This is a genomic window from Rhizobium sp. Root1334 (genome assembly GCF_001426665.1).
Lineage (GTDB): Bacteria > Pseudomonadota > Alphaproteobacteria > Rhizobiales > Rhizobiaceae > Pararhizobium.
Genome location: NZ_LMEY01000028.1, coordinates 170,225 through 227,895, shown reverse-complemented (window position 1 = coordinate 227,895; position 57,671 = coordinate 170,225). Strand labels below are relative to the sequence as shown.

Here is a 57,671-nt window from a genome sequence, read left to right as displayed (position 1 = left end):
CCGGAGGTGGGCAGAATATGCTGTGCTTTCGAAGGAGACCGGCAGCAAATCACGGGCGGGTCTGCGACCCTTGTGCGAAAGACATGAGGAGACACGGATGGGCGCTCACAAGATTGCATTGATCCCCGGTGACGGGATAGGAACCCCGGTTACGCAGGCGGCTTGGCAGGTCGTTTCACGCGCTTGCGCGCTTGGTGGCGCTGAATTGGACGGAACATGGTTCGACTGGTCCTGCGATACCTTTCTGAAGACCGGGCGTATGATGCCGGAAGACGGGATCGAGACACTTCGTGGGTTCGACGCCATCCTGCTCGGCGCCGTTGGTTGGCCGCAGAAAGTTCCGGATTCGGTTTCGCTGCATGGGCTGCTTCTGCCCATCCGCAAGAATTTTACCCAATACGCCAACATCCGTCCGCACCGGCTTCTGCCAGGAGTGGTTGGCCCGCTGCGAGCCGGAGATTTCGACATTCTCTGCATCCGCGAAAATACCGAGGGTGAATATTCCGGTGCCGGTGGCCGCGTGCATCAGGGCACAAGCGACGAAGTGGCGGTCGAAACCTCGATCTTCACCCGCAAGGGTGTGGAACGCATTCTCCGTTTCGGTTTCGAACAGGCTCGCAAGCGCCGCGGCAAGCTGGCTTCGGTGACCAAATCGAATGCCCAGAAATATTCGATGGTGTTCTGGGACGAAGTGACCGATCAGTTGGCCGCCGAATATCCGGATGTCGAGGTCTCGCGGTATCACGTCGATGCGATTGCCGCCCGTTTCGTCATAGCACCCGAAACGCTCGATGTCGTCGTCGCTTCCAATCTGTTTGGTGATATCCTCACCGATCTCGGTGCCGCCATCCAGGGGGGACTCGGCTTTGCGGCTTCGGCGAATATCAATCCTGACCGCAGCGCGCCATCGATGTTCGAGCCGGTTCACGGTTCGGCGCCGGATATCGCCCATCTCAACATAGCCAATCCGATTGCAACGATCTGGTCGGCAGCGATGATGCTCGAGCATCTGGGCGAAACCGCATCGGCCGCCCGTGTGATGGCTGCGATCGAAGCGGCCACTGCAGCTGGAATCGGCACCCAACCGGGCCAGAATTCGACCGGCGAAATCACCAAGGCAATCATCAATCAGATGTCTTGATAGGCGATGAAGGTAACGCGCCTGCTCCGTTATTCTGGAAACAGGGTGCGCAGCGGCAGGTGCCGTTTCACGAAGGGTGATTTCATAACGATGAAGCTGAAATATTTGTCGATACCGATCTCGGCTTCGAGCAGGCGCTCCATCAGTTCCTGATAATCGGAAATACTGGCTGTGACGAATTTCAGCAGATAATCATAGCCGCCGGAAATGAGATGGCATTCGATTGCCTCCTCGACCTTTTCGATCGCCTGTTGAAAACGCGAAAAATCGTTCTGGCGATGATTGCTGAGCGTCACCTCGGTGAAAACCGTCACGGTGGGGCCGAGCTTCGCCAGGTCGATATGGGCGGAATAACCGGTAATGTAACCGACCTGCTGCAGCTTTTTCACCCGCATCAGGCATGGGCTGGGCGACAGGTGAACGAGGTCGGCAAGTTCAACATTGGTCAGGCGGCCGTTCTTCTGCAGCTCGTGCAAAATCCGAATGTCAATGCGATCAAGCTTCACGTGCGTTCCCTTGTTTTATCGAGCCTTTGAGACCATCCCCGGAGTGATATCCGGGCCTTGGCGATCCTGCCGGAACACGAAGAGCGTGTCGCAGGCCTCCCGTTACCTCTCTTATGTCATCCCAGCGCTTGGTTGGCCAATCCATACACCGTCAGTTCCGGCTCTGTGCCGACCGGCTCCAACTGCATCGTGGTGACATGATCAATAAGCGCAAGCCCCGCCTGTTCAAGCGCCGCCTGCAGGGGGCCGTTCGGATGGCGGGTATCCATGCGCAGAAAATTGCCTTCGTGCAAGGCGATCAGCGGCCGGATCAGACTGATGGCATCTTGTTCGCTTGCTGCCACGACCGGGCCGAGCACATGACCGCGGCCAAAGCGGCGACACAGAGCATAGCCGTGGATCTTTCCATGGTCTTCCAGAACCATCGCTTCCGACAGCGGCAGAAGATGATCGATCACATGGCTGCGGTCCGATCCGAAACCACGGCGATCGGTCTCGATGACCGCCTGCCGATCCGCATCTGTCATCGGGCGCACACGGGCGTCTTCGCCCGGTAGTGCGATGGCCACCCCTTGATGTTGCAGTACCAGCGCAAAGGGCTGAAAACCCATGGAAAGGTAGAGATTGTATGCCGCCTTGGTGGCATTCAGGCGGCGTACCTTGCCTTTTGTCCGCTGCAGCATTTCATCCATCAGCCATCTGGCGGCGCCATGATTCTGAAGGCGTGGCGAGGTGATCACCATGCCGATATTGGCAACGCCTTCGCCGAGTGGAAACAGCATGGCAGAACTCACTGGCCTCCCGATCTCATCGAACGCGATGACCCCTTCACCAAGCGCCAGCGCAACGGCCCAATCTTCCGGGCGATGCGGCCAGTTCACGGCAATCGAAAGCTCATGCAGACGCGGAATGTGCTTCTCTTCCATAGGGACGAGCTGAAGCTCGAAATTGTCGATTTTTCTCGTTTCCATCCCGGTATCCGCTTATGGCCGCCTCTAACAGAACGACAGTCTAGAGACGAACGGCAGCATTTTCCGCGCTTTAATCTTGGTTACGCATCATTTTCTTCTGCAGCGATTTCAGCAGGCCGGCGCTCAAGGCGCAAATGCGCAGTATCTACGGCGGGCCAAGGCCGATACGGCATAAATGCCCACGCGCTTTCCGTTAGCCTGTCAGCACCATGGCCGGGCTCCCGCCGTCGGCCGATTGCTCAAGAACGGATGGACCTGCGCATGACACTCTCCTTTGATCCTGCCACGCTTCGTCTCCCGAAAGGTCATTATATCGGCGGCCGTTACGTCGAAGGCGCAGACGCGCTGGAAATCCTGCGACCGAGCGATGGCAAACCGCTGGCTGCCATCCCGGTCGCCGATGCGGCCCTGGTGGACGAGGCCATCCGGATTTCGGCGAAGGTGCAGCGCGAGTCCGATTGGGCGACCTGCATGCCCCGCGATCGCGCCCGCGCCCTGCATCGCTGGGCTGACCTCATAGACGAGGACGCCGATTATCTGGCCCAGTTGGAGGCCGTGTGCTCGACAAGACCGATCACCCAAGCGCGCCAAAGCGATGTGGTCGCCTGTGCCGACCACATCCGCTTCTTTGCCGAGTTTGCCGACAAGGCTGGCGGTCAGGTGGTTCCGACGGCCAACGCGCAGATGGGCATGATCCTGCACGAGCCTTATGGCGTGATCGGCGCGATCGCTCCTTGGAACGTGCCGCTTTCGATGGCCGCCTGGAAGCTCGGACCGGCTCTCGCCGCCGGTAACGGCATCGTCATCAAGCCCTCGGAAATGACGCCTTTTTCGACGCTCTATCTCGCCGAGCTGGCAGTGAGGGCTGGCATCCCCGCCGGTCTCGTCAATGTCGTGCTCGGGGATGGTCCAGTCACAGGCACTGCCATCACCACGCATCCGTTGGTCGGCAAGATCAGTTTCACCGGCTCCACCCGCGCCGGTGCGCAAATCATGCAGGACATTGCCCGCACCGGCATCAAGCCGATGACGCTTGAGCTTGGTGGCAAGAGCCCACAGGTGGTGTTTGCCGATGCCGATATCGATCTCGCCGCCGCCTGTATCGCCCGGTCGATCACCGGCAATGCCGGTCAGGTCTGCGTGGCCGGATCGAGGTTGATCGCCGAAAAGCCGGTGGCGGAAGAGCTCGCTGCCAAGATCGCTGGTCATATGACGGCGATGCGCCCGGGCAAGACATGGGATGAAAGGACGATCTACTCGCCGATCATCTCTGAGGCACAGATCACCCGTATCGAAACGATCGTCGATGCCGCCCGCTCTGCCGGTGCCGAGATCGTTGCCGGTGGCTGCCGGATGGAATCCGATGGCTATTTTTATGCTCCGACCATCCTTGCCGGGGTGGACGAAAACAATCCGGCGGTGACGGAAGAGATTTTTGGGCCTGTTCTCAGCATCCAGACGTTTGAAAGCGAAGAACAAGCCACTGCACTCGCCACGCATCCGACTTACGGTCTGGCATCGGGTCTATTCACCCGCGATCTATCGCGGGCGATACGGATGTCTCGCAAGCTTGAAGCCGGCACCGTCTGGGTCAACCGCTACGGTCGTTCCCGCGACATGATCCTGCCGACCGGCGGCTACAAGAGTTCGGGCCTTGGCAAGGATCTCGGGCGCGAGGCTTACATGGGCGCGATGCGCACCAAATCGGTCCTCATCGACCTCTGATTCCGCAAACGCACAATGGCCCGGTGCGACCCTGGCCATTGTGCGTTTGTATCGACATCTTCAACGTCAGGCGTGAGCGAATTTGCGCACCAGTTCCGGGTCCTGCTTCAGGTTGTCGAGCCATCCCGGATCGAGCGTCGGCAGCGACGAGGCCAGCAGTTTCGTGTAGGGGTGACGTGCCTCGGCGTGCAAATCGGCCGCCGCAAAGGTTTCCAGCTTCTTGCCGCCGAACATCACCATTACCTCGTCGCAAAGCGATTGCACGGTGTGGATATCGTGGCTGACAAACAGATAGGATAGATGCAGTTCGCGCTGTAGCTCCTTCAGCAGTTCCAACACCTTGGCGGCAACGACGGTATCCAGCGCCGAGGTGATCTCGTCGCAGAGCAGCACGTCGGGCTTGGCAGCCAACGCACGGGCAAGATTGATACGCTGGCGTTGACCACCCGACAGTTCGCGCGGAAGCCGGTGGCGGAACTGCGCCGGCATGCGAACCATGTCCAGGAGTTCGATCACCTGTTTGTCGCGCGTCTCGCCCTTCATGCCGTGATAGAAGGTCAGTGGCCGGCCGATGATGTTGCCGACTGTCTGCGCCGGATTGAGTGCGGTATCCGCCAATTGGAAGACGATCTGCATTTTGCGCAACTCTTCCTTGCTGCGGGCACTGACCTGCGGCCGAAGGTCTTTCCCATCGAGAACGCAGGCGCCGGAAGCCGCCGGCAGCAGGCCGGCGGCAACGCGCAGAAGCGTGCTCTTGCCGCAACCGGATTCGCCGATCACACCGAGCGAATGCCCCCGTTGCAGGGCAAAGCTGACACCGTCAACCGCGATGATATGCGGCTTGCCGTCGCTTTTCATATTACCGTAGCCGGCAACGACATCGCGCATTTCCAAGACCGCACCATTGGCGAGGCGCGATCCGGCCGCTTTGGCTTCCACCGGCTCGAAAGCCGAAATCAACGCCTGCGTATAGGGATGCGCCGGGGCTCCGACGATCTGCTCAGTCTTGCCGGCTTCCTGAATCTCGCCGTCCTTCAACACGATGATGCGATCGGAAATCTGCGCCACGACCGCCAGATCGTGAGACACGTAAACGCCGGTCATGCCGCGGTCGAGAATAGCCGACTTGAACGCCTTCAGGACCTCTATCTGGGTGGTGACATCGAGTGCCGTCGTCGGTTCATCGAAAACGACCAGCTCCGGGTCTCCGAGCAGTGCCATCGCTGCCGCCAGGCGCTGTATCTGGCCGCCCGATACCTGATGTGGATAACGGTCACCGATCGTTTCTGGCGAAGGCAGAGAGAGGCTTCTAAACAGGCCGATCGCCTTGTCACGCGCAGATGCCTTGTCGAGAATGCCGTGAATTTCGGCAACTTCGACGACCTGATCCATAATCTTCTTGGACGGATTGAATGAAGCTGCCGCACTTTGCGGAACGTAGGACACTTTGTTGCCGCGCAGTTTTCGACGCGCGCCTTCGTCGAGCGTGATAAGGTCGACGCCGTCAAACAGCACGCGGCCGCCGGAAAAATGGCAGCCCGCACGGGCATAAGCAAGCAGCGACAGAGCGATCGTCGTTTTGCCTGAACCGGATTCGCCGATCAGTGCCAGCACCTCGCCGCGACGGACATTGAAGGAAACACCTTTGAGGATTTCTATAGTGCGGCCGCTGTCGGTGGTGGCTGTAACCCGAAGGTCTTTGATACTGACCAGCGTTTCGCCCGCGGTTTTTGGATATTTGGTCATGGTCTACTCCAACTGGTCGCGGATGCGCTGCGGCAGGTTATCGATCAGAAGATTGATGGCGAGGGCAAGGCTCGCCAGCGCCAGTGAAGGCACGACCACGGCCGGCGATCCGTAGGAAATGCCGATCATGTTCTCGCGCACAAGCGCCCCCCAGTCCGCGTTGGGCGGCTGCACGCCAAGACCAAGGAAGCTCAGGCCCGACAGAAGCAGAATGATGTGTACGAAACGCAGGCCGAGATCGGCCATGATCGGTCCGGCGATATTCGGCAGGATCTCGTGGATCATTATATAAAAATGTCCCTCCCCGCGTGCCCGGGCAGCGGAGATGAAGTCGAGAGCATTGACGTTGACGGCCATCGAGCGGGTGAAACGGTAGCATCCAGGGAAGAAAATGACGGTGATGGCGCCGATCAGGATCGGAATGCTGGAGCCGCCGCCTGCAACGATGACCAGCGCCAGTAGCAGGTTGGGAATGCCGACAAATGTATCGATGGCACGGCTGAGGATTGTGTCGAAGACACCTCCGAACGCTGCCGCCAGCAGGCCGAGTGTGATGCCGATCAGCGCGGCAAGAATTAAGCCAACGAAAGCGATGCCGATCGTATAGCGCGTGCCGACGATCAGGCGGGAATAGATGTCACGGCCGAGATAGTCTGTGCCGAGCCAGTATTCTTTGCTCATCGGGCCGAAATAGTCGTAGCTGACCATATCGCCGGCCGGATAATGAACCAGCAGCGGCGCAAAAAGAGCGACGATAATCCAGAACAGGACAACGAGCAGACAGACAGCGGCGATGGGCCGGATCTGGAAGCGGATCTTGCGTCGTGGCGCGGTGGAAACGGTCATCAACGCAACCTCGGATTGGACAGGATGGCGATGATATCGGCGGCGGTGATCAGCACGAGATAAAAGCCGCAGAAAATCATCGAACAGGTCTGGATAAGCGGCATGTCACGGGTAGAGACGCCATCCACCATCAATTTGGCAAGGCCCGGATAATTGAAGACCGTCTCAACGATGATGACGCCGCCGAGAAGGCCTGACATGCTGAGCGCGACGGAATTGACGATGGGCGCGACGGAGTTCGGTAGCGCATGGCCCAGCACCATGCGGCTGCGCGAGGCGCCCTTAAGCATGGCCATTTCGACGTAAGGAGTAACCATGGCATCGGCGATCGCTGCGCGCGACAGGCGGATCATCTGTGAGCAGCTGCCGAACACCAGAACCGAAACCGGCATGATGTAGGCAAGCACAACAGTATGCAGGTCCGCGGTGGTCGGAATGAAAGACAATGCCGGCAGCCACTGCAAATAAACCGACAGCCACATGACCAGCAACGTGGCGATCATGAATTCCGGGAAGGACACGAGCATGATGGCGACGGACGAGATTGCCCGGTCAAAAATTGAACCCTTCCAGATCGCCGCGAAAATGCCAAGACTGAGCGCCAATGGAATGGTGATCGCCATGGTGACGGCAGCAAGCGTGAGCGAGTTGGGGAGACGTTCCGCCACGAGACTTGCAACCGGCCGGTCGGACACGTGCGAATATCCCAGATCACCAGTCAGCAGGCCAAAGATCCATTCGAAATACCGCAGGATGGCTGGCCGGTCGAGGCCGAGCGTTTCCCGCAACTGCGAGGCAGCCTCCGTCGTCACGGCTTGGCCGAGCAATTCCTGCGCCGTATCCCCAGGCAGCAACTCCGTGATGAAGAAGACCGCCAGCGATACGAGGAACAGCGATAGAATGGCGACCGCCAACCGCCCGCCGATCATCTCAAGGATGCGTTTATTCATATAGGCTGCGCCTCTTGCTCAGTCAGGGAATCCAGTGCCGCAAATCCGGCAAACAGGATGCGCGGTCTCCCGCGCATCCTGTTTGATCAGGCATCAAGCCAGACGGTATCGGCAATATTATAGCCCTGAAGCATGCCGAGCGGATGCGGATTGAGACCGCCGACCTTGGTGCTCATGGCATCGGCGCTGGCGATATAGGCGGGGATGATCGTTGCGGCGTCCTTTGCCACCATCGCCTGCATCTCGCCGTAGATCTGCTTACGCTGGGCTTCGTCCAGAGAACCGCGCGCTTCGAGCAGCATCTGGTCGAATTTCGGGTTGACGTAGCGGCTCTCGTTCCAGGCGGCATCCGACTTGTAGAGCAGCGAGAACAGGATATCGGCGGTTGGGCGTGCATTGATATTGCCGAAGTGGAACGGTGCCTTGATCCACTGGTTCGACCAGTAACCGTCAGCCGGCATGCGCTGCACGTCGATCGTGACGCCAATCTTGGCGGCATCCTGCTGCAGCACCATCGCCATGTCCGGCGAGGCCTTGGCGGCTTCCGAACAAACCAGCGGGATGCCGACACCGAGAAGGCCGGCCTTTTCGAAATGGTGCTTGGCGCGTTCCGGGTCGAAGGCCGGCGGCACGACTTCGGCGTTGAAATACCTGCTGGCACGCTGGATCGGCTGATCGTTATGCGGCTCGCCGAAACCACGCAGAACCGCGCGGTTGATGGCATCGCGGTTGATGAGGGCGCGAACGCCGTCGATGAAGTCCTTCTTCGAACCCGGCTCCATGTCCATGCGGATATTGAGATTGGTATAGCTGCCGCCGGGCGCGACCATCAGGCGCAGATTAGGGTTGGCCTTGACGAGCGGCGCCGAGCGGGCATCCATCGAAGCGCCGATATGGATATCACCCGAAAGCAGCGCATTAAGGCGGGCGTTTTCATCCGGAATACCGAACATCTCGATGCTGTCGACGAAAGCGGCATCCGACTTGAAATAGTTAGGGTTGCGCTTCCCGACGGTGCGGATGCCGGGCTCGAAAACTTCCGTCATGTAAGGACCGGTACCGACTGCCTTGGTGAACTCCGTCGTGCCATCGGGGATGATGACGAAATGGTAGGTTCCGAGAATGGCCGGAAGGTCGGCATTGGGCTGATCGAGTTCGATACGGACCGTATTCTTGTCCACAGCTTCGATCTTGGTCATCGCCTTGGCAAGGGCATTGGCGCGCGAGGTCAGTTTCGGATCGACATGGCGGCTCAATGAATAGACAACGTCGGCGGAATCCATCGTCTTGCCGTTGTGGAAGGTGACGCCTGTCTTGAGCTTGATCGTCCACACCTTGGCGTCCGTCGTATCGAAGCTTTCGGCCAACTCCATCTGCGGCGTGAACGAGTTATCAAGCACCGTCAGCTTGTTGTAGAAGGTCGACATGCGCATGTAATCTCCCTGGGCGGAGGCGCGCACCGGGTCCAGCGTATCGGCCGTCGAGGTGGAATTGAGCGCGACGCGCAGTGCGCCGCCGCGCTTCGGCGTCTGGGCAACAGCATTTCGTGCTGAGCCGGCGAACATGCCGGCGGTGGCGGCAACGACGCCGCCGGCGGCCAGCATGCGAAGGAGATCGCGTCGGGTCGCACCGCGACGAATGGCATTCTCGACTGCGCTGTCGTCGTTCCGGCTAAAGCGGGACTTATCGAACTGATGTGTCATGGCGATGCTGTTCCCTATTGTTATTGATTGGAGGGTTGCCTTTGCATCTTTGCCCTCCCCGAGGGAACTGGCAAAAAGCAGAGAAACTCCGCCCGCTCACTATGGCGCGCCATTCGATGAAAGTTACGCGGTTTTCAGGACTGCGACCGCATAATGTTTTATGAAATGTTGGCGGACAGGCGTTGTGTGCTGTGCGTCACAGTTCACCCCCATTTCACCTGTGGCCTGTTGATTATGGGATGGTCTGCCCCTCCGAGGGCATTGAGTGGTTCCGACCGGCGTGGTGCATTGATTCCAACCCGGAGGAAACCCGTTCTTAGATGACGATGACTATGCTGCCTTTGCCTAGCTCCGGGCGGATTTCAGGGGCTGTGGCATTTCTGCAGGTCGATATTATCCACCAACTCCGCCATGCTTTGTTAGCGCCCGTTGTGGACAGAAGAGGTACGCGCCTGAGTGTTGCCCCGTAAACCAATTCCTGTCTCAACGGGACATGCCGGATTTGATCGCTTCTCCCGCAAATGCCTCGCCGCTTTGCACCTGGGGGAGGTCGTAATTTCTACGCGACTTCGCTTTCATTTTCAGCAGGGACAGCAATTCATAGCCTCCCGTCCATCGGCCGAAGCCGCTCCCGATGTTGATATGACCGGCTGGCCCAAGGTTTCTGACCTGCGTCTTCCAGAGGCCGGCGTAGAGCGACAGGCTTTCCAGAGGCATATAGATATCGTTCAAGCTTCCGACAGTGATTGTTGGAAAGGGCAGAGCGCGTGTGGGCATCCGGCCAAAATGGATTGCACCTGGATGGAGTTTTTCCGTCGTCGATAGATCGCACGGCGCAACCAGCAATGCACCTTTGATCAATCTCGCCGTGGGCCTGTCTGCACATTTTGCCGCCAGCAGGCAGCCAAGACTATGGGCGACGATGTAGGCTGGTCCTTCGTGAATCAGCACCTCTTCAAGGCGGTTCGTCCAGGCTTCAATTCTCGGAGATTTCCAGTCGTCCTGCTCTACCAGCCGGCTTTCGGTGTTATCACTAAGCCAGAACCGCTGCCAATGCCCGTCATCGGACCCGTTCAACCCAGGCAAGATCAGGGTGGGTGTCATATGTTTGTTCCTCACTGTTGAGCGCCGTCAGCTTTGGAAATAGGGAGACCGCTCCAGTGCCGAGATTTCCTGTGAAATCTCGGTTATGCGCTCGCGCAGATCACACCGTGCCCGGTAACCCATCCTGGAAAAACCTGCGTCATCCAGGTCCAGTTTCGCTTCCAGCTGATCCCTCAGGGTCTGAAGGCGGTCAAAATGTCTGATCAGGCTCATTATGTCCTCACGTCTGCAGAGCGCTTCCCATGACCTGCCGATCCGGGTAGAGGGAATATTATTGTCCATAAATTCAGTAGACAAAAGAAACGACCGGCTATCGATGATCGCGATTGCGGAAATTCGCCACTGCTGGTCATGGAGTGCGTAGAAAAACGCGACGGCGAATGTGTTTTTCAGCTTCCGGCATGGCGTGGACATCCATGCCTGCCGGGACCCTCCGCCTGCGGAGGCTTTCCCCATGCCCCATGAGCCTCAGCGGATGGACAGGTTTCACTGTGGGTACAAAAATGCGGATTAGGATCAGACTTTGGACAAAACGTTTAATTTCGAGAAGGCTGCGGGATGTCATTCGTTGTTTGCAGGTGTTGCATCGAGCATACTGACAACGGTTGAAGTTCCAGATGCCCTCTCCTCCCGGGCCATCTTTTCAACTGTTCCCTCTGGAGGTTGATCCTTCAAAACTCAGGGTCTCCGTTTACTGGAGGCCCTTTTTTCTGGCTTGGTCTTGAAGCTCAGGCACATCTCAACCTGACGGGAGCCTTGGCACCCGATGGAACGTCGATTTGAAGTAGCGTAGCCCGATATCAAAGTGACAATGGAGCGATGCGGTTTGAGGGCTCCTAACCGGTTTTTGTCCGCCGGCGCAGGATCTCGATCTCATGGTGCTCAAGCGCGCGGGCTTTGCCTTTCGCCAGGTCACCCAGCTTTATATCGCCGATTGCCACCCGGATCAAACGAAGGCATTCGATATCCAGCCCTTTGAGCATTCTGCGGATTTGCCGGTAGCGGCCCTCCCGCAACTCGACTTCAAGCCACGTGTTTTTATCTCCCGAGCGCAGGATCTTGACGGATGAAGCGCTGAGCATTTCGCCGCCCTCGCTGATGCCGTGGTGCATCTGGGCAATCATGTCATCGGTCGGCATGCCCTTGACCTGCACATGATAAATCTTCCCGATATGGGTGACCGGGTCGAGCAGGCGCTGAGCGAGCACCGTATCGTTGGTGAACAGCAGCAAGCCCTCGCTCGCCTTATCCAGGCGGCCGATGGGGGAAAGAAAAGGGTTGTCCATCTGTGCGAGGCAATCAAAGACCGTTGGCCGCCCTTCCGGATCGACCCTCGTGGTCACCATGCCCCTTGGCTTGTTGAGCATGAGATAAACGCTGGCTTCTGCAACAACGCGAACACCGTCGACCGCGATCAGGTCGGTATGAACGTCTGCCCATGTCAGGATATCAGTGACCACCCGGCCGCGGAGTGTCACGCGCCGTTCGGCCACCAGCTTTTCGGCCTGTGTGCGGGAGCAATAGCCAAGTTTGGACAGTGCACGGCAGATGGTTGCGCGCGCGCCGTTATCAGATGCCTGTTTTGCCAAGACGAAGTATTCCAGGAGCTTTGCTGTCTGAACTGCGTTTAGACAGGCGATATTGTTTGCTACTGCGCCGCCCATCTGCAGGGCGTTGCGCGATCAAACGTGGATGGTATCGAAATCCCGAAAAACTGCAACGGGTGCTCCATGATGGCCGAGTGATGTTGTCAGAAATCTGGCCGTCCCGAACGTCGGGCCAGGGCTTCTCAATCGTTCAGGATAAGTGCCGGTTTTCGAAAGTTTACATTCTTGCCGAAGGTAGATCACGATACGCGGCATCATGCCGTCGCATTGAGCCAAGCCTGGCCCGAAGTCAAGCCGCAAGCGCTGTCCCATGGCGGCAACTCTTCAGGCGGGGCGGTATCTTGGTGAGGATGACAAGGACAAGCACTATCCCTTTGCTGCGGCCACAACCTGATGCTATTTCGATGGAATATGGCAAATGAGGAAACCGGTGATGGCGTTCAGGATGAAGGAACCCAAGACTGCGCAAAAGGCTTGCGCTCCTACGGAGCGCATTGGCGGGAGCCTTGTGACCTCCACGGTCCGTTCCTTGGAAGGCTGCGTTGGCCAGCGACACTTAACCGTTTAAATTATGCTGCCAGCCATCCGATCCCACCACCAAGGCCGAGCCCTTTACGGAGTACATCATGTCGAATGAAATGCAGGGTTTACCGGTTGGACAAGACGCTGGGCGTGGCGCCTACGTATTGGCTGCCACCTGTGATCTCAACGGTTGCTTTCGCGGCAAGCGTGTTGAGGCGGCATCGCTCGACAAGATTTTGAAGGGCGGTATCCGTATGCCGATGTCCTCCATCGGTGTTGATATCTGGGGCACGGATGTCTTTGCAAATTCCCTGACGCTGGATCAGGGCGATCTGGATGGCATTTGCGAACCGACGGAGCGCGGGCCGATCCCCTTGGCCTGGTCGGCAACGCAGGCGCAATTCGTGCCGATGTGGATGCGGATGGAAACCGGTGAGCCGTTTTTCGGCGACCCGCGCCGCACGCTGGCCGATATCCTTGACAGGTTTCAAGCGGTTCACCTGAGCCCTGTCGTCGCGACGGAAGTCGAGTTCTATCTGATCGATCCCAAGTCACCGCGGGCCAAGCCGCTGACTCGAATGCCGGTCGGCCATGCGGATGCCAAGGATACGATCTATTCGTTAGAGGAACTGGCCGAGGTCGGGCCTTTCCTGGATGATGTCTATGCGATGGCTGCCGCATGCGGTGTCGCCGTCGATGCCGCGACCTCAGAGAGCGGGCCGAGCCAGTTCGAGTTCAACCTGATGCATGGTCCTGATGCTCTGAAGGTGGCCGACGATACAGTTTTCTTCAAGCAGATCGTTCGCAACATGGCGCGCAAGCACGGGTTTGCTGCGACCTTCATGGCCAAGCCCTACCCTGCCCATTCCGGCAGCGGCTTGCATGTGCATTTCAGCATCGTGGATGCGCAAGGCCGCAATGTCTTCGATAATGGCGGTCCCGAAGGCACGGTTCTGATGCGGCAGGCCGTGGCCGGACTGATTGACGCCATGCCCGATTGCACCGCTCTGTTTGCGCCCCACCTGAATTCGTTTCGCAGGCTCTGCCCGGATAGCCTGGCGCCCACCACGGCCGCCTGGGGTTACGAAAACCGCACGGCCGCCATCCGCATTCCTGGCGGCCCTTCTGTCGCCCGCCGCATCGAACACCGCGTCGCTGGCATCGACGCAAATCCTTATCTTGCCATCGCTGCCATTCTGGGGGCGGCGATCGACGGGATCACCCGGCACGCTGAACCGCCTGCGCCAACGGCAGGCAATACCTACGCCAGCGATGCGCAGTCCCTTCCCGCAACATGGCCGGCTGCTCTCGATCTCTTCGAGCAGAGCGAGATCGTCAAACGGATTTTCCAACCGAAACTGATCGAGATGTTCTCGACCTGCAAACGCCAGGAACTTGCCGTGTTCAACCGCGATATTTCCGACCTGGAATATGCGAGCTACCTGCATAGCGTCTGACGCGAAGCATGCCAGCAATTCAACGTCGCAACCAACGTCAAAGGATTGTCGTTGCGTTGTGGCGCGAGGGCATACGCCGATCGGTTCCTGCAAGTTGAACCGATCTGTCTGTGCGTTTTGTCATAGTTGAAACAGTCAATCCTAATTTTCTTAAGTGGACCACGACCGCCGGGCTCAGCCGCATGCGGCCGCTCATTACCGGCTTCTTTTTTGGTAAATGCGGCATTTTGGCGCATGGCTGTCTTGACCAATCGGATGCGGCGCAATATTCGTTGGAGGAAAATAATTTGCCTTTAAGGCAACATTGGACTTGAAGGCGTATTCTGGGAGGAACGCATGATAATCCACGAGGCAGGTGCCGACGCGCACCTTGCGACGCGCATCGACCGGATGCATTCCCGCGACAGGGCCGGCCTGATTGTCTTTATAACCGTGCTGTGGTGCACCATGGTGTTCGCACTGGTGACGATCTGGCCGTACATCTCCGTACCTGCCATCCGTATCATCCTGACGGCCGCCTGTGGTCTGGTCCTGGTGTTCAACACCGCTGCCATCGTGGCGATGCTCCGGCACTATCACGAGGACAAGCATTTCATCTACGGGCTCGACCTCAAGCATCTCGATGAGATGCGCCGGCGCCGGCGTTAGGAGGAGATTATGGCTTACAAACCGCCGAAGCAGAGTTTTGCCGGGCAGATTTTCGACGTCATTACCCTTCTGGTCCTGACCGTCGGTGCGCTCTATCTTCCACTTTATCTTGGCCTGGCAGGTGCGGCCAAAACACCCGCGCCTATCGCCAACCCGACATGGGAAGCCCTTGGACAGAACGCCACCGAGCAGCAGCAATGGGCAGCCCTAGGCGTCACTGATCCGGCCGCCGCCAACGATATCATCACCGCCCGTTTTGACTATTCGTTCAGCTGGATGGCCCTCGTGGTCATGGCAATCCTGGTGATCGGGTATTTCGTGCTGGTGGTGCGGTTGTCTGACAAGGAATATCGCGACGTCATTGCTGAACGCTTCGGCGTCAAGAAGAGATAGTGGGGCTCCAATGGATATCTGGACTATTCTGGAATATGCGGCATGGGCCCTTTCGGCGCTCTTTGCCCTTTTGATGCTGTCGGACATGATCCGCATCGATACGACCTATGACAATGAGCTGCTGACATCATCCCGCGAAGGTGAGATCGAGGCGGCAGCTGAACGTCACACGCTGTGAGGGCCTGGACATGGTAGACACCAAAACTGCTCCCGGTCAGCCTGAACGGCTGCAATTGCTGCGCGTCCTTGGTCCCGCCCATATCTGGGCACTCGGCGTCGGCATTGTTCTCGTCGGCGAATATATGGGATGGAATTTTGCCGTCGGCAAAGGCGGCATGATTGCCGGCCTGATCGCCTGCTGGGTGGCTGGCCTGCTTTACACCTGCGTGGCAATGATCGATTCCGAGGTGACATCGACGGTTGCCGCCGCCGGCGGCCAATATGCGCAGGCCAAGCACATCGTCGGGCCGTTGATGGCCTTCAATGTCGGGCTGTTTCTGGTCATGGCCTATACGATGCTGGAGGCTGCCAATGCCATCACTATCGGCTTCCTGCTCGATACGGTGGCCGGAATGCAGGGCCATAGCGGCCTGCATCAGCAGCCGTTCATCGTGCTTTGCATCATGTTTCTGGCATGGCTGAATTATCGCGGCGTTTTGGCAACGCTGACATTCAATCTCGTCATCACCGCCATCGCCTTCATGGCCATCATCGCCCTGTTCCTGTCGGTGCAGTTCGGCGTGTCGAGCGTTCCGCTCGATTTCTCGGCGGTGACGACCGATCCTATGCCTTATGGTTGGATCGGTATCCTGGCCTCGCTGCATTTCGGCCTCTGGTATTACCTCGGCATCGAAGGCACCTGCCAGGCTGCCGAGGAAGTGCGTTCACCTGCCCGCTCTCTTCCCTACGGCACCATGGCCGGCATCATGACGCTGCTGATCGCCGCGACCATGACCTGGTATGTCTGCTCCGGGCTTATTCCTTGGGAATATCTCGGCCAGGCCGGCACACCGCTGTTTGATGCGGCGCGTGTTACGGGCAATCGCGGGCTGATGGTTCTGCTCTTCATCGGCACGATGTTCTCGACGCTCGCTTCGGCAAACGGCTGCATCAACGATGCGTCACGCGCCTGGTTCTCGATGGGCCGCGACCGTTATCTGCCGATCTGGTTCGGTGCCGTGCATCCGGTTTATCGCACACCGTATCGCTCGATCATCTTCCTCGTGCCGATTGCCTTGATCTTCGCGCTCGGCGCGCCGCTCGACCAGGTCGTCACGTTCTCGATCCTGTCCGGGCTGCTGGGCTACACGTTCATGACCTTCAACATGGTGATGTTCCGCAAGAAATGGCCTCTCGATACGATCAAGCGCGGTTACGTCCACCCGATGCATCCGTTGCCGACGATCGTGCTTCTGATCTTGTGCGCCACCGCCTATGTCGCCGTCTTCCTCGGATACGGGACGCAGCTCATCGCGATGGTCAGTTTTTATATCATTGCATCGCTGTGGTTCCACTTCCGGCGCTACCGGTTCGTGCGTCGAGGCGACCAGTTCACCATGCCCTGGCCACGGCCGGAGGGGTATTGATCTGAACACAATCCGCAGCCTGATCAGTGGCTGCGGGTCCAGTATCCGGAGGGAACAGGGTTGACGATCTATTATCTGCTCTTCGCCTTTGCCCTTTTGGCTGTCGCCTGGTTCGTCCGCGCCGCCATCCGTGGACATCGGCAGGCCATGCAACAGCGCGGCCGGTTGCTCGACGAAGCCCATGGGCTGCTCACCGAACCGGGCATCAGCATTGCAGCGGATCAGTTTCCCATCGTCACCGGATGGATCGGCGATGGCCGCCATGTCAGGATCGAACTGATTGCCGATACGATGGTGACACGCCGCCTGCCACAACTCTGGCTGAAGGTGACGTTGTTTGAGCGTGCTGCACGGGACTGTCCGTCACTCGGCGCGCTCGCCCGTCCAACCGGTTCGGAATACTATTCGCTCGTTCACGGCTTTCCGGAATGGATGAGTCCGCCCCAGATGGGCATTTCCTTGCTGATGCGTGGTGACGGACGGGCGAACGCTGAGCAGGCGGCGCTGGCCGGGCGGCATTTCCAGCGCCTGTTTGCTGACCAAAAGGTCAAGGAGGCGGTGATTACCGCGAAGGCGGCCCGGCTCGTTTATCAGGCATCGCAAGGGGAGCGTGCGGCGCACATGTTTTTGCGGCAGGCACGGTTTTCGCTCGAGACGGTTCCGGCTGCAACGATCGCTCAGGCCATTGCGCTGACGGCAGGCCTGAGTACGATTTACGCTGAAGCAGACAGTGTGCCTGTCTTGCAAGTTGCTTGAAGGCTGCTCGTGTCGAAACCGATAAATCCCTATCTCGTTCTTCTTCTGTCGATCATCCTGCCGGGTGCCGGCCATGTCGCCGTCGGCGAAGCACGCCGCGGGCTGGCATTCGCGCTGTTCGTCCTGTTGTTTTCGTTCCTGACCTACATGACCACCACGCCGGAACAGTCCTTTATCGGGAGACACGCGGGCGGTCTGTTCATCTGGGCACTGTCGATCCCCGATGCCTATCGCCGGGCACGGATACGGTTTTCGGTTGGATCGTGACTACATTGGCCGCCGCTGTCCCGTCGATGCCCGCTCGACCAGATGACAGGCGAGTTCGACGCGGCGCGGCGGCATCGGCAGGCCCGAGAGGCTGTCGCGCAAAAGGTCGAGCGCGACCGAGCCGATCTCGCGCATCGGGATATGCATTGTCGTCAGCGGCGGGTTGAGGAAGGATGCCTGCGGCAGGTCGTCCATGCCCATGACGGAAACGTCGCCCGGCACCGAATAGCCCCGCTGCTGGACGCCCATCATCGCGCCGACGGCGAGACTGTCACCTGCGGCCAGAACGGCGGTAAAATCAAGCCCGCGCGCCGCGATCCGTGAGGCAATGGCCTGCGCTGCCAGTTCCGGCAGCCAGTCCTCGACCGGAACGACCAGATCCGTGTCTGCGGCAAGCCCGTGATGCAACAGCGCATCCTTCCAGCCCTCATAGCGCCGCTCAATGGTGCGTCGCCCCGGCCGCATCAGAAACAAGATGCGCTCATGACCAAGCCCGATCAGGTGATCGGCGGCCAGCCGCGCGCTGGACCGGTTGCAGGGCGTGACGCTGGAAAGCCGCATGAACGGATCGTCGCTGTTGAGCAGTACCACCGGTTTGTCGAAGCCGCGGGTCGCGGCCAGCATGCCCTCGTCATCGACCGTTAGAAACAAGAGGCCTGCAACCTGCGGATCGTCTTGCGCCTCCTTGAGAACCGCCAGTTCCTCGTTGCGGTCGGCAATTGGCCGTGTGACGATCTCGAGACCCAGTGCTTGTGCCCGTTCCTTCAGTCCTTCAAGCACGTAGAGCGTGAACTGGTTGCGGACATAATCGATCATCGCCGCACTCGACGCGGCCAGAATGACCTTCTGGCCCGCGACCGCTGTCGGGATGACGTAATTGGCAATCTTTGCCGCTTCGAGCACCTGCTGGCGGATTTCCGGCCGCACCCCTTTTTCGCCCGCAATCGCCCGCGACGCTGTGCTCAGTGAGACGCCGCACGCCTCGGCAATGTCCTCCAAGCGGACCCGCCTGCTCTTCTTTCCGCGTTTGCCCGCGATGGGTTTGACAGCCATATCGATCTCCGTTGCATCAACATGAGAAAAATTTTCAGATTGCGCAACAAAATTCGACGTGCATTTATTTCGCCAACGAGCCGCCCTGAAGAGCGGCACATGTGGAGGAGCATTCATGGGTCCAGATGGCCGCGATATCAGCAATGGTCTCGATCGCCTTGTCGCCGGAACAACCGGCCTCAAGCATGACGGCCGTTTCCATGAGCCCAATCTCGATGGCACTGCCGGCGACTATATCAGCTTCGACAGCTGGGAATGGCCGCAGGGCGTCGGCCTCTATGGCCTGATCAAGCTCTGGCTTTTCACCGGCCGCGACGATCTGCGCCAGCTTGTCGAACAATGGTATGCGCAACGCATCGAAGCAGGCCTGCCGCAGCTCAACGTCAACACTACCGCGCCAATGCTCGGCCTGTCAGTCCTCTGGGCAAAAACCCGTGATCCACGTTGGCAGCCGGTTCTCGATGAATGGGCAAACCGGGTGCTGGCGGAGCTTGGCCGCACGCCGGAAGGCGGCTTCGAGCATCATGTCTCCGACAAGGTCAATCACGACGAGCTTTGGGATGACACGCTCTATATGGTCGCCCTGTTCCTCGCATCCTATGGTCAGGCCAGCGGTCGCCGTGAACTGGTCGATGAAGCCTCGCGTCAGTTTCTCGTTCACACCCGTTATCTTGCCGACACGCACACCGGTCTCTGGTTCCATGGCTGGACATTCGATGGCCGCCACAACTTCGCCGAAGCGCGCTGGGCACGCGGCAATGCCTGGATCACGGCAGGCCTGCTCGATCTCTTTGATCTCGCCGAGCTTGCCAAGCCCGTGAAGGATTTCCTGCAAGGTGTTCTGGTCGCGCAGGTCGATGCGCTCTTGTCGCTGCAGGCTCCATCCGGCGCATGGCGCACGCTGCTCGACGATGCCACCTCCTACGAAGAAATTTCCGCCACCGCCGGGATCGGTTACGGCCTGCTGAAGGGCTACCGCCTCGGCCTCGGCCCGCCGGCTTGGCGTGAAGCTGGCCTCAAGGCCTTACAGGTAGTCATGGATAACATCGACGAGACCGGCACTGTCGGAAACGTTTCCTATGGCACCCGCATGGGCCATGACCTCCAGTTCTACAAGGACATCCCCATTCAACCGACCGGCTATGGCCAGGCACTTGCCATCCTGTGCCTTTCCGAAGGCTTGCAGCACGTCGGCCAAGAAGGACAAGCAGCATGACGATGAAGATTTTGTATGGAGCAGCCCCGGAAGACGTCAAAGGTTATGACACGGAAAAGCTCCGCAGCGCTTTCCTGATGACCGACCTGTTCGTGCCGGACGCAGCAAGTTTCACCTATACGCATGTCGACCGCCTGCTTCTCGGTGGCGCGATGCCGGTTTCCAAAAGCGTGACGTTCGGCTCTGGCGACGAAATCGGCACACCCTATCTCCTGTCGGCGCGTGAAATGGGCATCGCCAATCTGGGCGGCACCGGCACTATCACTGTCGATGGGCAATCCTTTACGCTGGAAAACCGCGACGTGCTCTATCTCGGCCGCGGTGCCCGCGAGATCGTCATGACGAGCCTTTCGGGAAAGACCCCGGCCCGTTTCTACATGAACTCGGTCCCAGCCGGCGCCGACATTCCACACAAGCTGATCAGGAAATCGGAATCGAAGGCCGTCGATCTGGGCGACGGCCGCCGGTCGAACAAGCGCCGCCTCGCCATGTATATTCACCCGGAAGTCACGCCGTCCTGCCTGCTGTTGATGGGCATTACCGATCTGGCCGAAGGCAGCGTCTGGAACACCATGCCGCCGCACCTGCATGAGCGCCGCATGGAAGCCTACTGCTATTTCGACATGGCGGCGGAAGATCGCATCATCCATCTGATGGGCCGCCCTGAAGAGACCCGCCATCTGATCGTCGCCAACGGTGACGCCGTCTTGTCACCCGCCTGGTCTATCCATATGGGCGCCGGCACCGGCCCCTATGCCTTCGTCTGGGGCATGACCGGAGAAAACCAGGAATATAACGACGTGGCCCCGGTAGCCCTGGCAGAGCTGAAATGACCCCGATGAGATCCCTGATGAACCGCAAACTGAACGCTGGCGATGCCATCCGCTACTGGCAGCTCGGAACGATTGCCGAAGAGCGTTTCGACGTGCCGGATGCGCCGATGAAGGGCGAGATGGACCCGTTCTTCTTTCTCACCAAGCATAAGAACTTCATTCCGCATGAATATCCTTGCCGCACGATCTTTGCCGAAACCTATCGTGGCAAACGTCCCGATGTCCGTGGCGCTTTCGAAGCCGCCCGCTGGTGGCTGCCTTTCGGTTCCCCACGGCTCGACCTCTCCGGCTTCTGGTTCCGCCCGACCCGGCTTGCCATTTTTGCCCGCACATTCATTGCGGCTGAGAAAGCCGGAACCGCCAAGGTTCGCCTCGGCACTTGCGGCGGCGCGGTCCTTTGGCTGAACGGCGAGGAAGCTGGTTGGATGGCTCCCTATAGCCGCAATCTCGAGGCAAAGGCCGAGTTCGAATTGCTGCTGCAGGAAGGCCTGAACGAGGTCACGATCTTCTTCGATGATCTCGCTGAACGCGACGCCCGCTATTTCTTCCAGCTTGACTATCTCAATGGCCCGGCGGCGAGCGTCGCCGTTCCTGTGCCGGTCGAAGGCAAGGTGGCTGAGACAATCGAGGCCGCCCTCGACAGCATGCATTTTGAGCGCACGGCTTATTTCGAAGGCGATATCACCCTGCTGCTTGCCGAGCCTCTGCCCGTGGATGTCGATGTCAATGTTGCGGTCGAAGGCGACTTCATGTCGACCGAACGCTTCGACTACGATTTCACCCTCAAGGCGGGTGCTGCCCGTCTGGTGATCGGTCCTTCCGAAAATGCCCCTGCCGATTTCCGTCACTTCCGCATCACGCTGAAAGCCGGCAGCTTCGTTGCATCGCGCTCGCTCGGTATCGAAATCTGCCACACCGCCCGGCAGGGCACTGCACCGGCGGCGCTTGCCGAACGCATCACGGAGACGCTCACCGAAGTCTCGGAATTCTCCGAACGTGACACCGTTCGAGCATTTGCACGGCTCGCCAGTGGCCGCTCCGGCGCCGATACCGATGCGATGATCGAGGAAATTCTGCCGTCGATCGAGGATTGCCACGATTGCGCCGATTTCTCGCTCGTGCCGCTCCTGTGGTCGCGTACCGTCTGGGGCAAGGACATCGGCGACAAGACCCGCGCCCGCATCGATCGTGCCATCCTCGATTTCCGCTACTGGATGGACGAACCCGGCAACGATGTTCAGTGGTATTTCTCCGAAAACCACGCCCTGCTATTCCATACGTCCGCCTATCTCGCCGGACATCTGCTGGCCGGTGAAACCTTCGCCCGCTCCGGCCGCAAGGGGACCGAGCAAAGCGCCGTTGGTGCCGCCCGCGTGCGCGCCTGGCTCGATCATTTCGAGGCTTGGGAGATGGCGGAGTTCAACTCGGCGCCATATTTCCCGATTGATCTCAAGGGCCTGACGGCACTCGCCGCGCTGTCGCCCGATGCGGATATCGCCGAGCGCGCCAAGAAAGGGATCATCCGCCTGTGCGAAGTCATCGCCCGCTCCGCCCACCACGGCATGGTCACGGCAGCGCAGGGGCGCTCCTACGAACACACGCTTTGCGCCGGCCGCTCGCTGGAGCTTTCGGGAGTCGCCCGCCTGCTGTGGGGCGCCGGCTGGTATGGTCGGCGTGTCCATGCTCTGCCGCAGCTTGCGGTCTGCCTGCGCGATCACGGTTTGATCATTCCCGAAACACTCGCCGCCGTTGCCAGTCATCAAGCCGGCGAACATCAGGAATGGCGGTTCGCCCAGGGCCAGGACCGGTTTGCCGCGCTCTATCACTACAAGAGCCGCGATTTCGCCATGGGCTCTGCAGCCCACTACCGCTGGAATGAGTGGGGTTATCAGGAAACCGTCCTGCATCTGCGTCTCGGCAAGCGGCCGGAAGCAGCCGTCTGGATCAACCATCCCGGCGAGACCATTCAGTTCGGGTACGGCCGGCCGTCCTTCTGGGGTGGGTGCGGCACCCTCCCTCGCGCCCACCAGTACCGGGGGCTGGCCGTACTCGACTTTTTGACCTTCGAGGAACAACCCGATTTCACCCATGCCTGGTTCCCGGTCGCCGAGTTCGACGAAAGCAGCGTGAAAGGGCGGGTGGCTTTGGCCCGTAGCGGCGGCGGCGCGGTCATTCTGCTCGGCAGTACCGAGTTGCAGCCGGTGACGACAGGCCCATCAGCCAATGCGGAACTGCGCCAATATGGCCAGAACACCCGCTGGATCGTCCGTGTTTGCGAATCCTCGGATCTCGCTGGTGTCGAAAGCCGGTTCGCCTCGCTATCCGTTGCGGAGACGGCAGACGGCTCGCTCGTGGTCGAAGACCCCGATTATGGCACGGTCACTTTCCGCAAGGATGGATCGGTCGAGGCCGAAGACCGGACGATCGTTCCGAAGGATTTCACGGTCGCAGGCGAGGTTGCCATGTTGGCCGCACACTAAAGGCGAAGCGCCGGCAAGGAGAGCCGGCGCCCGTTCAAATGCGGGCGAGGAGAAGCCTGCACCCAGAGGAGGAGGAAGACAATGGCAACGACAAGGACAAAAACGATGCTCGCGGCATTCGCCGTCGGGCTTTTGACCTCCACGGCGGCATTGGCCGGGGATGTGCGCATCATGTGGTATTCCGACGGCGTCGAGGGCGAGGTCCTGAAAGACCTCATCGGCCGCTTCATGAAGGACAACCCGGATATCAAGGTCACCATCGACAATGTGTCCTACAGCGTTGTACGCGAACAACTGCCGGTGCAGCTCGAGGCTGGCGACGGCCCGGATATTGCCCGCGTTACCGCTCTGAAGGCGCTCAGCAAACACTGGCTGGATCTGCGGCCACTGGTTGCCGATGCCGCCTATTGGGATACGAATTTTGGCGATCAGGCCGACTGGATGCGTCCCGACGGCACCGATCAGATTTCCGGCTTCATGACGCAGATCACGCTGACCGGCGGCTTTGCCAACAAGACGCTGTTCGAACAGGCCGGCGTTGCCCTTCCCGGCAAGGATGCCACATGGGATGACTGGGCAAAAGCCTCCAAGCAGGTCGCCGAAAGTCAACAGATACCCTTCCCGATGGCGCTCGACCGCTCCGGGCATCGCTTGACCGCGCCTGAGCTCGCTTTCGGTGCCAATTATATCGGCGCAGACGGCAAGCCGGCACCGATCGATGAGGCCTCCAAAGCCTTCATCTCCAAGTTCATCGGCTGGATCGAAGACGGCACGATGAGCAAGGACGTCTGGGTATCGGCTGCGGGCTCGACGTATCGCGCCGGCGCCGACGACTTCATTAACGGTCAGGTTGCTTTCTACTATTCCGGCTCCTGGCAGGTGCCGAACTTCTCCACCAAGATCGGTTCGAACTTCGATTGGGTTGCGACCGGCAGCCCCTGCGGCCCGGCAAACTGCACCGGCATGCCGGGTGGTGCCGGTCTGGTAGCGATCAAGTACACCAAAAATCCAAAAGACGTCGCCAAGGTCATGGACTATCTGGCAAGTGAGCCGGTCGTGAAGGAGTTTTCCGAGCGCACCCTGTTCCTGCCGGCCCACAAGGGCGTGATCGAAAAGGGACTGGACTTCAAGACTGACGATGCACAGGCAAAAACGGCGCTTGGCATCTTCGTTACTGCATCGACGTCGTTGGCAGACCTCGCCCGCAAACTGCCCGGTTGGGCCTGGTCCGATACGATCTACGGCGCCCTCGTCACCCGAGTCAGTCAGGCAGCGGCTGGTGAAATGACCCTGGAGGAGGCCTATACCCGCATCGACGCGGATATTGCCGCCAAGGTCAAGGACTCGGCTCTCTAAACAGCGAAACGCGGGCGGCGGCGGGCTATCCCCGTTCAGCCGCCCGTTTCGTATCGCCGGTGATGGCCGGACGTCACCGCCGTTCATCCGGCAAGGGGAAAGTGATCAACGATGGCAGACATAACCCGCCAGACCAGCGAGAGCCGGACAAGCCAGAGCCTGGGCGAAGCCGCCATGATGCCGGTACGCCTTGCCATGGGCGTCATTGATGCCCCTTTGCGCTGGGTTCAGAAGACGTTTGGCCTTGGCGGGATGGCGGCATTCTTCCTGCTGCCCAACATGCTGATCTTCGGCATCTTCGTGCTTCTACCGTTCTTCATCAATTTCGCCTATTCCATGACCGGCGGCTCGGCGCTTTTCCTGTCGGATCGCACCTTCGTCGGGGCCGATCAGTATACGCGGCTGTTCGACTGCTCGAACTATCTGGCCCCCAATACATGTGCTGAAGATACGTTCTGGACGGCGGTCGGCAATACCGGCTGGTTTGTCATCCTCCAGGTCACGTTGATGATCGCCGTGTCGCTGATCACCGCCCTGATCCTCAACCGCAACCTGATGGCCCGCAGTTTTTGGCGCGCCGTGTTTTTCTTTCCGGTGCTGTTGTCACCCGTGGTCGTGGGCCTGATCTGGAAATGGATCCTGCAGCGCCAGGGCCTCCTCAATTTCGGTCTCTACGGTTTCGGTTTCGACCCGCATGTCTGGCTCAACGACCGCAATTGGGCCTTCGCCGCCACCGTCGGCGTTTCGATTTGGGCGCATATGGGCTTCTACACGCTGATCATTCTCGCGGGCCTGCAGGCCATCCCGAAGGATCTGTACGAGGCTGCCGAGATGGACGGAACGCGAGCGATGCGCGTCTTTAGCCGCATCACCCTGCCTCTCCTAATGCCGAACCTGCTCGTTGTCATCGTGCTGGTGCTGATCCGCGCTGTACAGATCTTCGATGAAGTCTATGTGCTGACCGGCGGTGGGCCTGGCACCAGCACGCTGTTTGTCACGCAGTACATCTACGAGACCGGCTTTGCCGCCCAGTTGCGCAATCCCGGCCTTGCGGCTGCTGCCTCGATCCTGATGGGACTGGTGCTCGTTGTCCTCACACTCATGCAACTCGGCCTCAGCCGTTCCCGCGACAAGAAGGGAGCTCGCAAATGAGCCGCGTTACCGAATTCCTGTTTCGCCGCAAGGGTGGCAAAGGCTGGCACTGGACGGATATCGTCACTTGGGTCTGGCTGGTCGTGGGTCTGTTCGTGATGTTCGGCCCGGCCGTCTGGCTGACCGCATCATCCTTTAAGTCACCGGCGGCCCTTGCTGAATTCCCGCCGACAATCCTGCCTTATGTCACCCAGAAAGTGACGGTCGAAGGCTATGACAAACCGCTCGATCTCTACACAGCGACGTTGGAAGACGGCAGCACCGCGACACTCGCTGAAGTGCGCCGCATCGGCACCGTCAGCCAGATGGTCGATCCCAAGAAGCCGACGGAGATCGTCAAGGTCAACATCGCCAAGCGCGCGCCGGTCCGGGAGATGTCGTTCGCGACCGAAAACTACACCGAGCCCTTCACCCATTTCGATTTCGTCCGCTACCTCTGGAACTCCGTCTTTGTCACGGTGACGGCAACGCTGATCACCCTGGTGGTCAATTCCATGGCCGCGTTTGCGCTCAGCAAATACGAGTTCCGCGGCCGGACATTCGCGATGCTTCTGATCCTCGCGACACTGATGGTGCCGCTGTCGGTCATCATGGTTCCGCTCTATTCGATCGTCTCGGCGCTCGGCCTGTTCAACAACCTCTGGGGCGTGATCCTGCCGACGGTGGCGACACCGACCGGTGTGTTCATCCTGCGGCAGTATATGCTGACGATCCCCGACGAACTGCTCGACGCTGCTCGGATGGACAAGGCATCGGAATGGCAGATCTATTGGCGGATCATCCTGCCGTTGACCGCACCGGCGCTCGCCGTGCTTGCCATCTTCTCCGTCGTCTGGCGCTGGAACGATTTCCTCTGGCCGCTGATCGTGCTGTCGCGCAAGGAACTCTATACGCTGCAAGTGGGGCTGAGCATCTATTCCGGCGAACTCAATGTGCAGTGGCATTTCATCCTGGCGATGACCGTCGTGACCATGATCCCCGTGGTTCTGGTCTTCCTCTTCCTGCAGCGCTTCATCACCACCGGCATCGCCGGAACCGGCCTGAAATAAGGGTGCATCATGGGACACATCAAACTCACCAATATCACCAAGTCGTTCGGCGCGATCGACGTGCTCCATGGCATCAATCTGGAGATCGCTGATGGCGAACTCGTCGTCTTCGTCGGACCGTCCGGCTGCGGCAAGTCCACGCTGCTGCGAATGATTGCCGGCCTTGAGAAACCAACCGGAGGCGAGCTCGCCATTGACGGCAAGGTGGTCAACGCCATCCCCGCCGCCGATCGCGGCCTTGCCATGGTATTCCAGTCCTATGCGCTCTATCCGCATATGAGCGTGCGCCAGAACCTCGCCTTCGGTCTCGAAAATACCAAGATGCCGAAGGCGGAGATTGCCACGCGCATCGCCGAAGCGGCCCGCATGCTGGAAATCGAGCACTATCTCGACCGCCGCCCCGGTCAGCTCTCCGGCGGCCAGCGCCAGCGCGTCGCCATCGGCCGGGCGATCGTGCGCCGTCCCGTCGCCTTCCTGCTTGATGAGCCACTGTCCAACCTCGATGCCGAACTGCGCGGCTCGACCCGCGCCGAACTGGCGGCTTTGCATGCGCGGCTGTCGGCAACGATGATCTACGTCACCCACGATCAGGTCGAGGCGATGACTTTGGCTGACCGGATCGTCGTGCTGCGTGCCGGACGCATCGAACAGGTCGGCACGCCGATGGAACTCTATAACTCCCCGGCGAACCGCTTCGTCGCCGGCTTCATCGGCTCACCGCATATGAATTTCCTCGAAGGCTCGGTGGAACCCTCGTCTTCCGGCAAAGCCGTCGCCACCTTTGCAGGCGGCAACAGGCTGGAACTGCCGGTGGCCGCCAGCAGCCTTGCCAACGGCTCCGCCATCACGCTCGGCGTCCGACCACAGCATGTTTCGATTGGCAACGGCGGCGAAGGCATTGCGGCCAAGATCAAGCTGGTCGAAGCGCTCGGTTCCGAGACCATCGTCCACACCGATGTCGCCGGTCAGAAAATCCTGGTCGTGGCGCCAGGACAGCATAACCTGACACCGGGGGCGGATATCAATCTTTCGTTGTCTTCGGCCCCCCTCCATCTGTTCAACGAGAAGGGGTTGCGTCTTGAGCACGCTGTTTGATCTCTCCGGCACGGTGGCGCTGGTTACCGGCGCGCGAACGGGACTTGGCCAGGGCATGGCACTTGCGCTCGCACGTGCGGGCGCCGATATCGCCGCCCTCGGCTCCAGTCCGATGCCGGAAACGGCCGAAGCCATCCGGCAGACCGGCCGCCGGCTTCATGCGCTTGAAGTCGATCTCTCACAGAAATTCGACGCGAAAGATATTATCGCCTCGGTTGTCTCTGAACTCGGTGGCATCGATGTTCTCGTCAACAATGCCGGTATCATCCGCCGCGCCGATCTGCTCGATCATTCGGAAGAAGACTGGGACGACGTCCTCGACGTGAACCTGAAGTCGGCCTTCCTACTGTCGCAAGCCGTTGCCCGGCATATGGTCGAGACGAAACGGACTGGCCGCATCATCAATGTCGCCTCGATGCTGTCTTACCAGGGCGGCATCCGCGTGCCAGCCTACACAGCCTCCAAACACGGCATTGCCGGCCTGACGAAAGCCATGGCCAACGAGCTTGCCCCGCACGGCATCACCGTCAATGCCATAGCGCCCGGTTATATGGAAACGGACAATACCGAGGCCTTGCGCAACGACGCCAACCGTAACGCCCAGATCTCGGCCCGTATCCCGATGGGCCGCTGGGGTACACCGGACGATCTTGCCACATCCGTTCTATTCCTCGCCTCGCCGAGTTCCGGCTACGTCACCGGCATCACCGTTCCCGTCGATGGCGGCTGGCTCGTGCGCTAATGTGGGGATCGCAGATGCCTATCGCCATTGAACGGCTGAAGACCCTGCTTAGCGTAACGAAATCATCGCTGGATCTCGTGGCATCAACTGTCGTGGAGCATGACGATTACGCCGTCGAACGCCTGCGGTTTCGCCTGCCCGGCGGCGAAGAAATCCGTGGCTTCCTGACGAGACCACCCAGCAGCGCGAGACCCGGCCCAGCCGTCCTCTACGCCCATGCGCATGGCGCCCGCTATGATATCGGCGCCAGCGAACTGATCGATGGGCGGCCTGCCCTCCTTGATGCTCCCGGCCCAATCCTCGCCCGGGAAGGCTACGTCACGCTCTGCATCGACATGCCGACGTTCGGCGAACGCGCTCATGTCACCGAAAGCGCCGCAACCAAGGCGGCCCTCTGGCACGGCCGGACTCTGTTTGGTCAAATGCTCGGCGAGCAGGCCGCCGCTCTGAGCTGGCTTGCCGTACGCCCGGACGTTGACCCCACTCGTATCGGCATGACCGGCATTTCGATGGGCGCAACGCTCACCTATTTCCTGGCGGCCATCGACACACGCATTACGGCTGCCGCGCATCTCTGCTGCTACGCCGATTTTGCGACGCTGGTCGAGACCGGTGCACATGACTTGCATGGCCATTATCTTACCATCCCCGGACTTCTCGCAGAGACCTCGACCGGCGAGATCGCGGGCCTGATCGTCCCACGGCCGCAATTGATCTGTGCCGGGCTGGACGATCCGCTCACGCCACCACTCGCGATCAAGCGCGCTTTCATTCAGACGGTGGCCGCCTATGAAACAGCTGCTGCTACAAATGCCGTGACATTGTTGGAAGAGGCTGGCGTCGGACATCGGGAAACGTGGTCAATGCGGGGTGCAGTCCTCGGCTTCTTCAAGCGCCACCTCTCGTGATCACTCCGTTGAATAGCATCGGCTAAGGCAGCAACAGGCGATGTTCCCATTGTTGGTCCATCGGTACAGCCATCGACGGTTGATCCACCTCCCAAAACGCCCACGGTCGTGGCCTGTCAGCCGCCGAAGCGCACTGCGCAGAAGTTCGGCGAAAGATTCGATGCCGAAGAGTTTTCTGTTGTGGCAAATGAAAAATCTGATTTACTGCCATTTCGATAATTGGCTTTTGGGGGATATTGCCGATGGTGTCGACTCGCAGAGATATGTTGCTTGGCGGTCTGGCGTTACTTGGAGCCGGGACTGTCCCGAATCCGGTGTTTGCCGCAGCTGCTTCCTATTTTTCCGGTACGGCGGTCGATAACGGCGTCACGTTCCGGACGACCAATTTTGCCAAGATCGACAAGCAGTGGCGCCGCCAGGTCGTCAAGTATTTCAGTAGCGAGCCGATCGGCACAGTTGTTGTCGATACGAGACACCATTTTCTCTACGTGATCATGGAGAACAAGACGGCAATCCGGTACGGCGTCGGAGTCGGCCGTGATGGCTTCAAGTGGTTTGGCCGCGCCACGATTGACCAGAAATCCCTGTGGCCACGCTGGACGCCGCCAGCCGACATGCGCAAACGGCATCCAGAATTGCCTGAATTTGTTGATGGAGGCTCGCCGAAAAACCCGCTCGGCCCGCGGGCCATGTACCTCCACCGCGATGGTGTTGATACCGGTTACCGCTTTCACGGTACATTGGAGCCGGGCAGTATCGGCAAGGATGCCTCCAGCGGCTGCATCCGCATGTTCAACGAAGACGCGATCGACCTTTATCAGCGTTGCCCCATCGGCACGGCTGTGCAGGTTCTGCCGCATATTGCCGACCAGGCTCCCCAGGTCAGTGACGCCACCCCGGTCGAATAAGGAATCCCTGATGTCTGTTATGATCGGATACGCGCGGCACCTTTTGGCTGCGGCCACGCTCCTGGCGCTCGCCGCCTGCAACACCGCCGATATCGCCTCCGTCGAAGAGCCCGCGGCAGTGCCGATGACCGGCCAAACCAACGATCCGGCCCCCGGTTTCGAAACTGTCTCGGCCGGCAGTGAAGAGGATTTCATCCTCAATGTTGGCCGGCGGGTCTATTTTACGCAGGACTCTGCCGCGCTCGATTCCGTCGCCAAGGCAACCTTGGATAACCAGGCGGCTTGGCTCAACAGCAATCCGCGTTGGCTGGTCAAGCTTCAGGGATTTGCCGACGATTCCGGGTCAGGGTCCAAAATGGAGACGCTGTCGCAGAAGCGTGCCGAAGCGACGATGGCCTATCTCGCTTCGAAGGGTGTCGATCCAGGGCGCATGTGGGCCAAGGGCTATGGCAACGACCGTGAAGTTCGTGACTGCACGGATCGTTCGTGCAAGGTGCAGAACCGCCGCGTCGTCGCCAATCTGCGCACCCAGCGCGACGCAACCTAATCGCAAGAGAAGGTCTTAGCCGGAATCGACAGTTCTCTGGCGAATTGGTCCCAGCGATCGCCTCCGAGTGGATACGATACTCGATGTAGTCCGTTGCAAGCCGCGTTTCGCAACTGTCTGACCACCGTGCCCGCCGTGTCACCCGGGTGATACCCAGGTCCAGCAATTGTCCTTCGCTTAAATCATCGACTTCTCCGCGGACTGATAGGCTGCTTCCGCATGGTTTCCATCGAGCCGCCCAACCGCCTAACCTCTGGAGACGCTGTAAAAGACAGTTGGCCGTCGCGCGCTTTTCCGGCGGCTTGGAGGCTTCGGCCCGCCATTTTTCCATGGTCAGAAACGCTGCCAGTACGCCACACACCAGGCCTAGGGACAAGGGCAGTCCCTGGGGGCCGGCCGCCTGCATCGTGAGACCTGTCGCGGGTGATCCGACGATGCCGCCGACACCCCATACGAGCGCGAAAGCTGCGTTGCCGGCGATCAAGGCTTGGCCTGTGAAACGTTCGCTAAGCTGGATCAGCGAAAGGGTGTAGATCCCGAACGAAACTCCGCCCAGGCCGAAAACGAGCGGCCAGATAAGCCATGAACCGAAGGCTGCCGGCAGAGCGAGGCAGCCGACCAGTGACGCAAGAGCGCAGATCAACATGGTTCGCGCCGAGCCCACCTTGTCTGCCACGCGCCCGAGAAAAATCTGCAGCACGGCATTGCCTGTTATGAAGCAAGTGACGAGCGAAGCGATGTGCTTCTCGGTACCGCCAAGTGCTGCGCCATATACCGCCAAGAGGGAAAGCAGGGTCTGTTCGAAGGCGGCGGCCGTGAAAACCGCAAACAACAGAAGTGGCGCCAATGCGAAAAATCTGCGAACTGATGTTGTCGCGCCGCCATGAGATAGATCCGGCAGTCGTGGCACGACCGCAAGCAAGATCAGGCCGCACAAAATGAAGGCGACGATACCGATGATAAAGGGCGGCCAACCCTCGGTGCCAACCACGTGGAGCGACAGTGGGCCGATGGCAAAGCCGCTGGACACGATCGCCGAATAGAGGCCCATGATGCCGGCCCTGCGTGGCGGCGGTGTGATCGTCATCAGCCAGGTTTCGCTGATGACGTAAAGCGGGTTGGCGAAGAAGCCGAGCAGAAAGCGGAGCGGCATCCAGGCCCAGATGTCCTGTGTCCAGGCTATTGCTGCCAGGGTGCCTGCCGCAAAGACCGAGCACAGGATCGCAAACGGCGCTCCACCGATGCGGCGCACCAGCGCCGGGACGAACGGGGCGGATACAACGAAACCTAACGGTGTCATCGCCGCCGACAAGCCGATCAGGCCGGACGGCGTTCCCTGCCGTTCCAAGAGGAAGGAGAGTAGTGGGTAGGTCAGTCCTTGTGCCACGGCGAACACCGTAACGGTCGCGATGATGCCCGTCATCGGCGCCCATGGAACCTGATCCTTGCCCGCGAATACAGCGTTTCGCTGATGTTGGCGAACCTTTGCCGTATTGGGAAACTGGCGATCGGATGTCATTGCGGCATTTACCTATTGTTGCCAAAAGTGCTTGGCGATCTCCGCCTCGACCTGCCACCTTGTGAGGCCGATATCGTCCATCAGATGAGGATTGTCCCGAGATTTTTGCCGAAGCTCCCAGCGGAAGCGGTCCCGCCTGCGCCAAGTCAGGATGAGGCCTCGCAAGGTCCTTAGGCGGTTCCAGCGTGGCAGATCTTTTTGCCCTGTGGACGCATCTGCCCACGCCTCAAGATGCCGGGCTGATGTGATAGCGCAGGTATCATGCATGGCAAGCTCCATAGGTTTTGAGGCTCAAATGCCTCTGACTTGATGGAGACGGATTCTGCGGGATGCGATCAGCGCCGTAATTAAGCTCTTCCAAAACGTTCGCAAAAAGTTCCAAACGGATTATAGATTTGTCCTATGCAGGGATTGCGCTTTGCCTTTGGTCCATTCGTGCTTGATCCGGGTGCGGGAACGCTCCTCCGAAGCGGCGAACCCGTTGCCGTTGGCCATCGGGGGATTAAACTGCTTGCCGCGTTCGCCGGGCGGCCCGGCGAAATCCTAGCCAAGGGCGATTTGATGGACGCGGCATGGCCGGGTACGGCCGTCGAGGAAGGCAACCTCACCGTCCAGATCGCGCAGTTGCGCAAGCTGCTGGGGCCGCCGGTTGGAGGCGGTGAATGGATCGCAACGGTTCCCCGCATCGGTTACCGTTTCATAGGCCCCATCACACAGCTCAGCGATGCGAAACGGAAACCCTTGTCGCTGCCCGACAAGCCATCAATCGCCGTGCTGCCCTTCGTGAATGTCAGCAACGATCCAGAGCAGGGCGTGTTTGCGGATGGGTTGACCGAAGACCTGATTACCGACCTTTCCCGGACCTCCGGTCTGTTCGTCATCGCCCGCAATTCGGTTTTTTCCTACAAGGGCAAGCCGATGGATATGCGCGCGATTGTCGAGGAACTCGGCGTCCGCTACCTGCTCACGGGTAGCGCAAGACGCGCCGAAGGGCGCGTTCGCATCAACGTCCAGCTGGTCGATGCGCTGAGCGGCGATCATCTGTGGGCGGAACGCTTCGATCGTAGCCTGGACGATATCTTTGCCGTCCAGGACGAGGTGACCGCCAGGATTGTGCAGGCACTCCTTGGCCATCTGCGCGCACCCTTTCCGCGCAACCGGCCGAAAAATATGGAGGCCTACGATCTCTGTGTGCGGGCGCGCAAACTGATGGATGACACGCCACAGAGTGCCAGGGAAGCGCACCTGATGTTGACGCGCGCGGTCTCGCTTGATCCGGAATATGCCGAAGCCTATCGATGGCTTGCCATGAACCAGTGGATGGGATGGGTGCATTCCGGTGGCCCAACGGAGCCTGATCGCAGCGTTGCTCTGGCGTTCGCTCGCAAGGCTGTCGCGATCGATCCCAACGGGGCAGGTTGCCGCTGGATTCTAGCCTATCTGCTCGCCTATGAGCATCGCTTTTCCGAGGCGGAGGCGGAGTTTGCCAATGCGATCGAGCTTGACCCGAACGAGGCCGATACTTTTGCGGCCTTGTCCGACATTGCGGTCCTGGCCGGGCGAATAGAGGAGGGACTTGAGTCCATCGCCAAGGCTTTCCGGCTGAACCCTTATCCCGCAAGCTGGTACTACCTGACCCTCGGCCAGGCGCAATATGCGGCCCGTGACTACAAAGCCGCTGCCGAAACCCTGCGCAATGACCAGACCTATAGCACAAGCTCGCGCCGATTCCTGGCCGCAAGCCTTGCTCAGCTGGGCCGCCTCGACGAGGCGCATGTAGAGACCGAACTGTTTCTCGTCTCCAACCCTTATTTTAGTATTCGCCACTGGGCCGAGACGGAGCCATTCCGTGACGCGGCGGTGCTTGATCATTTCGTTGATGGGTTTCGCAGGGCAGGTCTTCCAGAGTGACCTAAAACGTCTCTGTCATCTCATAGTGGTCTTCACACTGACTACGGCTCAAAGCGGGTCGTGTCATCGCGATCGCGATCGTATCCCTTCACGAGCGGAAACGGCGGCAGCCAGGATTCGCGGCGAACTGTCCAGAGTTCGTAGGTCGGGATCAGTTGGCCGGGCGTGTCCAGAGAACCGAGGTTGACTTCGATTTCGTCTGCGCTGCGTGCAAAAACGGGAGAGCCGCAGCGGGGACAGAAAAACCGCCCGGCATAGTCGCGTGTTTCGCCGGAGATTGTTACCGCCTCCTGCGGGAATATCGCGGAGGCATGAAAAATGGCTCCGTGATGCTTGCGGCAGTCGAGGCAGTGACAAAGGCCGACTCGGTATGGGGAGCCTGACGCCACAATGCGGACATTCCCGCACAGGCAACCGCCGGTGAACCGGTCCATGCTGGATCTCCTTCAAAATCAACCGCCCGGCATGTTTACGACGAACTGCCGGGCGGCTCAAGCGTGGGACTATTGGACCCGCTTCAACGCATCACCGAGCATCGAGACGATGTCTTCGATATGGGATTTTTCGGCGATCAGCGGCGGCGAGAAGGCGATGATATCGCCGGTGACGCGGATCAACAGGCCGCGTTCGAAGCAATCGACGAAGACATCGTAGGCGCGTGCGCCGGGCGCCCCATCGCGAGAGGCAAGCTCGATACCAGCGATCAGGCCGATCGTGCGGATATCCGAAACGTGCGGCAGACCCTTCAACGAATGCATGGCCACATGCCAATCGTCCTGCAGATCAACGGCGCGGGTCAACAAATCCTCGTCGCGGTAGATGTCGAGCGTTGCGATGCCGGCGGCGCAGGCTGCGGGGTGGCCGGAATAGGTGTAGCCGTGAAACAGTTCAATCTGCCCCTCCGGCCCGTGCATCAGCGCATCGTGCACCTTGCGGCTGGCAAAGACGGCCCCCATCGGGATAGCGCCATTGGTCAAGCCCTTTGCCGTGGTGACGAGATCGGGTGTCACGCCGAAATAGTCGGTGGCAAAAGGCGCGCCGAGGCGTCCAAAGCCGGTAATGACTTCGTCGAAGATCAACAGGATGCCGTGGGTCGAGCAGATCTTGCGCAGCCGCTCAAGATAGCCTTTCGGCGGGATCAGAACGCCGGTGGAACCGGCAACCGGCTCGACGATGCAGGCGGCGATCGTTTCGGCGCCATGCAGGGCGACCAGCCTTTCGAGATCGTCGGCAAGCTCGGCGCCATGCTCCGGTTGTCCTTTGACGAACGCATTCTTGGCAAGATCGTGCGTGTGGCGCAAATGGTCGGTGCCGGGAACAAGCGGGAAGACGCGGCGATTGTTGACCAACCCGCCGACGGAAATGCCGCCGAAACCGACGCCATGATAACCGCGCTCGCGGCCGATCAGCCGTGTCCTCGTCCCCTGCCCGATCGACCGCTGAAAGGCGATTGCAATCTTGAGGGCGGTGTCGACGGATTCCGAGCCGGAGCCGGTGAAGAACACGCGATCGAGCTTGCCATCCGGACCGCCGGGCGCAATCTCCGCCAGCCGCTCGGCAAAGTCGAAGGCGATCGGGTGGCCCATCTGGAAGGACGGTGCAAAGTCCAAATTGAGCAGCTGGCGCTCGACGGCAGAGGCGATCTGGCGGCGGCCGTGACCGGCATTGACGCACCAGAGGCCGGCGGTGCCATCCAGAATTTTCCGCCCGTCGATGCTGGTGTAATACATGCCTTCGGCCGAGGCGAGCAGGCGTGGCGCCGCCTTGAATTGGCGATTGGCAGTGAATGGCATCCAGTAACTGTCGAGTACCGGGGTGTTTGGCTTGCTGTGCTGGTTCATGGCGACCTCCTGTGAGAGTGCGATGACGCCATGATTTTATATGCCCAAACAAGTCCTTTTCTGTTGAGCCATAAGTCATTGAAAAAGCTTGGTGGGGGTTGTAATAGTTTCGATATTTCGAACATGCGAAACAGGAAAACTCATGTCGGTCGATATCGGAAACCGGTTGCGCCATGTGCGGCTGCTCAACAATCTGTCGCAGCGGGAACTGGCCAAGCGGGCGGGCGTGACCAATTCGACGATTTCGCTGATCGAGTCCAATTCCTCCAACCCGTCGGTCGGCGCACTGAAACGTATCCTGGATGGCATCCCGATCGGGCTTGCGGAGTTTTTCGCCTTCGAGCCGGACCGTCCGAAGAAGGCTTTCTACCGGGCCGACGAGCTGGTCGAAATCGGCAAGGGTCCGATCTCCTACCGGCAGATCGGCGATAATCTGTTCGGCCGCAGTTTGCAGATTCTGAAGGAATGTTATCAGCCCGGCGCCGATACGGGGAAAGTGCCGCTGGTGCACGATGGCGAGGAAGGCGGGATTGTTCTGTCCGGGCGGCTGGAAGTCACCGTCGATGACGAACGCCGGATCCTTGGACCGGGCGATGCCTATTATTTCGAAAGCCGCCGCCCCCACCGGTTCCGGTGCGTCGGCCCGGTGGCGTGCGACATCATCAGCGCCTGCACGCCGCCAACCTTTTGACCGGCGGGCGCGCCGATTGGCTTAATACTGTCCCGGCTTAACGTCCGTCGGGATCGGGCAGACATACGGCTGACCTTCCATCTTGCTCTCCCACTCCGCCTTCGCCTCAAAGCGAAGTTCCTCCGATGTTGCCAGATCAAGGCCGGTCGCCGCCAGCACCTTTGCGGCGTGCACCATCGCTTTGTGGGCGGCCGGGCTACGGCCCTGCGCCACCACCTGCCAGGTATGCGGGTTGGTGCCGATCGCCCAGGCGGGTGCCCAGCACTGTGCCGTCGGTGTCACCCGGCTGACGTCACCGACATCGGTCGAACCTGCCCGGAAATGCGATTGGCCTTCGAAGGCGCGCAATCCGAGATGCAGTGCCGTTGAGCCATCGATCTTGTCGTTGGAAAAGACGTCGCCCTTGATCTGATAGAGGCGAATGCTGCTTTTGACCGCTTCATCGGTAAAGGTGGCCTGGATTTTCCGTGCGAAAGCAATGTCATCATTGTCGAAAGGCACAGGACCGAGTGCGACCATGTTGTCATGGATGGCGTTTTCAAGCGTCAGATTGGGCAGAAGGTTGGTCGAAGCAGTATCGAAGACGGCTTCGACTTCCGTTTCGGTCATCGTGGCAGCACCTTGCGCGACTTTGCCGACCCGCTCGGCAAGGGCGAGCGCCTGCGTCATTTCCGGCGCGCGGATCAGGTAAAGGACTTCGGCCTTGGCCTGCACGACATTGGCGGCCCGCCCCCCGGCGTCGGTGATGGCATAGTGAACGCGGCAATCCTGCGGCATGTGTTCTCGCAGAAAATTGACGCCGACATTCATCAGTTCGACGGCATCGAGTGCTGAGCGGCCGAGATGGGCGCTGTTGGCAGCGTGCGCCGCCACGCCCTTGAACCGGTAATAGGTTTCGAGCACGGCCAGATTGTTGGTGGACCGAACCCCGTTGAACGGGGCTGGATGCCAGGTCAGCGCCGCATCGACATCATCGAACGCACCGGCGCGGACCATGAAGGTCTTGCCGGAGCCACCTTCTTCTCCGGGGCAGCCGTAATAGCGGATAGTACCTGGCAGGCTCTCAGCTTCCATGTGTTTGGCAAGCGAAATCGCTGCGAGTAACGAACCGGCGCCGAGAAGATTGTGGCCACAGCCATGGCCGGTGCCATCGGCTGTCAGTGGCTGCGGAGCATCGGCGCCTGCCACCTGGCTCATCCCCGCCAGTGCATCGAACTCGCCGAGAAAGGCAATTACCGGTTTGCCGCTGCCGAACTCGCCGATGAACGCCGTTTCCATACCCGCGATGTTCTTCCGGACGGTAAAGCCATTCTGCTCCAGCATTCCGATCAGCAGGGCCGACGACCGGTGCTCATCGAACTTCAGTTCGGCAAAATCCCAGATCTGGTCGCTGAGCGCGGTAAACTGCGGTGCCATGGCGTCGATGGCAGTGGTCAGGGAGAGCAGGGAAGACTTTTCGGGCATGGGTATCCTCGTATCGACGCAATTCCGGCGTCGGAAATCCGGTCTGGCGGATCGCAATCCGCCGGTTCTGTTCATCGTATAGAGAAGGTGATGCGCCGCCGCGGCGGCGCAATGGACGCTTAGTCGTCGACCGAAACTTCCCACAGCCGAGCGTTGGACTGCCAGACCGGCTGGCCCTTCAGCGTCTTGGTTGCGCCCCAGACGTCAACCATGTCGTAGAGGAAGATACCGGGCATTTCCTGCAGCATCAGTTCATGGAACTGGTCGAAGATCGCCTGACGCTTTTTCGGGTCGATTTCGGCATAGGCTGCCTTCATCAGTTCGCGCGCCTTCGGATCGTCCCACATCAATGAAGCATTCTTGTCCTTGTCGCCAACGTAGAAGCTGTACATCAGCGCCGGGTCTAGGCGCGGCGAGACGGATTGCGAGATGATCTGGTAGTTGCCGGAGCGGCGGCGATCGACCTGCGTGGCATAATCGATCACTTCGATCTGAACGTTGAGCCCGATCTGCTGCAGCATCGCCTGCGCCATCACCGCTGCCGGGAAGCTCGGCACGTTGCCACGTTTGTTGGCAATGATGCTGATCGGTTCGCCCTTGTAGCCGGAGGCGTCGAGTTCCTTCTTGGCCGCTTCCAGATCATACGGCAGACGCTTCTTCTGCACATCGCTGTAATAAACGCTGTCCGAGGAGATCATCGAACCGTTCGCCTCTCCCGTGCCGTTCGATGCGGCGGCGACCAGCTGATCGAGGTCGAGTGCCTGGGCCATGGCGCGGCGGATGGCCGGCTTGCCAAGGATGGGATCGCGGGTCTGGATATAGAACAGGTTCTTGCCGTTGTTGCGGGCAATGATCAGCTGCGTGGTTTCGCTGTCCTTGAATTCCGGGATGAGATCGGGGGAGATTTCAGCCGTGTCCAGCACACCCGATTGCAAGCCTGCCTTGACGGTCGAGGCATCCGGGATGACCATGAATTTGACACCATCGGCCAATGGCCGCTTCGAACCGACCATGCCATCCGGCTTTCCGTCGTTTTTCGGCGAGACATAACCGTCATACTTGGCCAGATGAACGTATTCGCCCTTCTTCCATTCGTCCCACTGGAATGGACCGGTTCCGATCGGCTTGTCGAACGTACCGCCGGCAGCCACCGAATCCGGTGAAATGATGCCGGTATAGCCACATTCCGGGCGCGACATCAGGCCGAGGAAAACGGCGGACGGCTTTTCGAGCGTCATGGTTACCGTCGCGGCGTCGGCAGCCTTGATACCGGTGACGTGCACCGCGCCATTGCCGTCGAAATCCTTGAGGCAGGTCCATTTGGTCGCCGGATCCATGTAGCGGTTCCAGTTCCAGACGACATCTTCGGCCGTCAGGGACTTGCCGTTGTGAAACTTCACGTCAGCACGCAGCTTGAAGGTGTAGCTCAGGCCATCCGGCGCCATGTCGACGCTTTCGGCCAGAAGCGGCTTGACTTCACCATTGTTGGCATAACCGACCAGGCCTTCAACGATATGAAGGATGATGCTGTCGGTATTGCCGTCGCGGTTGACGCCGGGATTGTTGCTGCGCAGGTCGGAGCTTTGCGCCACGACGATATCGCGGGCGGCGGCGGTGCCGGCAAGTGCTGCCAGCATGGTGCTGGCCAGGAGAATTGTCTTCATTGTTCTACCCTCTTTTTTGGTTGGTTATGACTGGAATTCGTCCCAGCAGGCGCGCGACAGCCTGCCGATGGTTTCAAGTGACATCGTGTAGCCCGGCGTCCCGTCCTCCATCGCCTGCGGCACCTGGTCCGTATAGGCGGCGATGATGTAGAACGGCGCGCCCTCGCGGTAGACGACGCCTGCATCCATGCGGCCGCGCTTGCCGCGTCCGCCCTTGCTTGCCACCTTGGTTTCGAATGGCAGGCGCGAATGAATGCCGTAGCGCAGGACCTGGTTCTTCAGCGTCTGCAGGGCATATTGGCAAAGCTCCATCGGGCAACCGAGCTTGGCAGCGGCGGCGCTTGAGGTCTGCGCATCAAGAATGGTCTGCAAGAGCATGACCTGGTCGTTTGCCGTTGTTGTCGTCACAGCACCGAGCGCGTGGTCTGGCGACAGCGCCAAAGGCGGGATCAGGAATCGGTGATGGGTGCCGCTCATGCCGATCGTCTTGCAATAGAGATCGACCTCTTCCAGCGTCAGCCGCTCGAACACCATCTTGGTGCAGACATTGTCGCTCAGCACCATCATGCCGGTGATCGCGTCGCGCAGCGAAATGACGATGCCCGGCGTCAGGTAACGGAAGATGCCGCTTGCCACTTCTTCAGCGAAGCGCTCCTCGTAGACGATCTGTTCGTTGAGATCGAGGCGGCCCTCGCCAACAGCCTTCAGCGCCGCCATCATGATCGAGGTTTTTCGCGTGCTGGCCGACGGGGTCTCTTCGTCCGCGCCGCGGCCAAAGGTTTCACCGGTCAACAGGTTGCGGACAGAGTAGCGGGTGACGAAGGGCTGCGCATCGCAGATCGCGTTCAGCCGGCCGGCCGTCTTGCTCGAAGTCGTCATCGTGTTCATCTCAGGCCTCCAGACGCCATTTCAGTTTGACCCCGCCATTTTCGTTCAGATCGAGCGCGGGGATGGCCGAAAGCAGACGGCGGGTATACGCCTCCTTCGGCTTGTCGAAGATCGTGTTGCGATCGCCCTGCTCGATGATCCGGCCGTCCTGCATGACGATGACACGATCGGCCACCTGCTCGACGACACCGAGATCGTGGCTGATGAACAGGCAGGAGAAGCCGTAGCGCTTCTGCAGATCGGAAAAGAGCGTCAGCACCTGCGCTCGGACAGTGACGTCGAGCGCGGAGACCGGCTCGTCGGCGATCAGGAATTTCGGCCGCCGGGCAATGGCGCGGGCGATTGCGACGCGCTGGCGCTGGCCGCCGGACAGTTCGTGCGGATAGCGCAGGGCGTATTCAGTGCCGAGCCCGACTTCCTCCAGCGTTTCATATGCACGCTTCTTTTTTGCGGCCCGGTCGATATTGGGCACCAGCCGCAGAGCTTCTTCGACCAGGGAAAGGATGGTCATACGCGGATCGAGCGACGAATAGGGATCCTGGAAAACCATTTGGCAATTCAGGCGGTAATCCCGCCAGTCGGCAGACCGTTCGCGGCCCTGAAACAGAATGTCGCCCGAACTCTGGTTGACCAGCCCGGCGATGGTGCGGCCAAGCGTGGTCTTGCCGGAACCGGAACCGCCAACCAGCGCGACCACCTCGCCTGCATGAATATCGACGCTGACGCCGTGCAGCGCCCGCTTTGGCACGGCCTTCTTGAACAGCGATTTGCGGCCGGGATAATCGACCACGATGTTGCGCGCCGAGATCATCGGTGCGGAGACGGTATCAATAGGGCGAACGTCGCCCCGGATCGGCAGCGACGAGAGCAGCTTGCGCGTATAGGGATGCTGCGGCTTTTCGAGGATCTGTTCGGTCGTCCCCTGCTCGACCAGAGATCCTTTTTCCATCACGACGATGCGGCTGGTGTAACGTGCCACCATTGGCAGGTCATGGCTGATCAGGAGAACTGCTGTACCCTCGGCCTTGGTCAGCTCGACCATCAGTTCCATGACGTCGCGCTGGATGACCGCGTCGAGTGCTGTTGTCGGCTCGTCGGCGATCAAAAGCGCCGGCTTCAGCAACATGACGGAAGCAAGCATGATGCGCTGGCGCATGCCGCCGGAGAACTCGTGCGGATAGGCGGACAGCGCGCCTTCTGGATCGCGGATTCCAACGCGCTGAAGCATGGCAAGGATGCGCTCGCGCCGCGTGGCGGGTGTCATGTTGGTGTGGAGCACGAGCCCCTCCTCCAACTGCCGGCCGATGGTCATCGACGGGTTGAGCGAGGTCATCGGCTCCTGGAAGACCAGACCGATTTCACCACCGCGCAATTCGCGCAACCCGGCTTCGCTCATCGACAGCACGTCGCGGCCCCTGAAGGTTACCTGCCCGCCCGTCACCTTGATGGCCGGAGGCAGGAGCGAGATGATTGCGCGGGTCGCCAGCGACTTGCCGGAGCCGCTTTCGCCGACGATGCCGAAGATTTCGCCCGGCTCGATGTCGAAGCTGACTTTCTTCACCACCTCGACGCCGCGATGGACGACCTGGAGGGACAGATCGCGCACGCTGAGAAGTCTTTCCTGTGTCATTTCAGACCTCGCATGCGGGGATCGAGTTTGTCGCGGAGCGCGTCACCGAGAAGGTTGATGCCAAGCAGTGTCAGCGCGATGCAGAGACCGGGGAAGAGGCCAAGCCAGACGGCCTGCTCGATGAATGGCCGGCCTGCCGCCAGCATGTTGCCCCAGGTGGGTGCCGGTGGCGGTACGCCGAGGCCGAGAAAACTCAAAGCACTCTCCGAAAGGATCGCCCAGCCAAACATCGAGGTGGCAAGAACGGTGATCGGCGCCAGGCAGTTCGGCAGGATATGGCGCATCATCGTGAACAGCTCGCTGTTGCCCATAATCTTTGAGGCTTCGATGAATTCGCGTTCGCGCAGCGACAGCACGGCGCCGCGGACCACACGGGCCATCGACGGCGTATAGGCGATACCGAGTGCAAAGATGATGCCGTACTGGTTCGCGCCGAATACGGCGAGCAGACCGAGCGCCAGAAGGATGCCTGGAAAGGCCAGCAGCGCATTGTTGATTGCCATGATCACCGCATCGACCCAGCCGCGTGCATAACCGCTGACCAGTCCGATCAGCGTCCCGGCGATTGCTGCGAGCGAGACCGTGAGGAAACCGATCCAGACGCTGGCACGGGCGCCGACGATGATACGGCTCAAGACATCGCGGCCGAACTCGTCGGTTCCGAGCCAATGTTCGGCGCTTGGCGCTGCCAGGCGGGCGGTGAAGCTGAGCTTCATCGGGTCGTACGGCGTCCAGAAGAGACCGAGGAGTGCGACGGCAAGCAGAAGAGCGATCAGGACACCGCCGATGAGGCCGTTAAACGTATAGTTTTTCATTCGGCCACCACACGCGGATCAAAGAGAGGATAGAGCAGGTCGACGATCAGGTTGACGAGCACATAGGACAACGCCACGAACAGCAGGCAGCCCTGAATGACGGGATAATCACGCTGGAAGATGGCATCGACCATCAGCCGGCCGAGACCGGGAATGGTGAAGACCGTTTCGATGACGGCGATGCCACCCAAAAGGTTGCCGAGGATCAGGCCGATCATCGTCCAGGTTGGTCCGAAGGCGTTCTTGAAGGCATGCTTCCAGAGGACGGCGCTTTCAGACAGACCCTTTGCCCGTGCATGCGTGATGTAATCGAGCCGGAGCACTTCAAGCGTCGAAGCGCGCGCCATGCGGATCAGCACGCCCATCTCATGGATGACCAGCGTCATGATCGGCAGGACGAGATACAGCAGCCCACCGACGAGATTGTCGCCGATCGAGACATAGCCGAGCACCGGTAGCCAACCGAGCTTCAGGCCGAAGAACAGGAGCAGCAGCAAGCCGAGCCAGAATGTCGGGATTGACAACAGCACTGTGGCAGTACCGACGAGCGCAAGGTCGGTCAGGCTGTTCTGCCGCCAGGCGGCAATGACGCCGGCCGGAACGGCGATCAGACTGGCCAGGAATACGGCGACAAGCACGATCTGGGCGCTGACGGCAAAATGTGAGACCACCAGTTTCAGCACCGGCTCACCGGTGACGATCGACTTGCCAAAGTCGCCGGTCAGTACGTTGCCGCCCCAGATCAGGAATTGTTCCGGCATCGACTTGTCGAGGCCGAGTTCAGAACGCATTTCAGCGATCTGTGCGGGCTCAGCCATGTCACCCAGCATCAAAGCTGCCGGGTCGCCGGGAATGAAGCGGATGAGTGCGAACACCGTGATCGAGACGATCACAACTGTTGGCAACGCCATAAACAGGCGATTGAGAATAAATCGGAGCATCGGTTCCCCTGAACACGATTGGAAGCGGGAAGTCTGCCGTTGGCCGGCTTGTTTGTGGCAGGACTATGATGGTTTTGACAAATATGCGCAATATTATGCGATTTTGTCATATCCCTATGCGGATGTGGACCGGCCTGCCTGGCGGTGGATATTCAAAAAGTGCAAGCACCAAAACCAGTTAGCGCGGTTGCTGCGATAGCGCGATCTGACGCTTGAGTGCATCCATCAACGCCTGCGCAGCAAGCGACGGCGGCACGCTTGCCGGTTTCGCAAGCCCGAATTCCTGCGTGGACACAGGAATGAACGGACGCTGGACGATTCGCAGGTGCCGGTAGAGATTGGCGTAAAAGCTGCTGATGATGCCGATGCCGAGACCGTGGGCGGCATAGGCGCAGGCCGAGCTGTTGGTATGGGTCTCGATCTTGACGTTCTGTTTTACCCCTGCCCGCTTGAACGTCTGATCGAGCAGCATGCGCGTCGGCCGCTGGCGACCGATCAGGATCAGCGGAATGTTGCGCAGGTCCTTCGGGGTAATCTGCTGTAGCTCTGCGAGCGCATGACTTTCCGGGATGACGCAGACGCTGACGCCGCTTGCCACCGGCTCCATTTCAATGGCCGGCCCCACCTCTCCCTCGTAGCGCAGGAAGCCGAAATCGATGACCCGCTGCTCCACCAGCCGGGTGATCGCCGTCGTCGTTTCAAAAAAGGTCTCGATGCGGACGCTGGGGAATTCCCTTGCATAATCCGTCAGCATTGCCGGGGCGAAGTCCTCCCACATGCTGCTTGGCAGCCCGATGCGCACGACCTCAGGTCCAGCAGCACCACTGCGCAAATCTTCGGCGAGGCCTGAGAAACGGTTGAGGCCAAGCAGGATGTTCTCAGCGTCGCGGGCAAGAATGGTCGCCTCCGGCGTCGGGATCAACCGCCCCTTGTCGCGGGCGAACAGATTGAGCGACAGGTCGGATTCGAGCTGTGCCAGTAGCCGGCTGACGCCGGACTGGCTTAGTCCCATGCTTTTCGCCGTCGCGATCGTCGATCCCGTCGCAAGCAGGGTCTTGAGCACTTCCAACTGCCGAAAATTGATCATCACCCATGCCTCTTCAACGCGAAATCGGGATTGCCTTTCCGATGGGTAGCGCCTGGGCGCGGGGAAAGCAAAAGGCTTCCTTGCTGCACTATCAGGTGGACGCGACGATATGCTGGGGCGGCGCGCCATGAGGAAGCGGTCCTGTTGATAGGCAACCAGCTATCGGGCGTTTGGCGCAGGGAAAGGGCCATTAAGAATAGCCCAAAAACGGACCTTTTAAGTTGTATTTATTTGGGCTATGCAACCTATGTTATTTATATAAATTCTATTGGAGGTTGCAATGTCGAGTGTAATTTTACAGTCGGTCCAGACGACGCATGCCGTGCAGACGACTGAACCCGTCACCTTCGGTTCGCTGAAGCTGATGTTCACCGATATCTTTGATTATCGCTGGAACGACGCCGGCAGCGGTGGCGATTACGATGTCGGGTTCTACAAACCACGCGCGCCTGCGGAAGGCTTCCGGTCTCTCGGCAGCATCGGCGTCAAGGGATATGATGGTCCAAACAATCGCTATTGGGCATTGTGCATAGCTGCCAGCGACAGCGACCCAGACGCTGTTCGGGCGCCAACGGACTATGAGTGGGTCTGGGACGACGCAGGCTCCGGCGCGGACGAGGACGGCGCATGCTGGCGGCCGGTTCCACCGGATGGCTATTGTGCACTGGGCGATGTGTTCGTGACGACGCATGGTAAACCGTCGCTGGACGATGTTTGGTGCGTACGTGCCGATCTGGTCGGAGATGGTGTTGTCGACGAGTGGATTTGGGACGATGCGGGCACCGGGTCCGACGATGATTTCAGCGCCTGGACCGTTTCCCCGATGGGCGGGTTCATCAGCGAAACGCACATTCTGATTGCTCCGAACACCTTTTTTGGTGTCCGCAGCCACGACAGGCCATCTCCGTTGGTCAAAGTTCTGAAGCTCAATCCGCCAACGGAATATGCGGGAACCCCGCCAGTTCCATCCCTTCCGAGCCGGGCCAAGCCGGAAGCTGAATCGACCCCGGTTTGGGACCGGAAGGTGACGCTTCCGTTTACTGCGATTGTCGATTCTCACTATGACGTGGCGTGGAAGGTCGCAAACTCACCCTTCTATGTGCTGGAGCGATGGGTCAACTTCGAACTCGCCGCATTCGACGACAATGGATTGGAAACGCCGCACGAAATCGAAGTGAAGGTTGAGGCTGGTGTATCCCAGCAGCAGACCGACACGTTCAGTCATGAGGTGGGTATCAGCGTCAGCTACGAGAGCGGCGTCAAGGCCGGCGTGGCCAGCAGTAAGGTGACTGGCACGCTTTCCTACAAGTTCGGCTATCAAAGTGCCACCCAGATCGGCAGTTTCCGCAGCCAGACTATCACCACGAAGCTGGTCACCCCTGCCAACCACAGCGCGGCCATGTGGGCGCCACGGCACGCCTTCCAGCTTGTCCGGCACGACGGCAGCAAGGTGTCGGAACCATTGGTGCTGGATGATAATGTCCCGGATTTCTACGTCCGGCAGTTCCCGGCACCGGTGAACTCCAAGCCTTTGCGCGTCAAAGGGCGCTGATTTCAACGACAGGAGGCGGCGAGGCCGCCTCCTGTCTCACCTTTGGTTATCGCTTGCGCCTTGCCCGCGAACATCCAGATAGAGCATCAGGCCAAGGCCGATCAGGCCGGCGAAGGCACCGAGGATCGAGGTGCCTGAATAATCGCTGAATCGGGTACCGATCGCAAACAGGATGGCGCTCAACCCGCCGCTCAGGAACAGGTTTACCGAGATCAGCGAGCTGCCGAGGCCCGGACGGTCGGCAATGAGGTCCTGGATATAGGTGATCGGGATACTGATGAGGGCAGCAGCGGCAAAGGCGCTGAGCAGGGTCAGGGCATAGACATGCCACGGAGCCGAGGAAAGCCCGAGCAGAGTGAGGTAGACAGCATAAAGTCCTGTGCTGATAGCAAGCGCCGTCACCGCGCGCAACTGCATGCGCGCCCAGACGAAAATGAACACAACTTCGAGAAAGGCGACGATGCCGACAATCACGCCGATGTCCGTCACGGTCCCACGCGCAGCGCCGGTGATAATCAGCGGCTGGACTGCGGTGTTGACATGCAGGGTAGACGTGATCAGCGAGATCGCCATCAGGCGGCCGAAGACGCTGGGTGCGAAGACTTCGCCGAAGGATGCTAAATAGGAATGGCGATGGCTTTTTGCCGGAGGGGGCCCCTCTGAAGTGGGCAACTTGAAGAAGATCAAAGCCAGATTGGCGATACAGCCGAGGCAGGCGAGCAGATAGGCGGGCAGCATGCTGCCGCGTCCAACCAGAACCAGCGCCACCAGGCCCGGAACCAGAACCCAGGCAACCGAGATCGCGGCACGGACACTGGAGTTGATCGCCGCCGCATCGCGTCCGCCCTCGGCATTGGCGATGGAGCGCACTTTGGCAAAGAGCAGCGATGTCATCGAGTTATAGACCGGCAGCATGACCAGCGTGCAGAGGACAAAGCTGGCAGGAACCGGAACCGCGTAGACAAGGCCATAACCGAACACGCCGAACGATATGACTGTCATCAGCAGAACCCGGTAATTGCCGATACGATCGGCGAGAACGCCGACCCAGAGGCTGACGATGACGTTGACGGCTGCCGCGACGAAAATCAGGATCGAATAGAAACCGTTGCTCAAACCAAGCTCAGTGATGCCGATCACCGACTGATAGGGCCCTGTCGCGGCTCCCGTAAAGCCGAACAGGAAGATCGCGATCATGCTCAGCCGGACCACGGGGTGGCGGAAGGCGATCGGCAGCGTTGATGTCATGATGAGAGCACCGGAAAGGAGGTCAAAGAGCGGCCGGACATCCGGACGGAAAATAGAAGTGCCGAGCGCGTTAAACCGTCATCATTCCCGCCAGCGGGCCGACAGCACGGCCGCGGGGGCATAGTCGAAGTCTCGGTCGAAGGGAAAGATGGGCCTTGCCCTGCGATGACTTGTCAGATTGGCGATATCCTGATTGACGACGCCATCGGTTAGCGCCATCAGGTTGGGATTGGCGATCGGCGCCAGTTCCGGCGACAGATAGCCGGACTTCACCACCAGCAGCCGCACGGCCTTGGGATCAAGCCCCAGCCGCCGGAAATCCTCGATATTGTGATAGGGACGGCGGCGCGCGGCTAGCACGATCTTGATGCCGCCAACACCGACGACGGCCTGACGATCCGCGGCAGCGCCGCTGTCATCGAGGCGAAGCACTGTTGCCGTCACCTCGGCCGGAACGCTTGCCGGAGCCAGACTGCCGCCGATCTTGAGAGGAAGCGTCGCGCCCTCCCCGGCCGCAAAGCAGGCCTCGACCGCCGGACGATCGGTGATGCCGGCGAGAAGCGCGCCCTGCCAGTTGCGGGCAATCAGCGCACGCAGCACATCAGCCCGGTCGCCAACCCCGCCGCCGGTCGGGTTATCGGCGGAATCGGCGAGAATGACGGGCGACGTCTCCGCAGATGCCGCGATATCGAGCATCTGCTCCAGCGGCCCCGTTACTGGGCCAAAGCCAAAATTTTCACGCGCATTCCAGTATTGTTGCGCGATGTCCTCGGCCGCCTTGGATGCGGCCTGCCTGTCTATACCGGTCACGACGGCGCAGGCCGTTGCCCGCGGTTCGTCGGCCCAGACATAACCGATCATCAGATTGGTATCGAGAATGCCAGGCTGCGCATCGGATGCAGGCAAGCCAAGATAGATCGATCGGGCGGGTTCGTCTTCGGTCGAGGTGCATTCGCCGGGCAACAGCACCGGCACCTTGGCCCAGACGACACCCGGGCGATTGCCCGTGCGCAGGGTTTCGACCAGCATCGACCAGGCCCGAACCATCGTTTCACGCGTGTCGATATGCGGGGCAGTGCGATAGGCTGCGAAAATATCGAGCTGGTCGATGATCCTCTGGCTGACATTGCCGTGCAGATCGTAACTCGCAGCGACCGGGCAATCCGGCCCGACGACGGTGCGGGCTGCGGAAATCCAGTCGCCCTCGGCGTCGTCCATGCCCTCGACATTGATCGCGCCGTGCATGGCCAGATAGAGGCCATCGATCGGCAAGGCGGCCTGAAGCCGTTCGAGAAACTCCGCCTTGAACCCCTCGTAGGCCTTGCGCGATACCGGACCGCCGGGCACGGCGCGAGCGTGCAGCAGCGGCACATGCTCGATCCCGCCGGCATCGAGGAAGTTGAAATACTCCGCACCGAGCAGATCGGCATCGCGCAGCACCCTGAAATCCTCGGCGGCCATCAGGACCGGCGAATAGGTGCTGCATTCGGTATGAATACCACCAACGGCGATGCGCATTGTTTTCCCCATGATATCCGTTGTTACAGTTTTGGACTGAGTGGGACGATGGCTGCGAAGCGCAACCAGTCCTTCTGATTTTTCGGTGTCCATGCGGCCTCGGCTATTGCCGGAAGACGCGGGAAGACCAGACGGTTGAAATAACCGCGCGACAGGTAGTGCTCGCACCAGATGCAGGCCTGCACGCCTTTCATCCGGTCTTTCAATTCCTCGGGAAAATCACCTTCCGCCTCATAGCCGTAGGTGTGAGCGGGTGGCACGGTCCCCGCCCAGCTGGCGCCCGGCTCCTGCCATTCCTCACCCTGCACCATGTCGAGATAATAGGCCTGCCCCGGGGTCATCACCACGTCATAGCCTTCGCGGGCAAGCTCGATGCCGACTTCAGGCGTCTCCCATGCCATCAGCAATGTTTCCACCGTGTCGACACCGCCGCCATGAGCGACCTCGTTCCACCCGGCAAGCTTCTTGCCGCGCTTTGTCAGCATGTCCTTGATCTCTCTCAGGAAATAGGACTGCAGCTCGAACGTGCCTGAAATGCCTTCCTTTTCCATCAGCTTGCGGGCGAGCGGCGAGGCAAGCCAGGCCCCTTTCGCCACTTCGTCGCCGCCGATATGGATGTAAGCAGAGGGGAAAAGCTCGACCATCTCATCGAAGACTTTCCCGAGAAACTCATAGGTGAACGGTACGGCCGGATTAAGCGCGTTGTTCGGATAGCCCTGTACCGAGTGATAACTTTCGGGTGCCTCTTGGCCATCGGACAAATCGCGAAGGGCAACCAGTGTCGCCGAATTGTGACCGGGGACATCTATTTCCGGAATGATCTCCACATTGAGCGTCAGCGCGTGCGCAACGAGTGTGCGAACATCATCCTGACTGTAAAACCCGCCGACTGGCTCCGCTCCATTGCCGAGTTGCGGCAGAAGCGGACCGTCCGGGCTACGGACAACGCCGACAGTTGTCAGCTCCGGATAGGCCTTGATCTCCAGCCGCCAAGCTTCGTCGTCGGTCAGGTGCCAATGGAAAATGTTGAGCTTGAACCAGGCAAGGATATCGATCAGCCGCGCAACATCGGCGACCGGGTAAAACTGCCGCGAAACGTCGAGATGGCAACCACGCCATCCGTAGCGCGGCTCATCCGAAATCGTGCCGGAGACCGGAAAGCGGAATTTTCCCGGCTCGCGGCGGGCGCCGTTCAAAAGCTGCGCAAGCGACGTCAAACCATACTGCCGGCCGGCGGCTCCGCCATAGCTGAGCGTGACGTCTTCCGAGGAGAAAGACAACGCATAGCTTTCTGCCAGGAGAGTGGCATCCAGCGTCAGATGCAGCACCCTGCCCTGGCTATTCGCCGCCAAGCTGAGTGGCGCATGATCGGCTTCGAACAGGCGGCGGAACAGGCCGATCACGGTATCGATTGCCTTGATGTCTTCCACCGATGCGCCGGGCGCGGGATAGAGGCAGACCGGAAATGTATCGCCGGGCTTCACATCGATCTGGCGCGGCCATGGCTGCAGCGCATAGGGCAGGTCAAGCTTGCCTTCCGGCAACAGCACCGGTGGCGGCTCGCTGGTCCGGCCTTCCAGCAGAAGGTCGGATACGGCGACGGGCACATGGCGGCCGTCCGCCAGCGTCAGATAGGCGGATTTCGCGCCATCGGTGCAATGCACGGCTTTGCGGTGCAGTCCGCCAACTGTGAAAGTCCAGGAGGCTCCGGGCGCGAGCATGAAGCCGGCCGTTGGTGCGAATTCATGGTAGTTGGCGTTGCGCTTGACGAAGACTGCATTTTCGCAGGCATTCTTGTCGATCACCCGCGTCAGCGAGGTATAGACAATTGTAAAGTCTTGAAGGGCCGTGTCCGACAGGTTGAACAGGCTGAAAACGAAACGGCCGTGCGGGCCGCCGTCGGTATGCCACGCACTTTCAAGACGATAGGACGCCGATTGCATGTCCGTTCCTCTGATGTCTAATAGTTTTCGGATTGAGAAAAGGTGCGGGCAAGCTCGGCCTGTCCTGCGGTCAGGCCGCAGTCGACCGGCAGGCAGACGCCGGAGATTGCCGCGGCCAGCGGACTGGCGAGGAAGCCGACGGCATTGGCCACATCATCCGGGCTGGCGATCCGCTGCAGCGGATACCAGCGGCGTGCGTCCTCGAAGACGTTCGGATTGGCGGCCGCGCGGACCTCCCATGCCTGGGTACGCACCGTTCCCGGCGACACCGCGTTCGCTCGGATGCCGTATTTTCCATATTCGACGGCAATCAGCTTCGTTAGGTGCAGAAGGCCAGCCTTGGCGGCGCTATAGGCAGGGTGGCCAAAGACATTGGTACCGTTGACCGACGCGATGTTGATCACCGAGCCCTGGCTTTGCTTCAACGCATCCTCGACCGCACGAAAGCAGAGGAAGGCCGCCTCAAGGTTCAACGCATTGTCCATGCGCCAGATTTCAGGCGTCGTGTCATGCAGGCTGACAGCGCGGGCGGCACCGGCATTGTTGACAAGTGTACGGACCGTACCAAGCTCCGCTCCCCGAGCCGCCATCGCTGCAACGCTTGCCGCATCGGTGATATCGCAGACCAGGGCAACGAATTTCGCCGGATTACCAAGGCTCGCTGCCGCCTTCTCGACGGCGGCACCGTCCAGATCGGGCATCAGCACGACATCATGATCTGCACCAAGACGGCGGGCGATGGCCCGGCCGATATCGCCTGCCGCCCCCGTTACGATTGCAACAGATGAAGTCATGACGGGTCCCCTGTGAGCATGGTGAAATCAATCCCCGAGAAGCTGGCGGTCGTCGCCATCGCGATGGGCGACAAGCTGTTGTTTGATGCGCCGCAACGTTACTGTCGCCTGTGGCTGAATATTGTAGGCAACCAGGCTGGCCAGGATATCGAGGAGCGCGACATAGGCGATGCGGGTTGAGGTCGGGCGATAGATATTCGTCCCTTCCGGCAGATCGACCGGTACCGTGATATCGGCAGCACGGGCAACCGGACTACCGCTCTGCGTCAGCGCAATAGTCGTTACTTTCTGGTCGCGGGCGAGCATGAAGGACCGGACCAGTTCGGCATTGCGCCCGGAAAAAGACGACCCGATGACGACGTCACCCGGCCGGGCCGCCGCCGCCATCATCATCTGCATGCTGTGATCGGAGCTTGCGGTGATGCGCAGCCCGAGACGAAACAGGCGGTTTTGCAATTCGCTGGCGATCATCGATGAATTGCCACCGGAGCCGAACGCATAGATCATATTGGCGCCGGCCAGCTTTTCGGTGGCCTGCTCGATCGCAGCGAGATCGAGGCTGCGATGCAACATGAACAGCGCGTTCTGTGCCTTGGAGATGATATCCTGCGCCACATCGGCCGGCTCCCGGCTTTTCGGCTCCGGCTTGAGGTAACGCATGCCGACATACGCGGTGCGCGCCAGTTGGACTTTGAAGTCGGAAAAGCTGTCGCAACCGAGACGGCGACAGAAGCGTGTAACCGTCGGTGGCGACACGTCGGCCCTGCCGGCCAGCTCGATGATCGAAGCATTCACTGCAAATTCGAAGTCGGTCAGCAATATTTCGGCGATGCGGCCTTCAGCCGGCGAAAGCCGGCCTTTTTCTTCCTGAAGCGTCGAGAAAATATCCATCAGAGTGCACTTTCAATGAAATCGCCAGGCCACCTCAAAGAGGCTTCCTGTAACCGCGGCAATGCTGCGATCCGGCACACGATTCTCACTTGATGTCCACCCGTTCCCGTATTGCCTGAACTCTAGGAAGTCTTTTCTTTATAGGCGACGCAGTCGATCTCGACCTTGCAATCGACCATCATCGATGCCTGAACGCAGGCCCGTGCCGGGGGATGTTCGCCGAAATAGTCCTGGTAAATCTTGTTGAACGTCCAGAAATCACGGGGATCATCCAGCCAGACGCCGACGCGAACGATATGCTCGGGTCCGTAATTGGCCTCCTTCAGGATGGCCAGCAGATTGGCGATTGTCTTGTGGGTCTGCGGAATAATGCCGCCCTCGATGATTTCGCCATTTTCCATTGCAACCTGGCCGGAAACATGCAGCCAGCCATTCGCCTCTACCGCGCGCGCGAACGGCAACGGCTTGCCACCAGCGCCAGCCTGCACGGTGCCATAACGTGTAATGGACATACGCCTCGTCCTTGCAAATTATTTTCTTGATCCGTTGACAAATGACCATAGAAAGCAGAATTTGGCCAGAGAAAAACGCCATTTATGAAAAGAATTTCAATACACGGAGCAATCGTGCGCGATCCCTTCCGCAATCCTTTCCCTTCTTCTGATGTGGCCCGCCACGCGATCTGGCAGATGCTGGTCGAGCGTGACATCGATGCTTTTCTGGCGGCCGACTGGTCAAAAGTCGCTGGCGATTTTGTCGAGGAAGGTTTCATCGGTATCGACGCCAAGCGGGAGGTAAGCCCCGACAAATGGCGCCTAGCCTTTCCATCACTGACGGCCTATCGCGACGAATGGCTGCGCCAGGCAGAGGATTTTGCCCAGCAGTCCTTTGCTGAAGACACCCGCAACGCCATTTTCACCACCACGACGCTCGAGGACATCGAGATCGAGGGCGATATGGCGCTTGTCCGCAAGAAATTTGATGGCAGCCTGAAAAAATCGGATGGGAGCGTCGATATTCTCAAGTGGCAGACACTCTATTACTGCCGCCTGCATCATGGACATTGGAAGATCTGCGGCTTCACCGGATATCTGCCCAATCCGATGGGTGCGGCCTAAAAGAGTAGAACGAGGCGAAGGCATTGCGCATTTTCACCGCCGTCCTGGCGACCGAGACCAATACATTCTCACCGATCTGCGTTGATCGCCGTGCTTTCGAGGCGTCGCTCTATGCCCCGCCGGGCGAACACCCGGAAACACCGACGCTGTGTTCGGCACCGATCACGGTCGGTCGTAGGCTCGCTGCGGAAAAGGGCTTTGAGTTGATCGAAGGAACGGCCACCTGGGCTGATCCGGCTGGTCTCGTCAATCGCCTGACCTATGAGAGCCTGCGCGACGAAATCCTCGATCAATTGCGGGCGGCACTGCCGGTGGATGCCGTTGTGCTCGGCCTGCACGGCGCGATGGTCGCCGATGGCTATGAAGATACAGAGGGCGATTTCCTCGCCCGCGTCCGTGAGATTGTCGGTCCGGAAATCCTTGTCTGCGCCGAACTTGATCCGCACAGCCATCTGACGGTGAAGCGCCGTATGGCTGCGGATTTCTTCGTCTATTTCAAGGAATTCCCGCATACGGATTTTGTCGATCGCGCCGAAGATCTTTGGCGTATTGCGCTCGATACGCTGGCCGGCCGTATCAAACCGGTGATGTCGGTGTTCGATTGCCGGATGATCGACGTCTACCCGACATCGCGTGATCCGATGCGGTCGTTCGTCGACAAGATCATGCGGATGGAAGCGGAAGACCCGGACATCCTGTCAATCTCTGTGATCCACGGTTTCATGGCCGGAGACGTGCCGGAAATGGGCACGAAATTGCTCGTCGTTACCGACGGTAAGCCGGAAAAAGGCGCAACCCTCGCCCGCGAACTGGGTCTTGAACTTTTCGCCAAGCGTGGCACGTTCATCATGCCGCAGATTGACGAGAAACAGGCCGTTTCCCTTGCGCTCGCCGCAACGGCCGGACCGGTGGTGATCGCCGATGTCTGGGACAATCCTGGCGGTGGCACGGCGGGCGATGCGACGGTACTTCTTGCCGAGCTTTTGGCCCAGGGCGCCAAAGACACCGCAGTCGGCACGATCTGGGATCCGATGGCCGTGCAGATTTGCATGGCTGCCGGAGAAGGAGCTGAAATCCAGCTTCGTTTCGGGGCAAAATCGGCACCGGGAACCGGAAATCCCATCGATGGCATCGTCAAGATCGTCAAACTGGTGCGCAACGCCGAAATGCGTTTCGGCGAGAGCTATGCCCCCTTTGGCGACGCCGCACACATCCACCTCGATGGCATAGACGTCATCCTCAACTCTACCCGGGCACAGAGCTTTGACCCGAGCCTGTTCTCGGTGATGGGCATCGACCCGGCTGGAAAGAAGGTGCTGGTCATCAAGTCGACCAACCATTTCTATGCTTCCTTCGCGCTGATCGCAGCAGAGATTCTCTATTGCTCGGCAGGGACCCCCTACCCGAACAATCCGGCGCGCACGCCCTATCGCCGGGCGCCGCGTGACATCTGGCCCATGGTGGAAAACCCACACAATCTGGAACAAGGCGCAGCCTGAATTGACCGGTCAGGGCTTTCCGCCACGAACCGCCAAAAGAATAAAGGGGACGCATCATCTGCGTCCCTTTTTGCATTCAATGGAATACAGCCGCTTTTCGCACCATCAGCCGCCAGCGATTTTCAACAGGCCGACATCGATGTCGGTCAGTTCTACCCGGCGTTCCAACGCGATGCCGGATGCGTCGAACAGATGGCAATCGGCGGCCTGAATGCCGATTGAAACCGTCTCATCGGTGCGGATTGGGGCGCTGCCCGGCAGCATCGCGCAGAAATTCTCGCTCTCACCATCAAGCGCGGCATAAGCGACAGTCTGTGCCCCCAGCCGCTCGATGACCGACGGCGTCAAGTTCATCGACAAATCCGCCTTGCCGAACTGAATATGTTCCGGCCGGATACCCAATGTCAGCGGCTGGCCGACAAGATCGGAGCGACCCGCCACGGGGATCGTTGCCGTTTGCCCCTTGAATTCGATCTCGACGCCGGCATCACTGACTGCCTTGCAGGTGACGGGCAGCATATTCATGCGCGGATTGCCGATGAACCCGGCGACGAACATGTTGGACGGCTTGTGATAGAGCTCAAGCGGAGCACCGATCTGCGAAATCTCCCCGGCATTGAGGACGACGATCCGGTCCGCCATCGTCATCGCCTCAACCTGGTCGTGCGTGACGTAGATCATCGTCGCCTTCAACTGCTTGTGCAGCTTGGCCAGTTCGATCCGCATATCGGCGCGGAGCGCCGCATCGAGGTTGGATAGCGGCTCGTCGAACAGGAAAATCTTCGGTTCCCGCACGATTGCACGGCCAATCGCAACACGCTGGCGCTGGCCGCCGGACAGCAGCCCAGGCTTCTGCTGGAGCCGCTGATCGAGATGGAGAATGCGTGCGGCGTTCTCGACCTTTGCCTTCAGCTTGTCTTCCTGCATCTTTTCGACGCGCAGCGGAAAGGCGATGTTTTCGAACACGGTCATGTGCGGATAGAGCGCGTAGCTCTGGAAGACCATGGCGATACCGCGCTTGACGGGTGGCAGGTCGTTGACGCGCTTGCCATCGATCATGATGTCGCCGGAACTGGTCTCATCAAGACCGGCTATCATGCGCAGCAATGTCGACTTGCCACACCCGGACGGTCCGACGAAAACGACAAATTCGCCGTTGCGGACCTCCAGGTCGATGCCTTTCAGCACTTCGAACGTCCCGTAGAATTTGTGAACCTTGTTGAGATTGAGCTGTCCCAAGAAACTGTCTCCGGCCGCCGGCGGAAAGCCGCCCGTTCGTAGCAGAAAAGGAATGGACCGCGAACCAATCTGATGGTTCGCGGTCCGATGGTCTTATTTGTACTGCTCGAGATCGGCGGCAGCCTTCTTCAGGGCATCCGCCGGTTCGGCC

At 59.8% G+C, this 57,671-nt stretch carries 53 protein-coding genes and 1 pseudogene (1 of these 54 cut by a window edge); 25 read left to right on the top strand and 29 right to left on the bottom strand.

The features are described from left to right. Nucleotides 1-97 precede the first annotated feature (97 nt). A complete protein-coding gene (locus ASD36_RS24540; RefSeq protein WP_060502361.1) occupies nt 98-1,141 on the top strand; it encodes a tartrate dehydrogenase in 1,044 nt (347 codons plus the stop codon). A 29-nt stretch (nt 1,142-1,170) separates the two neighbouring features. Here ASD36_RS24540 and ASD36_RS24535 read toward each other — a convergent pair whose 3' ends face one another. Further along, complete coding sequence (locus ASD36_RS24535; protein WP_060502360.1) at nt 1,171-1,647, bottom strand: Lrp/AsnC family transcriptional regulator; 477 nt, start codon at nt 1,645-1,647, stop codon at nt 1,171-1,173. A 116-nt stretch (nt 1,648-1,763) separates the two neighbouring features. Next, complete coding sequence (locus ASD36_RS24530) at nt 1,764-2,618, bottom strand: GNAT family N-acetyltransferase (protein ID WP_060502359.1); 855 nt, start codon at nt 2,616-2,618, stop codon at nt 1,764-1,766. 261 nt (nt 2,619-2,879) lie between these two features. Here ASD36_RS24530 and ASD36_RS24525 point away from each other — a divergent pair, with 261 nt between their 5' ends. Then, a complete protein-coding gene (locus ASD36_RS24525; RefSeq protein WP_060502447.1) occupies nt 2,880-4,343 on the top strand; it encodes an aldehyde dehydrogenase family protein in 1,464 nt (487 codons plus the stop codon). Between the two features lie 66 nt (nt 4,344-4,409). Here ASD36_RS24525 and ASD36_RS24520 read toward each other — a convergent pair whose 3' ends face one another. From ASD36_RS24520 to ASD36_RS24490, 7 genes are all read right to left on the bottom strand, one after another. After that, a complete protein-coding gene (locus ASD36_RS24520) occupies nt 4,410-6,089 on the bottom strand; it encodes an ABC transporter ATP-binding protein (protein WP_060502358.1) in 1,680 nt (559 codons plus the stop codon). A 3-nt stretch (nt 6,090-6,092) separates the two neighbouring features. Then, nucleotides 6,093-6,935: an ABC transporter permease gene (locus ASD36_RS24515; protein WP_060502357.1), complete on the bottom strand. Its 843-nt coding sequence runs from the start codon at nt 6,933-6,935 to the stop codon at nt 6,093-6,095. Next, on the bottom strand, nt 6,935-7,885 hold the full coding sequence (locus ASD36_RS24510; protein WP_060502356.1) for an ABC transporter permease: 951 nt from the start codon (nt 7,883-7,885) through the stop codon (nt 6,935-6,937). Before ASD36_RS24510 ends, ASD36_RS24515 begins: the two co-directional genes overlap by 1 nt. Before the next feature lie 86 nt (nt 7,886-7,971). Continuing rightward, nucleotides 7,972-9,588, bottom strand: a complete 1,617-nt coding sequence (locus ASD36_RS24505) for an ABC transporter substrate-binding protein (protein WP_060511935.1) — start codon at nt 9,586-9,588, stop codon at nt 7,972-7,974. Nucleotides 9,589-10,071: 483 nt separating this feature from the next. Next, entirely contained in the window at nt 10,072-10,692 is a 621-nt protein-coding gene (locus ASD36_RS24500; protein WP_060511933.1) for an alpha/beta hydrolase, read from the bottom strand. 27 nt (nt 10,693-10,719) lie between these two features. Then, a complete protein-coding gene (locus ASD36_RS31585) occupies nt 10,720-11,106 on the bottom strand; it encodes a hypothetical protein (RefSeq protein WP_244489869.1) in 387 nt (128 codons plus the stop codon). 422 nt (nt 11,107-11,528) lie between these two features. Further along, on the bottom strand, nt 11,529-12,281 hold the full coding sequence (locus ASD36_RS24490) for a pseudouridine synthase (protein WP_244489868.1): 753 nt from the start codon (nt 12,279-12,281) through the stop codon (nt 11,529-11,531). A 644-nt stretch (nt 12,282-12,925) separates the two neighbouring features. Between ASD36_RS24490 and ASD36_RS24485 the strand changes: the two genes are divergently transcribed. The 7 genes from ASD36_RS24485 (at nt 12,926) to ASD36_RS24460 (ending at nt 17,928) form a co-directional block, all read left to right on the top strand. Beyond that, a complete protein-coding gene (locus ASD36_RS24485) occupies nt 12,926-14,278 on the top strand; it encodes a glutamine synthetase family protein (RefSeq protein ID WP_060511931.1) in 1,353 nt (450 codons plus the stop codon). A gap of 336 nt (nt 14,279-14,614) precedes the next feature. After that, nucleotides 14,615-14,926: a hypothetical protein gene (locus ASD36_RS24480; protein ID WP_060502352.1), complete on the top strand. Its 312-nt coding sequence runs from the start codon at nt 14,615-14,617 to the stop codon at nt 14,924-14,926. Between the two features lie 9 nt (nt 14,927-14,935). Continuing rightward, nucleotides 14,936-15,319 carry a hypothetical protein gene (locus tag ASD36_RS24475; RefSeq protein ID WP_060502351.1) on the top strand — a complete coding sequence of 128 codons (384 nt, stop codon included), beginning with the start codon at nt 14,936-14,938 and terminating at the stop codon, nt 15,317-15,319. Nucleotides 15,320-15,329: 10 nt separating this feature from the next. Beyond that, complete coding sequence (locus ASD36_RS30810) at nt 15,330-15,497, top strand: hypothetical protein (protein ID WP_162246331.1); 168 nt, start codon at nt 15,330-15,332, stop codon at nt 15,495-15,497. Between the two features lie 10 nt (nt 15,498-15,507). After that, the gene (locus ASD36_RS24470; RefSeq protein WP_060502350.1) at nt 15,508-16,905 is read left to right on the top strand and encodes an amino acid permease; all 1,398 of its coding nucleotides are present in this window, start codon (nt 15,508-15,510) and stop codon (nt 16,903-16,905) included. Nucleotides 16,906-16,965: 60 nt separating this feature from the next. Further along, nucleotides 16,966-17,661 (top strand): hypothetical protein, encoded by a 696-nt coding sequence (locus ASD36_RS24465; protein WP_112834654.1) that lies wholly within the window; start codon nt 16,966-16,968, stop codon nt 17,659-17,661. 9 nt (nt 17,662-17,670) lie between these two features. Next, nucleotides 17,671-17,928, top strand: a complete 258-nt coding sequence (locus ASD36_RS24460) for a hypothetical protein (protein ID WP_060502349.1) — start codon at nt 17,671-17,673, stop codon at nt 17,926-17,928. On the opposite strand, the gene ASD36_RS24455 is transcribed toward ASD36_RS24460, so the two are convergent. Beyond that, nucleotides 17,929-18,981, bottom strand: a complete 1,053-nt coding sequence (locus ASD36_RS24455; RefSeq protein WP_060502348.1) for a LacI family DNA-binding transcriptional regulator — start codon at nt 18,979-18,981, stop codon at nt 17,929-17,931. A gap of 115 nt (nt 18,982-19,096) precedes the next feature. On the opposite strand from ASD36_RS24455, the gene ASD36_RS24450 reads away from it, so the two are divergent. From ASD36_RS24450 to ASD36_RS24400, 11 genes are all read left to right on the top strand, one after another. After that, nucleotides 19,097-20,197, top strand: coding sequence for a glycoside hydrolase family 88 protein (locus ASD36_RS24450; RefSeq protein ID WP_060502347.1), 1,101 nt, complete (start codon nt 19,097-19,099; stop codon nt 20,195-20,197). Continuing rightward, the gene (kduI, locus tag ASD36_RS24445) at nt 20,194-21,030 is read left to right on the top strand and encodes a 5-dehydro-4-deoxy-D-glucuronate isomerase (protein ID WP_060502346.1); all 837 of its coding nucleotides are present in this window, start codon (nt 20,194-20,196) and stop codon (nt 21,028-21,030) included. Before ASD36_RS24450 ends, kduI begins: the two co-directional genes overlap by 4 nt. A 17-nt stretch (nt 21,031-21,047) precedes the next feature. Continuing rightward, on the top strand, nt 21,048-23,510 hold the full coding sequence (locus ASD36_RS24440; RefSeq protein ID WP_244481925.1) for a hypothetical protein: 2,463 nt from the start codon (nt 21,048-21,050) through the stop codon (nt 23,508-23,510). 81 nt (nt 23,511-23,591) lie between these two features. Beyond that, complete coding sequence (locus ASD36_RS24435) at nt 23,592-24,866, top strand: ABC transporter substrate-binding protein (RefSeq protein ID WP_060502344.1); 1,275 nt, start codon at nt 23,592-23,594, stop codon at nt 24,864-24,866. Nucleotides 24,867-24,977: 111 nt separating this feature from the next. Continuing rightward, nucleotides 24,978-26,018, top strand: coding sequence for a sugar ABC transporter permease (locus ASD36_RS24430; protein WP_060502343.1), 1,041 nt, complete (start codon nt 24,978-24,980; stop codon nt 26,016-26,018). Continuing rightward, the gene (locus ASD36_RS24425) at nt 26,015-27,067 is read left to right on the top strand and encodes a carbohydrate ABC transporter permease (protein ID WP_060502342.1); all 1,053 of its coding nucleotides are present in this window, start codon (nt 26,015-26,017) and stop codon (nt 27,065-27,067) included. Before ASD36_RS24430 ends, ASD36_RS24425 begins: the two co-directional genes overlap by 4 nt. A 9-nt stretch (nt 27,068-27,076) precedes the next feature. Then, a complete protein-coding gene (gene ugpC, locus ASD36_RS24420) occupies nt 27,077-28,162 on the top strand; it encodes a sn-glycerol-3-phosphate ABC transporter ATP-binding protein UgpC (RefSeq protein ID WP_060502341.1) in 1,086 nt (361 codons plus the stop codon). Further along, a complete protein-coding gene (gene kduD, locus ASD36_RS24415) occupies nt 28,146-28,904 on the top strand; it encodes a 2-dehydro-3-deoxy-D-gluconate 5-dehydrogenase KduD (RefSeq protein ID WP_060502340.1) in 759 nt (252 codons plus the stop codon). The genes ugpC (ASD36_RS24420) and kduD overlap by 17 nt, the downstream gene beginning before the upstream one ends. Nucleotides 28,905-28,918: 14 nt before the next feature. Next, complete coding sequence (locus ASD36_RS24410) at nt 28,919-29,812, top strand: dienelactone hydrolase family protein (protein ID WP_060502443.1); 894 nt, start codon at nt 28,919-28,921, stop codon at nt 29,810-29,812. 242 nt (nt 29,813-30,054) lie between these two features. Then, nucleotides 30,055-30,720: a L,D-transpeptidase gene (locus ASD36_RS24405; RefSeq protein ID WP_060502339.1), complete on the top strand. Its 666-nt coding sequence runs from the start codon at nt 30,055-30,057 to the stop codon at nt 30,718-30,720. A gap of 10 nt (nt 30,721-30,730) precedes the next feature. After that, a complete protein-coding gene (locus ASD36_RS24400) occupies nt 30,731-31,267 on the top strand; it encodes an OmpA family protein (RefSeq protein ID WP_060502338.1) in 537 nt (178 codons plus the stop codon). 286 nt (nt 31,268-31,553) lie between these two features. Here ASD36_RS24400 and ASD36_RS30370 read toward each other — a convergent pair. After that, nucleotides 31,554-32,690, bottom strand: a pseudogene (locus tag ASD36_RS30370) (MFS transporter); the annotation flags it as partial. A 108-nt stretch (nt 32,691-32,798) separates the two neighbouring features. Then, nucleotides 32,799-33,053 carry a DUF1127 domain-containing protein gene (locus ASD36_RS31580; RefSeq protein ID WP_244481917.1) on the bottom strand — a complete coding sequence of 85 codons (255 nt, stop codon included), beginning with the start codon at nt 33,051-33,053 and terminating at the stop codon, nt 32,799-32,801. 135 nt (nt 33,054-33,188) lie between these two features. On the opposite strand from ASD36_RS31580, the gene ASD36_RS24385 reads away from it, so the two are divergent. Further along, nucleotides 33,189-34,697 (top strand): winged helix-turn-helix domain-containing tetratricopeptide repeat protein, encoded by a 1,509-nt coding sequence (locus ASD36_RS24385; RefSeq protein WP_060502336.1) that lies wholly within the window; start codon nt 33,189-33,191, stop codon nt 34,695-34,697. A 41-nt stretch (nt 34,698-34,738) separates the two neighbouring features. Here the strand turns inward: ASD36_RS24385 and ASD36_RS24380 are convergent, their stop codons facing one another. Beyond that, a complete protein-coding gene (locus ASD36_RS24380; RefSeq protein WP_060502335.1) occupies nt 34,739-35,131 on the bottom strand; it encodes a GFA family protein in 393 nt (130 codons plus the stop codon). 69 nt (nt 35,132-35,200) lie between these two features. Continuing rightward, nucleotides 35,201-36,538: an aspartate aminotransferase family protein gene (locus tag ASD36_RS24375; protein WP_060502334.1), complete on the bottom strand. Its 1,338-nt coding sequence runs from the start codon at nt 36,536-36,538 to the stop codon at nt 35,201-35,203. Between the two features lie 142 nt (nt 36,539-36,680). On the opposite strand from ASD36_RS24375, the gene ASD36_RS24370 reads away from it, so the two are divergent. Further along, nucleotides 36,681-37,229 (top strand): cupin domain-containing protein, encoded by a 549-nt coding sequence (locus tag ASD36_RS24370; RefSeq protein WP_060502333.1) that lies wholly within the window; start codon nt 36,681-36,683, stop codon nt 37,227-37,229. A gap of 21 nt (nt 37,230-37,250) precedes the next feature. On the opposite strand, the gene ASD36_RS24365 is transcribed toward ASD36_RS24370, so the two are convergent. The 7 genes from ASD36_RS24365 to ASD36_RS24335 form a co-directional block, all read right to left on the bottom strand. Then, nucleotides 37,251-38,693: a M20 family metallopeptidase gene (locus ASD36_RS24365; protein WP_060502332.1), complete on the bottom strand. Its 1,443-nt coding sequence runs from the start codon at nt 38,691-38,693 to the stop codon at nt 37,251-37,253. Nucleotides 38,694-38,812: 119 nt separating this feature from the next. Beyond that, on the bottom strand, nt 38,813-40,357 hold the full coding sequence (locus ASD36_RS24360) for an ABC transporter substrate-binding protein (protein ID WP_060502331.1): 1,545 nt from the start codon (nt 40,355-40,357) through the stop codon (nt 38,813-38,815). Between the two features lie 24 nt (nt 40,358-40,381). Continuing rightward, on the bottom strand, nt 40,382-41,245 hold the full coding sequence (locus ASD36_RS24355) for a serine hydrolase (RefSeq protein WP_060511929.1): 864 nt from the start codon (nt 41,243-41,245) through the stop codon (nt 40,382-40,384). A gap of 1 nt (nt 41,246) precedes the next feature. Beyond that, nucleotides 41,247-42,875 carry an ABC transporter ATP-binding protein gene (locus ASD36_RS24350; RefSeq protein WP_060502329.1) on the bottom strand — a complete coding sequence of 543 codons (1,629 nt, stop codon included), beginning with the start codon at nt 42,873-42,875 and terminating at the stop codon, nt 41,247-41,249. Then, entirely contained in the window at nt 42,872-43,690 is an 819-nt protein-coding gene (locus tag ASD36_RS24345; RefSeq protein ID WP_060502328.1) for an ABC transporter permease, read from the bottom strand. Before ASD36_RS24345 ends, ASD36_RS24350 begins: the two co-directional genes overlap by 4 nt. After that, nucleotides 43,687-44,631: an ABC transporter permease gene (locus tag ASD36_RS24340; RefSeq protein ID WP_060502327.1), complete on the bottom strand. Its 945-nt coding sequence runs from the start codon at nt 44,629-44,631 to the stop codon at nt 43,687-43,689. Before ASD36_RS24340 ends, ASD36_RS24345 begins: the two co-directional genes overlap by 4 nt. Nucleotides 44,632-44,809: 178 nt before the next feature. Continuing rightward, nucleotides 44,810-45,715: a LysR family transcriptional regulator gene (locus ASD36_RS24335; RefSeq protein ID WP_060502441.1), complete on the bottom strand. Its 906-nt coding sequence runs from the start codon at nt 45,713-45,715 to the stop codon at nt 44,810-44,812. A gap of 283 nt (nt 45,716-45,998) precedes the next feature. Here ASD36_RS24335 and ASD36_RS24330 point away from each other — a divergent pair, with 283 nt between their 5' ends. Continuing rightward, nucleotides 45,999-47,270: a Vps62-related protein gene (locus ASD36_RS24330; protein ID WP_060502326.1), complete on the top strand. Its 1,272-nt coding sequence runs from the start codon at nt 45,999-46,001 to the stop codon at nt 47,268-47,270. A gap of 36 nt (nt 47,271-47,306) precedes the next feature. Here the strand turns inward: ASD36_RS24330 and ASD36_RS24325 are convergent, their stop codons facing one another. The 6 genes from ASD36_RS24325 to ASD36_RS24300 all read right to left on the bottom strand — a co-directional run bounded on the left by ASD36_RS24325 (nt 47,307) and on the right by ASD36_RS24300 (nt 54,176). Further along, nucleotides 47,307-48,518, bottom strand: a complete 1,212-nt coding sequence (locus tag ASD36_RS24325; RefSeq protein ID WP_060502325.1) for an MFS transporter — start codon at nt 48,516-48,518, stop codon at nt 47,307-47,309. An 81-nt stretch (nt 48,519-48,599) separates the two neighbouring features. Continuing rightward, entirely contained in the window at nt 48,600-50,036 is a 1,437-nt protein-coding gene (locus ASD36_RS24320) for a M81 family metallopeptidase (RefSeq protein WP_060502324.1), read from the bottom strand. A gap of 23 nt (nt 50,037-50,059) precedes the next feature. After that, complete coding sequence (locus tag ASD36_RS24315) at nt 50,060-51,979, bottom strand: beta-N-acetylhexosaminidase (RefSeq protein ID WP_060502323.1); 1,920 nt, start codon at nt 51,977-51,979, stop codon at nt 50,060-50,062. 17 nt (nt 51,980-51,996) lie between these two features. Then, nucleotides 51,997-52,773: an SDR family oxidoreductase gene (locus ASD36_RS24310; protein ID WP_060502322.1), complete on the bottom strand. Its 777-nt coding sequence runs from the start codon at nt 52,771-52,773 to the stop codon at nt 51,997-51,999. Nucleotides 52,774-52,800: 27 nt separating this feature from the next. Beyond that, complete coding sequence (locus ASD36_RS24305) at nt 52,801-53,664, bottom strand: MurR/RpiR family transcriptional regulator (RefSeq protein ID WP_060502321.1); 864 nt, start codon at nt 53,662-53,664, stop codon at nt 52,801-52,803. Between the two features lie 122 nt (nt 53,665-53,786). Then, nucleotides 53,787-54,176, bottom strand: a complete 390-nt coding sequence (locus tag ASD36_RS24300) for a RidA family protein (RefSeq protein WP_060502320.1) — start codon at nt 54,174-54,176, stop codon at nt 53,787-53,789. Between the two features lie 114 nt (nt 54,177-54,290). Between ASD36_RS24300 and ASD36_RS24295 the strand changes: the two genes are divergently transcribed. Both ASD36_RS24295 and ASD36_RS24290 read left to right on the top strand, forming a co-directional pair. Beyond that, entirely contained in the window at nt 54,291-54,782 is a 492-nt protein-coding gene (locus ASD36_RS24295; protein WP_060502319.1) for a hypothetical protein, read from the top strand. Between the two features lie 23 nt (nt 54,783-54,805). Further along, nucleotides 54,806-56,281, top strand: a complete 1,476-nt coding sequence (locus ASD36_RS24290; protein ID WP_060502318.1) for a M81 family metallopeptidase — start codon at nt 54,806-54,808, stop codon at nt 56,279-56,281. Nucleotides 56,282-56,386: 105 nt separating this feature from the next. On the opposite strand, the gene ugpC (ASD36_RS24285) is transcribed toward ASD36_RS24290, so the two are convergent. Together ugpC (ASD36_RS24285) and ASD36_RS24280 are read right to left on the bottom strand one after the other, a co-directional pair. Beyond that, nucleotides 56,387-57,520 carry a sn-glycerol-3-phosphate ABC transporter ATP-binding protein UgpC gene (ugpC, locus tag ASD36_RS24285; protein ID WP_060502317.1) on the bottom strand — a complete coding sequence of 378 codons (1,134 nt, stop codon included), beginning with the start codon at nt 57,518-57,520 and terminating at the stop codon, nt 56,387-56,389. Between the two features lie 93 nt (nt 57,521-57,613). Further along, nucleotides 57,614-57,671: the 3' end of an ABC transporter substrate-binding protein gene (locus tag ASD36_RS24280; protein ID WP_060502316.1), read on the bottom strand. 1,172 nt of this gene lie beyond the right edge of the window; the window shows 58 of its 1,230 coding nt (coding positions 1,173-1,230); the start codon falls outside the window, past its right edge; it ends in the stop codon at nt 57,614-57,616.

Excerpts from the sequence above, each read along its gene's own strand:
- ASD36_RS24540 (WP_060502361.1), top strand. The coding sequence starts at position 98 with ATGGGCGCTCACAAGATTGCATTGATCCCCGGTGACGGGATAGGAACC.
- ASD36_RS24530 (WP_060502359.1), bottom strand. The coding sequence starts at position 2,618 with ATGGAAACGAGAAAAATCGACAATTTCGAGCTTCAGCTCGTCCCTATG.
- ASD36_RS24525 (WP_060502447.1), top strand. The coding sequence starts at position 2,880 with ATGACACTCTCCTTTGATCCTGCCACGCTTCGTCTCCCGAAAGGTCAT.
- ASD36_RS24520 (WP_060502358.1), bottom strand. The coding sequence starts at position 6,089 with ATGACCAAATATCCAAAAACCGCGGGCGAAACGCTGGTCAGTATCAAA.
- ASD36_RS24515 (WP_060502357.1), bottom strand. The coding sequence starts at position 6,935 with ATGACCGTTTCCACCGCGCCACGACGCAAGATCCGCTTCCAGATCCGG.
- ASD36_RS24510 (WP_060502356.1), bottom strand. The coding sequence starts at position 7,885 with ATGAATAAACGCATCCTTGAGATGATCGGCGGGCGGTTGGCGGTCGCC.
- ASD36_RS24505 (WP_060511935.1), bottom strand. The coding sequence starts at position 9,588 with ATGACACATCAGTTCGATAAGTCCCGCTTTAGCCGGAACGACGACAGC.
- ASD36_RS24500 (WP_060511933.1), bottom strand. The coding sequence starts at position 10,692 with ATGACACCCACCCTGATCTTGCCTGGGTTGAACGGGTCCGATGACGGG.
- ASD36_RS31585 (WP_244489869.1), bottom strand. The coding sequence starts at position 11,106 with ATGTCCACGCCATGCCGGAAGCTGAAAAACACATTCGCCGTCGCGTTT.
- ASD36_RS24485 (WP_060511931.1), top strand. The coding sequence starts at position 12,926 with ATGTCGAATGAAATGCAGGGTTTACCGGTTGGACAAGACGCTGGGCGT.
- ASD36_RS24480 (WP_060502352.1), top strand. The coding sequence starts at position 14,615 with ATGATAATCCACGAGGCAGGTGCCGACGCGCACCTTGCGACGCGCATC.
- ASD36_RS24475 (WP_060502351.1), top strand. The coding sequence starts at position 14,936 with ATGGCTTACAAACCGCCGAAGCAGAGTTTTGCCGGGCAGATTTTCGAC.
- ASD36_RS30810 (WP_162246331.1), top strand. The coding sequence starts at position 15,330 with ATGGATATCTGGACTATTCTGGAATATGCGGCATGGGCCCTTTCGGCG.
- ASD36_RS24470 (WP_060502350.1), top strand. The coding sequence starts at position 15,508 with ATGGTAGACACCAAAACTGCTCCCGGTCAGCCTGAACGGCTGCAATTG.
- ASD36_RS24455 (WP_060502348.1), bottom strand. The coding sequence starts at position 18,981 with ATGGCTGTCAAACCCATCGCGGGCAAACGCGGAAAGAAGAGCAGGCGG.
- ASD36_RS24450 (WP_060502347.1), top strand. The coding sequence starts at position 19,097 with ATGGGTCCAGATGGCCGCGATATCAGCAATGGTCTCGATCGCCTTGTC.
- kduI (WP_060502346.1), top strand. The coding sequence starts at position 20,194 with ATGACGATGAAGATTTTGTATGGAGCAGCCCCGGAAGACGTCAAAGGT.
- ASD36_RS24440 (WP_244481925.1), top strand. The coding sequence starts at position 21,048 with ATGAACCGCAAACTGAACGCTGGCGATGCCATCCGCTACTGGCAGCTC.
- ASD36_RS24435 (WP_060502344.1), top strand. The coding sequence starts at position 23,592 with ATGGCAACGACAAGGACAAAAACGATGCTCGCGGCATTCGCCGTCGGG.
- ASD36_RS24430 (WP_060502343.1), top strand. The coding sequence starts at position 24,978 with ATGGCAGACATAACCCGCCAGACCAGCGAGAGCCGGACAAGCCAGAGC.
- ASD36_RS24425 (WP_060502342.1), top strand. The coding sequence starts at position 26,015 with ATGAGCCGCGTTACCGAATTCCTGTTTCGCCGCAAGGGTGGCAAAGGC.
- ugpC (WP_060502341.1), top strand. The coding sequence starts at position 27,077 with ATGGGACACATCAAACTCACCAATATCACCAAGTCGTTCGGCGCGATC.
- ASD36_RS24410 (WP_060502443.1), top strand. The coding sequence starts at position 28,919 with ATGCCTATCGCCATTGAACGGCTGAAGACCCTGCTTAGCGTAACGAAA.
- ASD36_RS24405 (WP_060502339.1), top strand. The coding sequence starts at position 30,055 with ATGGTGTCGACTCGCAGAGATATGTTGCTTGGCGGTCTGGCGTTACTT.
- ASD36_RS24400 (WP_060502338.1), top strand. The coding sequence starts at position 30,731 with ATGTCTGTTATGATCGGATACGCGCGGCACCTTTTGGCTGCGGCCACG.
- ASD36_RS31580 (WP_244481917.1), bottom strand. The coding sequence starts at position 33,053 with ATGCATGATACCTGCGCTATCACATCAGCCCGGCATCTTGAGGCGTGG.
- ASD36_RS24385 (WP_060502336.1), top strand. The coding sequence starts at position 33,189 with ATGCAGGGATTGCGCTTTGCCTTTGGTCCATTCGTGCTTGATCCGGGT.
- ASD36_RS24380 (WP_060502335.1), bottom strand. The coding sequence starts at position 35,131 with ATGGACCGGTTCACCGGCGGTTGCCTGTGCGGGAATGTCCGCATTGTG.
- ASD36_RS24375 (WP_060502334.1), bottom strand. The coding sequence starts at position 36,538 with ATGAACCAGCACAGCAAGCCAAACACCCCGGTACTCGACAGTTACTGG.
- ASD36_RS24370 (WP_060502333.1), top strand. The coding sequence starts at position 36,681 with ATGTCGGTCGATATCGGAAACCGGTTGCGCCATGTGCGGCTGCTCAAC.
- ASD36_RS24365 (WP_060502332.1), bottom strand. The coding sequence starts at position 38,693 with ATGCCCGAAAAGTCTTCCCTGCTCTCCCTGACCACTGCCATCGACGCC.
- ASD36_RS24360 (WP_060502331.1), bottom strand. The coding sequence starts at position 40,357 with ATGAAGACAATTCTCCTGGCCAGCACCATGCTGGCAGCACTTGCCGGC.
- ASD36_RS24355 (WP_060511929.1), bottom strand. The coding sequence starts at position 41,245 with ATGAACACGATGACGACTTCGAGCAAGACGGCCGGCCGGCTGAACGCG.
- ASD36_RS24350 (WP_060502329.1), bottom strand. The coding sequence starts at position 42,875 with ATGACACAGGAAAGACTTCTCAGCGTGCGCGATCTGTCCCTCCAGGTC.
- ASD36_RS24345 (WP_060502328.1), bottom strand. The coding sequence starts at position 43,690 with ATGAAAAACTATACGTTTAACGGCCTCATCGGCGGTGTCCTGATCGCT.
- ASD36_RS24340 (WP_060502327.1), bottom strand. The coding sequence starts at position 44,631 with ATGCTCCGATTTATTCTCAATCGCCTGTTTATGGCGTTGCCAACAGTT.
- ASD36_RS24330 (WP_060502326.1), top strand. The coding sequence starts at position 45,999 with ATGTCGAGTGTAATTTTACAGTCGGTCCAGACGACGCATGCCGTGCAG.
- ASD36_RS24325 (WP_060502325.1), bottom strand. The coding sequence starts at position 48,518 with ATGACATCAACGCTGCCGATCGCCTTCCGCCACCCCGTGGTCCGGCTG.
- ASD36_RS24320 (WP_060502324.1), bottom strand. The coding sequence starts at position 50,036 with ATGCGCATCGCCGTTGGTGGTATTCATACCGAATGCAGCACCTATTCG.
- ASD36_RS24315 (WP_060502323.1), bottom strand. The coding sequence starts at position 51,979 with ATGCAATCGGCGTCCTATCGTCTTGAAAGTGCGTGGCATACCGACGGC.
- ASD36_RS24310 (WP_060502322.1), bottom strand. The coding sequence starts at position 52,773 with ATGACTTCATCTGTTGCAATCGTAACGGGGGCGGCAGGCGATATCGGC.
- ASD36_RS24305 (WP_060502321.1), bottom strand. The coding sequence starts at position 53,664 with ATGGATATTTTCTCGACGCTTCAGGAAGAAAAAGGCCGGCTTTCGCCG.
- ASD36_RS24300 (WP_060502320.1), bottom strand. The coding sequence starts at position 54,176 with ATGTCCATTACACGTTATGGCACCGTGCAGGCTGGCGCTGGTGGCAAG.